The organism is Streptomyces sp. NBC_01306 (assembly GCF_026340465.1).
Classification (GTDB): Bacteria; Actinomycetota; Actinomycetes; order Streptomycetales; family Streptomycetaceae; genus Streptomyces.
Genome location: NZ_JAPEPC010000001.1, coordinates 6,929,873 through 6,985,716 on the forward strand (window position 1 = coordinate 6,929,873; position 55,844 = coordinate 6,985,716).

The window sequence follows — 55,844 nt, forward strand, 5'->3', positions numbered from 1 at the left end:
AGGGCCCGCACCGGCACTCCGTGCTGCCCCGGTGCGGACCCTTCCCGTACGTGGCCGTGTTCGTTCCGCAGGTCAGCCGACCGGGGCTCCCTGGGACGGCTGCTGCGGGGTGATGCCCAGCGCGGTCGTGTACTTCGAGAGGACCAGCTTGCCGACCGCGGGGTAGGCGCCGAGCGGCTCGGCAGCGGCGCACTCCGCCTCCTTGGCGGCCCCGGCCAGCAGCTCCTCGCTGACCTCGGGGCCGATCAGGTACGGCGCGAGCGCCAGCTGGGCCGATCCCGAACCCCGCAGCTGCTCCGCGATCGCGGAGACCGAACCGTCCACATCGAGTGCGGCGGCCATCACCGGTACGGCCAGTCGTGCGGCCAGCAGCATTCCGGTGATCCCGGCGGCCTGCACCGCCTCGTCGCCGCCGACCGTCGCCAGGATGATGCCGTCGGCGGCGGTGGCGACCGTGAACAGCCTGGCCCGGTCGGCGCGGGAGAGACCGGCCTCGGAGAGACGCACATGCAGGCCCTCCGCGAGCAGCGGGTGCGGTCCCAGCACCTCGGTCAGCTCGGCGGCGGTGGTGCTGTCCATCACGGCCTGCCGTATCCGCCGCTCGGTGGCAGCGTCGGGGCCCGCGAGCAGGGGCACCACGACTGCGGTGGCGCCCGTCGGCTCGGCCACCTCACGTCCGGCGGCCCTCGCCTGCGCACAGCGCGCCACCCGCTCGGCCGCGGTGTGGGAAAGGACCGCCTCAAGGGCGGGAAACTCGTCGTCGGTGCCATCCAGGTAACCGATACGGGCATCCAGGCCGGGCAGCTCGGAGCGGGCGATGGAAATAACCTCTTCCGCCAGGCTGCGGACAGCGGCGGAAGGTGTGCCGGGAACAGCGAGAACCAGCGCGGGCGCGCCCTCAGGAGCCACCGCGGGTTCCGGGCGGCGGTGCCGTCCGGTCTGGCGAGGTCGCGGCATTCGTACAGGCAGGCCGGATGCGGGCCCATTGGGGGAGCTCATGGCGCCGCATGCTACTGGCTTTGCAGGCCCGGCTGTTCGGGGAGGGTGCGTTCGCGCGGCGTCTGTCCTCATTTATCCGTTGCGTCTCGGCCCTGTCGCGTATCCTGTTCCGCCACGACACGCAAGAGCTGTGGATGCGGTGGCAGCCGGAGGCTCCCCGTGGCGAGCGCGGAGGCGATCAGTACCGCTCCCACCAGCGGATCCCCGGCCGCCGGTACAGGTCTGGCGTAGGGCAGCAGGGCGGCGAACTCCTCGTGGGCAGGAGTGAGCAGAGGGTCCCCCATCTTGAACAGACCACCCGTGAGGGCTACTTCACAGCCCGAGCGTGACCCCGACGGCTCCGGCGGGCAGACGGCGGCGGCGGCTTCGGCGATCTGCCGGGCCGCGTCCCGCAGAATCGCGGCCGCCACGGGGTCGCTCCCGGCGCACCGGGCCACCTCCGGGGCGAACGAGGCGAGCACCGCTGGCCGGTCCGAACGCGGGTACAGGACGCCCGGCAGACCGGCCGCCGGTCCGAAGACCGCCTCCAGCCGCTCCAGGAGCGCGGTCGAACCACCTCGCCGTCCGTCGTGCGCGCGCATCCCGGCCTCCAGACCGGCCCGGCCGATCCAGGCCCCGCCGCCGCAGTCGCCCAGCAGATGCCCCCAGCCGTCCGCCCTGCGCCACCGGGTGAGGTCGGTGCCCAGCGCGATCATCCCGGTACCCGCGGCGACGACAGCTCCGGGCCGCTGGCCCAGGGCTCCCGCGTAGGCTGTCACCGCGTCCGCGGCGAGCGCCAGCCGCCGTACACCGAGGGATCGCTCCAGCGCCGCGGGCAGCTCCGCGCGCAGATCGTCCCCGAGCGTCGCCATCCCGGCGGCGCCGATCGCCACCGCCGACACCCTGGCACCGCCCGCGCGCCCGAGCAGTTCCCCCGCCATGGGCAGCAACTGCTCCAGCAGATGCGCCGCTTCGATACCCCGGGGCCCGGTGCGTACCGGAATCCGGGACACCACGGAGTCGAAGGCCGAGGGCTGCCCGGAGCCGGTGGATCCGGAAGCTGTGGTCTCCGAGGTGGTGGATTCGGCGAGCGCCGGATCGGGCGCTGCGGCGAGTGCGACCCGGAGCCCGGAGCCGCCGGAGTCCACCCCCAGCACCCAGGTCACGGCAGTCGCCAGTCCACGGGCTGGGCACCCTGGCGCACCAGCAGGTCGTTGGTACGGCTGAAGGGGCGCGAACCGAAGAAGCCGCGATCCGCCGACATGGGGGAGGGGTGGGACGACTCGACCGCGGGAAGGTTCCCCAGCAGGGGCCGGAGGTTTCGGGCGTCGCGGCCCCACAACACCGAGACCAGCGGCTTTCCCCGCGCGGCCAGGGCGCGGATGGCCTGCTCGGTCACTTCCTCCCAGCCCTTGCCGCGGTGTGCCGCCGGTTTGCGCGGCGCCGTGGTCAGCGCCCTGTTGAGCAGCAGGACCCCCTGCTCGGCCCAGGGCGTCAGATCACCGTTGGAGGGGCGGGGCAGGCCCAGGTCCGCGTGCATCTCGCGGAAGATGTTGTCGAGACTGCCGGGCACCGGACGCACATCGGGCGCCACCGAGAAGCTCAGCCCGACGGCGTGCCCCGGCGTCGGATACGGATCCTGGCCGACGATCAGCACGCGTACCTCGTCGAACGGCTGCTGGAACGCGCGCAGCACGTTCGCCCCGGACGGCAGATAGGTGCGTCCCGCGGCGATCTCGGCGCGCAGGAACTCGCCCATCGCCGTGATCCGTTCGGCTGCGGGAGCGAGCGCCTGCGCCCACCCCGCTTCGACAATTTCATTCAACGGTCGTGCTGCCACGGGGCGTCACTCTACTGGCAGACCGCACCGCCGCCGCCCCGGGTGCGGTCAGGCGATCACCGCCGCCCGTACACAGAGCACATCGGGCAGATGCGAGGCGAGCTGGTGCCAGTTGTCGCCGTCGTCCGCGCTCGCGTACACCTCGCCGTTGCGGTTGCCGAAGTACACCCCTGCCGGGTCTGCGTCGTCCGTACGGAGCGCGTCGCGCAGCACGGTGCCGTAGTGCGCGCCGCCGGGCAGCCCGGCCGAGAGCGCCTCCCAGCTCGCTCCGGCGTCACTGGTGCGGTAGACACGGCACTTGCGGTCCGCCGGGACGCGGTCCGAGTCGGCCGTGATGGGGAAGACATAGGCAGTGCCGGGGCGGTGCGGGTGGGCGGCGACCGCGAAGCCGAAGGTGGAGGGCAGCCCCGCGCCGATGTCGGCCCAGGTGGAGCCCGCGTCGTCGCTGCGGTACACCCCCCAGTGATTCTGCAGATACAGCCGGTCCGGGTCCCCGGCATCCTGGGCGATCTTGTGGACGCACTGCCCGAACTCCGGCTCGGGATCAGGCAGGAAGACCGCCGACACGCCCCTGTTGGACGGCTCCCAGGCCGAGCCGCCGTCCCGGGTGCGGAACACCCCGGCCGTGGAGACCGCGACCATCACGGCGTCGGCGCTGCGGCCGTCGGTGACCACCGTGTGCACCGCCTCGCCGCCTCCGCCCGGCACCCACTTCGCCCGGGTCGGGTGCTCCCAGAGCGGCCGCACCAGCTCGAATGTCTCCCCCCGGTCCTCGGAGCGGAAGAGCGCGGCGGGCTCGGTGCCCGCGTACACCACGTCCGGAGCGGCCGGCCCGGCCGGATGGAGCTGCCACACCCGCTCCAGCGACGCGCCCGTGTCCTTGGGGAACTTCACCGCGGGCTTCTTCGCCTCGGTCCAGCTCGTCCCGAGATCGTCGGAGTGGAACACCGACGGACCCCAGTGCGCGCTGTCCCCGCCGACCAGCACTCTCGGCCGGGAGTGACGCGTGTCGATGGCGATCGAGTACACCGCCTGTGCGTTGAAGTGCGGGCCGTCGAACTGCCAGACCCCGCCGGATCTGCGACCGATGAAGAGACCCTTGCGCGTGCCCACCGTCAGTAGTACCTCGGTCATGACGACACCTCTCGTACGTTCCGGTACGCCGTTTATGCCGACTGCACCGACTACGTTGTGCAGTGGATACCGTCAGTCTGCCGCGCCCCACTGACAGTGACCCTCCGAGCGCTCATAAGCCCAGGCCACGCCGCGTTTCCCGGGGCGGCGGGCCCCGCCCCGCCGCCCCGGCACCGCGACCGCCGGACCCGCCCCGCCGGTCTCACCGTGCCGGCCGGAAGCGGGGCTCAGTACACCCGCTTTGCATGATCATGCGTTATGCCGCATACTCTTTCCATGTCTAAGGTTCTTACCTCCCTGCCCACCGGCGAGCGCGTCGGCATCGCCTTCTCCGGTGGCCTCGACACCTCCGTCGCGGTCGCGTGGATGCGCGACAAGGGTGCCGTCCCGTGCACCTACACCGCCGACATCGGCCAGTACGACGAGCCCGACATCGCGTCGGTACCGGGCCGGGCGCTGGCCTACGGCGCCGAGATCGCGCGCCTGGTCGACTGCCGTGCGGCGCTGGTCGAGGAGGGCCTGGCCGCGCTCACCTGCGGTGCGTTCCACATCCGGTCCGGCGGGCGCTCGTACTTCAACACGACGCCGCTCGGCCGCGCCGTCACCGGCACCCTGCTGGTCCGGGCGATGCTTGAGGACGACGTACAGATCTGGGGCGACGGCTCCACCTTCAAGGGCAACGACATCGAGCGGTTCTACCGTTACGGTCTGCTCGCCAACCCGCACCTGCGCATCTACAAGCCGTGGCTCGACGCGGACTTCGTCACCGAGCTCGGCGGCCGCAAGGAGATGTCGGAGTGGCTGGTCGCGCATGACCTCCCGTACCGCGACAGCACCGAGAAGGCCTACTCCACCGACGCCAACATCTGGGGCGCCACCCACGAGGCCAAGACCCTGGAGCACCTCGACACCGGCGTCGAGACCGTGGACCCGATCATGGGCGTCAGGTTCTGGGACTCCGAGGTCCGGATCGCCGCCGAGGACGTGACGATCGGCTTCGACCAGGGCCGCCCGGTGACGATCAACGGCACGAAGTTCGCCACCCCGGTCGACCTGGTGATGGAGGCCAACGCCATCGGCGGCCGCCACGGCATGGGCATGTCCGACCAGATCGAGAACCGGGTGATCGAGGCCAAGAGCCGCGGTATCTACGAGGCCCCGGGCATGGCGCTGCTGCACGCCGTGTACGAGCGGCTGGTCAACGCGATCCACAACGAGGACACCGTCGCGCAGTACCACAACGAGGGCCGGCGCCTCGGCCGCCTCATGTACGAGGGCCGCTGGCTCGACCCGCAGGCGCTGATGATCCGCGAGTCGCTGCAGCGCTGGGTGGGCGCTGCGGTCACCGGAGAGGTGACGCTGCGGCTGCGGCGCGGTGAGGACTACTCGGTCATGAACACCTCGGGCCCGGCGTTCAGTTACCACCCGGACAAGCTGTCCATGGAGCGGACCGAGGACTCGGCGTTCGGCCCGGTGGACCGGATCGGCCAGCTCACCATGCGCAACCTCGACATCGCCGACTCGCGCGCCAAGCTGGAGCAGTACGCGGATCTCGGCATCGTCGGCAACACGCACGAGACGCTCATCGGTGCCGCCCAGGCCGCATCGACGGGGCTGATCGGCGCGATGCCGCAGGGCGGCGCCGAGGTCATCGCCTCCCGCGGCAAGGTCAAGGGCGACGACGACCAGATGCTCGACCGCGCCGCGATGGAGTTCGGCACCGACTGACCGCCGGTCCGGCAGTCAGGACACCACCCGGGAAGCGACAACAGTTTCCGGGTGGTGTCCTGCCGTCTGCCGGTCGTCCCTGGTCCAAGCGGCCCGGCTATCAGCGAGCCGCGGGCAGGGTGACCTCGAAGCGGCAGCCGCCGGTCACGTTGCGCACCGCGGCCTGACCGGCGTGCGCCTCCACGATGCCGCGCACGATGGCCAGGCCGAGACCGGCGCCCGCCGGGGGCGTGCGGGCCTCGGTGCCCCGCCAGCCGGTGTCGAAGACCCGCGCCAGATCGTCCTCCGGGATGCCGCCACAGCCGTCGGTCACCGAGAGGACGACGGAGCCGGCCCGCTGCTCGGCCGCGATCGCCACCGTGCCGTCGGCCGGAGTCCGGTGGATGGCGTTGACCAGCAGATTGGCCAGGACCCTGGTCATCTCCTTGCCGTCCACATCGACGGGCAGCGGCTCCACCCCGCCCCCCTCCAGCCGGACGCCGTGCTCGCGGGCCAGCGGGTCCGCCCCGGCCAGCGCGTCGCCCACCAGGTCGTACACGGACATCCGGATCGGCGTCAGCGTGAGCGCCCCCGCATGGATGCGGGACAGTTCGAAGAGGTCGCCGACCATGGTGTTCATCCGGTCCACCTCGGTGCGGATCTGCCGGAAGTAGCGCTCCGGGTCGGCGGCCATCCCGTCCTCCAGCGCCTCCGACATCGCCCGCAGCCCGGCGAGCGGAGTCCGCAGATCGTGCGAGATCCAGGCGACCAGCTCACGCCGCGAGGTCTCAAGTGCCTGCTCACGGCGGCGTGACGCCGCCAGCTTCTCGCTCGTCGCGGCGAGCTCCCTTCCCAGGTCGGCCAGTTCGGCGGTGGGCGCCCCACCCGGTACGGCGAAGTCGCCCCCGTCGCCGAAGGACCGCGTGGCCAGCGTCAGTGCCCTGCTGCCCGCGACGACCCAGCGGCCGAGCAGCAGCGCGGTCGCCAGCGAGACCACGGCGGCCATCGCCACCACCAGCGTCACCACCTTGAGGTCGTGCGGCGACAGGAACATCGCTCTGGCCACCGCCAGCGTCCCCGCGAGCATCGCGGTCACCGCGACGGCCGAGATGACCGTGAGCGACAGGGCGACCGAGCGGTGGCGCAGCCGCCACAGGGCGCCGGCCCCGATCAGCCCGGCCGCACCGGCGCCGAGGAACGCGTACAGGGCGATCAGCAGCAGATCCTTCATCGCGCGCCCGCCTCTCCCGACCCGGACCGGGCCTCGCCCGCACCGGCATCAGCGCCTGTGCCGGCATCCGAGGCCGCACCGGCATCCGAGCCCCCGCCCGCACCGGATTCCAGGCCCCCACCCGGCTCCGCGCTCCCGGGGCCCGTACCGTCCTCGAACCGGTACCCGACCCCCCACACGGTCCGGATCAGCCTCGGTGCGGCGGGATCGTCCTCGATCTTGCCGCGGAGCCGGCGCACATGGACCGTGACCGTCGACAGATCGCCGAACTCCCAGCCCCACACCTCGTGCATCAGCTGCTCCCGGCCGCAGGCCTGCCCCGGATGTCCGATCAGATAGGCCAGCAGATCGAACTCCCGCAGCGTCAGGGCGAGTTCGCGTCCGTCCTTGGTGGCGCGCCGGGCCGCGGGATCCACCGTGACCCCCGCGGCGTGCAGCAGCGGCCCCGGCCGGTCGCCGCCCGAACGGCTGCGCCGCAGCACCGAGTCGACGCGGAGCACCAGTTCACGCGGGCTGAACGGCTTGGTGACGTAGTCGTCCGCGCCTATTTCGAGCCCGAGGATCCGGTCGTCCTCGTCGCCGCGCGCGGTCAGCATGATCACCGGGACCGGGCCGCGGTCCCGCAGCACCCGGCACACCTCCAGACCGTCCATGCCCGGCAGCATCAGATCGAGCACCACCAGATCGGGCCGGGAACGCGCCGCGCACTCCAGGGCGGCCGGGCCGTCGGCCGCGCGGTCCACGGAGTACCCGGCCCGGTCGAGGTAGCCGGCGACGACTTCGGAGACGGTCGGGTCGTCGTCGACGACCAGCACGCGGGGCGGGGCGATGGCGGGGTGCGGGTTCTGCATGACCCCAGCGTGTCACCGAGGCGCGGCGAACGGACGGTCGACCGGGTGGTTGCGCGCGGACGTCCGCGTTTCGTAAGGAGCGGAAGAGCCATCGCGCTCCGTTTGCTTCGTACGGTGAGGGACGTGACCGACCTGACGCCTCTGAGGCCCCCGAACCCCGTGCCCCCCATGGCGGTGGACGTCGTCCTCCCCTGCCTCGACGAAGCCGGGGCGCTGCCCCGGGTGCTGGAGCGCATCCCGTCCGGCTGGCGGGCACTCGTGGTCGACAACGGCTCGACCGACGGTTCGGCCGCCATCGCCGCCGGCCTCGGGGCCACCGTCGTCCACGAACCCCGCCGCGGCTTCGGCGCCGCCTGCCACGCGGGCCTGCGCGCCGCGACCGCTGAGCTGGTGTGCTTCTGCGACTGCGACGGCTCGCTGGATCCCGGGCTGCTGACCGGCCTCGTCCGCCGGGTCACTGACGGCGAGTCCGACCTCGTGCTGGGCCGCCGCCGTCCCACCGGGCGCGGCGCCTGGCCGCTGCACGCCCGCGCGGGCAACTACGCGCTCTCCCGGATGCTGCACACCCGCACCGGGCTGCGCCTGCGCGACCTCGGCCCGATGCGCGCCGCCCGCCGTACGGCGCTGCTCGGCCTCGGACTGACCGACCGGCGCAGCGGCTACCCGCTGGAGATGGTCGTACGAGCGGCCGACGCGGGGTGGCGGATCACCGAGCAGGACGTGCCCTACCGGCCGCGCACCGGGAAGTCCAAGGTCACGGGCACCTGGCGGGGCACCTGGCAGGCGGTGGGCGACATGCGTTCCGTACTGAACCGCCCCGCGCCCGCCGTGACGGCGGTGCGATGACCACGCTGCTCGTCATCGCCAAGGAGCCGCTGCCGGGCCGGGTCAAGACCCGGCTCACGCCGCCCTACACCCCGCAGCAGGCGGCGCAGATCGCCGAGGCCGCGCTCAGCGACACGCTCACAGCGGTCCTGGACTGCCCCGCCCGCCGCCGGATCCTGGTGCTCGAAGGCGCGCCGGGTAAGTGGCTGCCGCCCGGTATCGAGGTCGTACCGCAGAGCGGCGGCGGACTCGACGAACGGCTCGCCGCGGCGTTCGCCCTCTGTACGGGCCCCGCACTGCTCGTCGGCATGGACACCCCGCAACTCACCCCCGCACTGCTGGCCCCCGTGCTCGGACCCGGCGGCTGGAGCGGCTGCGACGCCTGGTTCGGTCCGGCCGCCGACGGCGGGTTCTGGGCACTCGGATTCGCGGAACCCCGCCCCGAACTGATCCGCGGCGTTCCCATGTCGACCCCGGGGACCGGCGCGGCCCAGCGGGCCAGGCTGACCGATGCCGGGCTCGCCGTCCGTGATCTGCCCGAGCTGCGCGACGTCGACACCGCCGACGACGTACGGACGGTGGCCGCGGCCATTCCGCACAGCGGTTTCGCGGCAGCCTTCGCGGGCATCGCTGCCGCGGCACCCGCTCCCGTCCCTGCCGCCGCCCCGTCCGCGCACCGCACCGGAGCCCGGACGTGAGCGCGCCCGTGCGGGCCCGCTGCTGGCAGTCCGATCCGTACACCGACGCCCTGCGCACCGGACGCGGCCCGCTGTTCCTCCGCCGCGCCGACGGCTGGCTCCTTCCGCTCGACGTGGAACGCTGGTGCGCGGGCGCCGACCGTGCCGACATGTCCGTGCTCGCCCGGTGCGAGGGGACCGTCCTGGACATCGGCTGCGGCCCCGGCCGGCTGGTCGCCGCACTGGCCGGTCTCGGCCACCGGGCCCTCGGCGTCGACGTCAGCCCCGCGGCCGTCGCCCGCACCGCACGCGCCGGAGCGCCCGCGCTGTGCCGCTCCGTGTTCGACCGGCTGCCGGGGGAGGGGCGCTGGGGTACGGCGCTCCTCATCGACGGCAACATCGGCATCGGCGGCGACCCGCGCACCCTGCTCGGCAGGGCCGCACAACTCATCGCCCCTCAGGGGCTGTTGCTGGCCGAGGCCGCCCCGGTCGATGTCGACGAGTGCGTACGCGTCCGCGTCGACGACGGCAGAGGCGGCGCCGGTGCCGACTTCCCCTGGGCCCGGGTCGGCGTACGCGCGCTCCTGGGCCACGCACGCGCGGCCGGCTGGAGCGCGGCCGGGCAGTGGCAGGAGGAGGGCCGCCCCTTCGTCGCGCTCCGCCGCTCCGGTGCCGTCGTGCACCAGGCGCACCCGGCTGCGGAGGCGTCCGGCCACGGATTCTGAGCACCGGCCGCACCGCACGGGATCGCCCGGCCCCGGAGCGCAGGTACAGGGAAAGTAAAGTCCTGCCCATGGTGGTCATACCGGCGGACCCGGGCACCCCCGACAGCCGGAGCGCCCGGCGCTACCTGTGGTGGCTGGTGGTCGTGCAGCGCCGCAGAATCGTCGCGGGCGCCCTGCTGGGCAGTGCGTGGATGATCGGTCTCACGCTGCCGCCCTATCTGCTGTCCCGGGCGATCGACGGAGGACTCAGGGCCGGAAGCCCGGGGACGCTGCTCCGCTGGACCGCCGCGCTGCTGGCCGTCGGAGTGCTGAACGCCTGGCTCGGCATCATGCGCCACCGCACCATGACCAAGGTCAGGATGGACGCGGCCTTCCGCACGGTGCAGGCCGTCGTACGGCACTCCACCCGGCTGGGCGCCGCACTGCCCCTCCGGGTGACGGCCGGTGAGGTCGCCACGATCGGCGGCAGCGATGTGGCACGCATCAGCGAGACCCTCACGGTCACCGGGCCCGGGGTCGGAGCCGTGGTGGCGTACTTCGTGGTGGCCGGTCTGCTGTTCTCCGTGTCACCGCTCCTCATGGCCGTCCTGCTGCTCGGCGTACCGCTGCTCGCCGTCGTGATCGGGCCGCTCCTCGGGCGTCTGCAGGGGGCCGAGTCCGCCTACCGGCAGAGCCAGGGCGAACTCACCGCCCTGCTCACCGATCTCGTGGGCGGACTGCGGGTCCTCGGCGGCCTCGGCGGCAAGGGGCTGTACGCCGACCGCTACCGCGCCGGTTCGCAGCGCCTCCGCGCGGAGGGGTACCGGGTGGGCGCCGTGACCAGCTGGATCCAGGCGCTCGCGGTGGGGCTGCCCGCGCTCTTCCTCGCAGCCGTCACCTGGCTCGCGGCCCGGATGGCGGCCGAGGGGACGATCACAGTGGGCCAACTGGTGGCGGTGTACGGCTATGTGGCGGTTCTCGTGGCGCCGGTGACCTTCCTCATCGAGGGCGGTTACGGCATCAGCCGGGGTCTGGTCGCGGCCCGCCGGGTGGTGCGGTTCCTCACGCTGGAACCGCACGCGGGACCGGCCGAGCACCATTGCCCCGCGGCGGCCCCGGAGCAGCCGTCCGTACTGCGTGATCCCACGTCCGGTACCGAGGCGGCGCCCGGGCTGCTGACGGCACTGGTCAGCGCCCGGCCCGCGGAGACGGCCGCGGTGGTCGACCGGCTCGGCCGGTTCACCGCTTCGGACGTCACCTGGGGCCCCGTGCGGCTCGACGCGGTTTCCGCGGCGCAGGTGAGGGCGCGGATCCTGGTCGCGGACAATGAGGCGTACCTGTTCGCGGGAACGCTGCGCGAGGCCCTCGTGGGCCGGCAGGACCGGGACGACGACGCCATCGCCGGTGCGCTCCACACCGCGGTGGCCGAGGACGTCGTCGCGGGTCTCCCCGACGGGCTCGGCTCGGCGGTCGACGCCATGGGCCGCAATCTCTCCGGCGGCCAGCGGCAGCGGATCCGGCTCGCCGGGGCCCTGCTGGCCGACCCCGAAGTACTGCTGGCGGTCGATCCCACGTCGGCGGTCGACGCGCACACCGAGGCGGCCGTCGCGGCCCGGGTGAAGGAGGCCCGCACCGGCCGCACGACCCTGGTCACCACCACCTCACCGCTGTTCCTGGAGCGGGCCGACACCGTGTACTACCTGGTGGACGGCGTGGCCGCCGCTGCCGGCAGCCACGTCGAGCTGATGCGCGACCAGCCCGGCTACCGGGCGCTGGTCGCGCGCAGCACCGGTGAGGAGACGGCGGCCGGGGACGGCACCGCGGCCGGTGACCTGCCGGGCAGCCGGGCCGCACCGGACAGCGGTGCGGCGGGTCGCGCCGCTGCCGGCGGAGCCGGGGCGGGCGGCCCCGGGGTGGAGAGCACCGCGGCGGACGGTACGGCAGCGGACCGGGCCGGGGTGGAGAGCACCGCGGCCGGAGCCGATGGCGGGGCAGCCGGTACGCCCACGTCGAAGGAGGCCGTACGGTGAGCAACCCGCTGCCCGTGGCCGGGAAGCGCGAGGTCCGGCTGGCGGCCGGACGGCTCGTCCGGGCCGATGTCCGCGCCTTCACCGCCGTCATCGCTCTCAACGCCCTGGCCGCCGGGGCGGGACTGGCCGGACCGTGGCTCCTGGGCCGCATCATCGACCGCGTCAGTGCCGGCGGAGGCGTCGGCACCGTCGACCGGCTCGCTCCGGCCATCCTGCTCTTCGCGGTGGCCGAACTGCTGCTCACCCGATTCGCCCGGTACCTCGCTCACCGCTTCGGCGAGCGCACATCGGCCCGGGTCCGCGAGCAGTTCACCGACCGGGCGCTCGCCCTGCCCGCCGCAGTCGTGGAGGGCGCGGGCACCGGCGATCTCAGCGTCCGGGGGACCTCCGATGTCGCCACCGTCGGCTCGACCCTGCGGGACGCGGCCCCGGACGTCCTCATCGCCGTCGTCCAGGTGCTGTTCATCCTCGGCGCGGTCTTCGCGGTGAACCCGCTGCTCGGCTGCTGCGCGGTGGCCGGCCTCTCAGGCATCCGGTGGGCGGCGCGCTGGTATCTGCGCCGGGCCCGCCCCGCCTATCTGGCCGAGGGCGCCGCGTACTCGCAGCTCACCGAAGTCCTCACATCGACGGCGTCCGGCGCCCGTACCGTCGAGGCGCTCGGCCTTGAACTGCGGCGCATCGCCACGTGCGACGAGGCGGTCGACGCCTGGCGCCGCACCCGGCTGCGGACGCTGCGGCTGCGCAGCGTGCTCTTCCCCGCCGTCGATGTCTCGTACGTACTGCCGGTGGCCGGTGTGCTGCTGCTCGGGGGCGTGCTGAACGACCGGGGCGTGGTGTCACTGGGGGCGGTGGTCGCGGCCGCCCTCTATCTCCGCCGGCTGTCCGCGCCACTCGACACCGTCCTCCAGTGGATGGAGCAACTGCAGAGCAGCGGGGCCGCCTTCGCCCGGGTGGAGGGGCTGGCGCAGGCCCCGGCGCCCGTCCCGCCCGCGGCGCCCGGCGTGCCCGCGGGCGACCGGATCGAGGTGACGGGTGTCCACTACGCCTACCCGGGCGGCGGTGATGTGCTGCACGGGGTCGATCTGACCGTACGGCCCGGTGAGCGGCTGGCCGTCGTCGGGCCCTCCGGGGCCGGGAAGTCCACCCTGGGCAGGCTGCTTGCGGGAATCGACGCCCCGCGGACGGGCGCCGTCACGGTGGGCGGAGTGCCGCTCGCGGACCAGTCGCCCGGACAGCTGCGCCGCCAGGTCGTCCTGGTCACCCAGGAACACCATGTCTTCCTCGGCACGGTGCGGGACAATCTGCTGATCGCCGCACCCGGCGCGACCGACACCGAACTGACCGGCGCCCTGAACGCGGTGGGCGCCGACTGGGTGGCCGCTCTGCCCGACGGACTCGCCACCGAACTGGGCGCGGGCGGCCGGCTGTTCGACGGCGCCCAGGCGCAGCAACTGGCCCTGGCCCGCGTCGTGCTGACGGATCCGCACACCCTGATCCTCGACGAGGCGACCGCCCTGCTCGATCCGGCGACAGCACGCCATACCGAGCGCGCTCTGGCCGCGGTCCTCGAAGGCCGCACCGTGATCGCCATCGCGCACCGTCTGCACACCGCGCACGACGCCGATCGGGTCGCCGTCATGGCGGACGGCAGGCTCGCCGAACTCGGCACCCACGACGAACTCGTCGCGGCAGGCGGAGCGTATGCCGCGCTCTGGAACACCTGGCACGGTGCCCGGCCGGCCCCGTGGCCTTAGCGACTGCCCGGCGCGGGCGGCAACTCCGCCGTACCCGGAGGCTGTTGCCGCCACCCGCGTGCCCCTGCGCCGAAGTCTGCCGGCGTCCTGAGGTCAGCGCTGCTGCTGGCGGCTGCGCTGGCGTTCGATGCTGTGTCGCAGATGGTCCGTCATCGCCTCCGCCGCGCGCTCGGGGCTGCGGCGCAGCACGGCGCGCAGGATGCGGTCGTGCTCGGCGAGGGTCGGCTCCGCGGCGCCCTGGATGCTGCTGAGGCGGAAGATGTGCAGGTGCGAGTGGAGCCGGCTCACCGCGTCAGCCAGCAGCGGGCGGCTGGCGGCGCGGGCGATCGAGTCGTGGAATCGCTGGTCGCCCGCTGCGAACTCCCGGTAGACGGCGTACCGTTCACCCGACCCGGGGCGGTCGCGCATCTCCTGCACCAGGCTCTCGATGCTGTCGAGCTGCTGGTCGTCCGCATGGACCGCGGCCAGCGCCGCCGCGGTCGGCTCCAGCAGCAGACGCATCTCGAACAGCTCCTCCAGGCCCTGCGGGGTGAGGAGTTCGGTGGCCCGGTACCCCGCGAGTGACCGCTTGGTGACCAGGCCGTCCGACTCCAGCCGTGCCAGCGCCTCGCGTACCGGCGTCGGAGAGACCTGGAGCGTACGGGCGAGCGCCTCGATGCCGACCCGGGCACCCGGCCTGATCTCGTGGTCCATGACCATCGCCTTGACAGCCTCGTAGACGCTGTCGCCCAGTACCTGGCGCTGCGGCGCCGGCGCCCCTTCGTCCGACAGCATCCGGCCTCCTCCAGCCCGTCGCACAGCGACTACCCCGGGCACCCGATTCTATAGGGATCGCGCGTACCTACTCCATGAGGAAGACCTGCTCCATGGGGGTCCACCAGTCGTCGGGTCCCGCCTCCGGCACCTTCTCCTGGCAGGGATCCGTCAGCTCCCACCAGGCGCGGGTCGCCTCGTCCCGGCCCATCGCCGCGAGATCCGCGGCCAGGTCGTCGCCGTGGTACTCGAAGTAGCTGAAGAGCCGGTCCCCGAGCAGATGGATCGAGTAGTTGGCGATATGGCTCGCCCGGAGCCGGGCGAGCACCGGCTCCGGGACCGCCAGGTGCAGCTCGCGGTAGTACGCCAGCTTCTCCGGACGTACTTTGATGACCTGCGCGATCCGCCGCATCAGCCTGTCACCGCCGCTCGTACCGTCTGGCGCTGCGCGCCGAGCCCGTCGATTTCGAGGTCGACCACATCGCCCGCCGACAGATACGGGAAGCGGCCGGAGAGCGCGACGCCCTCCGGGGTGCCGGTGTTGATGATGTCGCCGGGTTCGAGCACCAGGTAGTGGCTGAGGTGGCGTACCAGTTCATGCGCCCCGAAGATCATGTCCGCGGTGCTGGAGTCCTGGCGCGGCTCGCCGTTGACCCGGCTGCGGAGGTTCAGGGCCTGCGGGCCTCCGGGGAGGTCCCCGGCCGGGACGAGCCACGGCCCGAGCGGGTTGAAGGTCTCGCTCGACTTGCCCTTCGACCACTGGCCGCCCGACTCGTCGAGCTGGTAGGTCCGTTCCGATACGTCATGGGAGACCGCGTATCCCGCGATGCACTCCGCGGCCGCGTCCGCCGAGTCCAGGTAGCGGGCGGTGCGTCCGATGACGACGGCCAGTTCGACCTCCCAGTCCACGGTCTTCGCCCCGGGCGGGATCAGGACGTCGTCGTACGGACCGACCACGGTGTTGGGGTGCTTGAAGAAAATGATCGGTGCGGTGGGTGGCTCGCTGCCCGACTCCGCCGCGTGGGCCGCGTAGTTCTGGCCGATGCAGAGGACCGCGGCGGGCCGGGCGACCGGTGCGCCCACCCGGAGCCGGTCCGCTCCCGGGAGTTCGGTGAGCGTCCCGGCCCTGAGGGCTTCCCGTACCCGGTCGATCCCGCCGCCGGCGAGGAACCGCCCGTCGATGTCGTCGGTCAGCGGGCCGAGATCGTAGAGCACACCGGCTTCGCGAACGGCGGGGCGCTCGCTGCCCGGATCGCCCAGTCGCATGAGCTGCATGACAGCAGCCTCCTCATGTGTCGGACTCAGAGGTTCAGAGGTTCAGAGGTTCAACAGAGGTCGGATGTTAGCGAGATGAAAGCTATAGGAAAACCCGGGCGGGGAGAACCCCAGCGCTACAACGGCCCTTGCTGCCACAGAAAAGCGCGGTTCAAGGGTTGACGCCCGCCGGGGCTTCATGGCTAACCTCCGATGACCCTCACATTCCTATAGGATAAATCCGGCTGTTTCTGGAGGCGCCATGGCCGACTCCCCGCACTCCGTCCCCACCGCGCGCCAACCGTCCGGAGACACACCCGCTCCCGACCCCACGTCCGGTGGCGCGGCCGCCCCGCCGCTTCCCCGGTTCGTCAAGGCCGTCGCCGTGCTCGGCGGAATGGCGGGTCTGCTGTACGGCTATGACTCCGGCGCCATCGCCACCGCACTGCCCTTCGCCACCGACCGGTTCGGCCTCTCCTCCACCGAACAGGGCCTGGTCACCAGCCTGATCCTGCTCGGTGCGCTGCCGTCGATCGTCGTCGGATCGCTGGCCGCCAAGCGGTACGACCGCAGGCATCTGCTGATCGTCGCCGGGGTCGTCTTCGCCGTGGGATCGGTCGGCTGCGCGCTGTCGACCAGCGTCGCGATGCTGCTCGTCTCCCGCTTCGTCCTCGGCCTCGCCGTGGGCCTGGCCAATATGTTCGGCCTGATCTATCTGACCGAACTGGCGCCGAAGCGGGTACGCGGCCTGATCAGCGCGCTCTACCAACTCAGCGTCAACGTCGGCATTCTGATCGCCTACGGCGCCGGTGACGCCCTGCGCGGCGCGGGCGCCTGGCAGTGGATGCTCGGCCTCGGGGCGCTGCCCGCCCTGCTCTTCCTCATCGGCATGGTGCTCAGCCCGGCCAGCCCGCGCTGGCTGAGCCTGCGCGGCCGGGAGGCGGAAGCCCATGCCGTACTGATGCGGCTGCGGTCGTCGCGCGGCGAGGCGGACGCGGAAGCGGCCGAGATCCAGCAGAGCCTCGGGATGCAGGGGGCCGGTCTGCGCGAGCTGCTGCACCGCTACCGCCCCGCGCTGCGGATCGGACTGGTTCTGACCTTCTTCCAGGTGTTCACCGGGATCAACGCCGTCGTCTACTACGCGCCCACCGTCTTCGCGGGCGCCACCGGGCACTCCGCCGACACCGGCATCATCGCCAACTACAGCGTCGGCGGCGCCCTGGTGATCTCCACCGCGATCTCGCTGCCCCTGATCGACCGGCTCGGCCGCGTCAGGATGCTGGCCTGGAGCCTGGGCGGCCAGGTGCCGCCGTTGATCCTGCTGGCCCTGTTCCCGCACTCGTCCGCTCTGGACGTCGTCTGCGTCTTCGCCTTCACCTTCGCCTTCGGGTTCGGTCTCGGCCCGGTCTTCTGGCTCTACATCCCGGAGATCCTGCCGCTGCGCGCCCGCGCCCTGGGCATGGGGGTCGTCACGTTCACCCAGTACCTCTTCAACTTCCTCTTCTCCTTGACCTTTCCTGACATCCTCGGTGCGATCGGCTTCTGGGTCTTCGGCATCTACGCAGTGATCTCCGCACTGGGGCTCGCATTCGTCCTGACCGGGGTACCCGAGACGGCGAACCGCTCGTTGGAGGAGATCGAGGCGGAGTGGCGGCGCAAGGACGCGGCGCCGGCCTCCGCCCCGGCCGCCGCCTGACCACATCCGCCGCGGCCCCGAGCCGCGGACGACCCCGAGAAGGACACATGCGGGTAGGACTCTTCGTGACGTGTGTGAATGACGCGTTGTATCCACGGACCGGCATCGCCGTGGTGAAACTGCTTGAGCGGCTGGGGGTGGAGGTCGGCTTCCCCGCCGGACAGACCTGCTGCGGGCAGCCGCAGTTCAACACCGGCTACCGGCGCGAGACCGAACCTCTGGTCCGGCGCTTCGACCGGGAATTCGCTCCCTACGACTACGTCGTCACGCCGTCGGGTTCCTGCGCGGCCATGGTCCGCGACAACTATCCGCGGATCGGCCGCAAGGCGGCGGCGGAGCACCGCGGTCACGAGCTCGCCGACGCGGCCGCCCGCTCCGTGCCCAAGACGTACGAGCTGACGGAGTTCCTGGTGGATGTGCTCGGGGTCGTCGACGTGGGGGCGTACTTCCCGCATACGGTGACGTACCACCCCTCCTGCCACGGTCTGCGGATGCTGGGGCTCGGCGACCGGCCGCGCCGGCTCCTCGACGCGGTACGCGGCCTTGAGCTGCGGGAGCTGGCAGGGGCCGAGGAGTGCTGCGGTTTCGGCGGGACCTTCGCTGTGAAGAACGCGGATGTGTCGGCCGCCATGGGCGAGGACAAGGTACGCAACGCGGTGTCGACCGGCGCCGATGTGCTGTGCGGGGCCGACAATTCCTGTCTCATGCACATCGGCGGCATTCTGCGCCGCCAGGACGCGCCGCTGCGGGCGCTCCACCTGGCCGAGATCCTGGCGAGCACCGAAGAGGAGCCCCACGTATGAGCGGTACCTATCTCGGGATGCCGTCCTTCCCCGAGGCGGCCAGGGAAGCCGTGCACAACGAGACCCTGCGCGGGAACCTCCGGCACGCCACCCACACCATCCGCGACAAACGGGCCAAGGCGGTGGCCGAACTCGCCGACTGGGCGCAGCTGCGGGAGGCGGGCCGGCAGATCAAGGACCGGACGCTACGTCATCTGGACGAGTATCTGGTGCAGTTGGAGAAGTCGGTCACCGCCGCCGGCGGAACCGTCCACTGGGCGGCCGACGCCGACGAGGCCAACCGGATCGTCGCCGGACTGGTCAAGGCGACCGGTGAGCGCGAGGTCGTCAAGGTCAAGTCGATGGCGACGCAGGAGATCGGCCTCAACGAGGCCCTGGAGGCCGAGGGGATCACCGCGTACGAGACGGACCTCGCGGAACTGATCGTGCAGCTGGGCGAGGACCGCCCCAGCCACATCCTGGTCCCGGCGATCCACCGCAACCGGGGTGAGATCAGGGAGATCTTCGCCCGGACGATGAGTGAATGGGGGCGGCCGGCCCCCGAAGGTCTGACCGACAGCCCGGCCGAGCTGGCCGAGGCCGCCAGGCTGCACCTGAGGGAGAAGTTCCTCCGGGCCAAGGTAGGGATCTCGGGGGCCAACTTCATGGTCGCCGAGACCGGCACCCTCGTCGTGGTCGAGTCCGAGGGCAACGGCCGGATGTGCCTGACGCTGCCCGAGACGCTGATCTCGGTGGTGGGCATCGAGAAGACCGTGCCGACCTGGCAGGACCTGGAGGTCTTCCTCCAGACTCTGCCGCGCTCGTCGACGGCCGAGCGGATGAACCCGTACACCAGCACCTGGACCGGCACCACCGAAGCGGACGGGCCGCGCGACTTCCATCTGGTGCTCCTCGACAACGGCCGCACCGCCACCCTGGCCGACGAGGTCGGCCGCCAGGCGCTGCGCTGCATCCGCTGCTCCGCCTGTCTCAACGTCTGCCCGGTGTACGAAAGGGCCGGCGGCCACGCGTACGGCTCGGTCTACCCGGGCCCCATCGGCGCCATCCTCAGCCCGCAACTCCGGGGCACGGAGAGCGAGATCGATGCCTCGCTGCCGTACGCCTCCTCGCTCTGCGGCGCCTGCTACGACGTGTGCCCGGTCGCCATCGACATCCCCGAGGTCCTGGTCCACCTGCGCGAGCGGGTCGCCGGCCAGGGCGGCAAGGGCCACCGTCTTGAGAAGGCGGCGATCAAAGCGGCCGGCTGGGTGCTGAACCATCCGGCCGCACTCGCCGCCGGTGAGAAGGCGGCGTCGAAGACCCGCGGACTGCACCCCAGGCGGCTGCCGGGCGCGGCGGCCTGGACCGACAGCCGCGATCTGCCCGAGGTGCCGCCCGAACCGTTCCGTGACTGGTGGAAGAAGAACCGCACATGAGCTCCCGCGACCAGATCCTCGCCCGCGTACGCGCCGCGGTCGCCGACACGCCGGAGGCGCCCGAGGTCAGCCGCGACTACCTCACCACGCACACCGCCGAAGACCCGGCGGCCGTGCTGGACCTCCTCCACGAGAACCTCGCGGACTACCGCGCCCTCGTGCACCGGACCCGGCCCGAGGGGCTGCCCGCGCTGCTCGCCCGGCTGCTGGCCGAGCGTGGCGCGACGACCGTGCTGGCGCCTCCCGGGCTGCCCGCCGGGTGGCTGGCCGAGTCCACCGCCACCCGGACCGATGACACACCGGCATCGACCGCGCAGGAACTCGACGCCGTGGACAGCGTGGTCACCGGATGCGCGGTGGCCATCGCGGAGACCGGCACCATCGTCCTGGACGGCAGCGCAGGCCAGGGGCGCCGCCGGATCACCCTCGTCCCCGACCACCACATCTGCGTCGTACGGGCCCCGGAGCAGGTGGTCGCCTCGGTACCGCAGGCACTCCCACGTCTCGACCCGGCGCGCCCGCTCACCTGGATCTCGGGCCCTTCGGCGACCAGTGACATCGAACTCGACCGCGTCGAAGGCGTCCATGGCCCCCGCACCCTCGAAGTCGTCCTCGTCGAGGAGGGCACGAGCACCGAGTGAAGGACCGGGCAGCCGGGGACCAAAAGACGAGCGACGGAACCAGCGGGAGACCCCATCCATGAGCAGAATCACGAGCGTCGACTGCCGGCTCGTCTTCATCGAGCCCGAGACGCTGCGCACCGACGCCACCCAGACCTTCGTACGCCAGGAGACGATCCTCGTCACCGTCGGGACGGACGACGGGCTGAGCGGCACCGGGTACTCCTACACGATCGGCACCGGCGGCAGTTCCGTACTGGCGCTGCTGCGTGACCACCTCGCCGGCACGCTGCTGGGCGCCGATGCCCGCAACGTCGAGGCGGTCTGGGCCCGGATGCTCGCGGCGACCCGGGCCACCGCGTTCGGGCTTCTCACCTCACTGGCGCTGGCCGCCGTCGACACGGCCCTGTGGGATCTGCGGTGCCTGCGCGCCAGTGAACCGCTGTGGCGGCTCGCGGGCGGCGCGCACGACCGGCTGCCCGTGTACGACACCGAGGGCGGCTGGCTGCATCTGAGCACCGACGAACTGGTCAAGAACGTCTCGGCGGCGCAGGCTTCGGGGCTGCGCGGCGCCAAGCTGAAGGTCGGCAAGCCCACCGCGGTCGAGGACGCGGAACGCCTCGCGGCGGTCCGCGAGGCAACCGGGCCCGGCTTCGAGATCATGGTCGACGCCAACCAGTCGCTCACCGGGGCGGAGGCGATCCGCCGGGCCCGCACGTACGAGCCGCTGGACATCGCGTGGTTCGAGGAGCCGCTGCCGGCCGATGACGTCGCGGGGCACCGCAGGCTGGCCCGCTCGACCACGGTGCCGGTCGCGGTGGGTGAATCGGTGTATAGCGTCGGTCACTTCGCCGAGTACCTGTCGGCGGGCGCCGCCGGAATCGTGCAGGCCGATGTGGCCCGCGTCGGCGGCATCACCCCGTGGCTGAAGGTCGCACACGCCGCCGAGGCCTGCAATGTGCGAGTGGCCCCGCACTTCCTGATGGAACTGCACGCGAGCCTGGCCTGCGCGGTCCCCGCCGGGATGTATGTGGAGCACATACCGCAGCTCGGTGCGATCACCCGCAGTGAGCTGGTCATCGAGGACGGCTGCGTCGTCCCGCCGGAGACGCCCGGTCTCGGCATCGAGTGGGACGAGGACGCCATCGCGGATCTGCGGGTCGCGTAGCGGCGCAGAAGCCGCAGCGCAATCCCGTAATTCGCAGACCCGTGAACCATGAGGCGGCCGGGAGGGTTCCGCGCCCTCCCGGCCGGTGCTCAGACGGAGCGGTGGTACTGCTGCGGTACGTGCACGTCGGCGCCGAGCACCCGGGCCGCGTGCCGGGCCCAGGACGGGTTGCGGAGCAGCTCACGGCCGAGCAGTACCGCGTCCGCCTCGCCGTTGGCCAGGATTTTGTCGGCCTGTTCGACCTCGGTGATCAGCCCGACGGCGGCGACGGGCAGCGATGTCCCGGCCTTGACCCGTGCGGCGAAGGGCACCTGGTAGCCGGGGCCGACCGGGATGCGGACCCCGGCCGCGTTGCCGCCGGTCGACACGTCGAGCAGATCGACGCCGTGCTCCTTGAGCAGTGGTGCGAGGCGCACCGTGTCGTCGGCCGTCCAGCCGCCCTCGTCCAGCCAGTCGGTGGCCGAGATACGGAAGAAGAGCGGCAGCTCGTCGGGCCACACCGCCCGTACGGCGTCCACGACTTCCAGCGCGAAGCGGGTGCGGTTCTCGAACGATCCGCCGTACTCGTCGGTGCGGTGGTTGCTGTGCGGTGAGAGGAACTCGCTCACCAGATAGCCGTGTGCGCCGTGGATCTCGGCGACCTGGAACCCCGCGTCGAGCGCACGCCGGGCTGCATCGGCGAACTGGCCGACGATGTCCCGTATCTGAGCTGCCGTCAACTCGTCCGGTACAAGCTCACCCTGGTCCAGGGGGACCGGGCTGGGCGCGACCGGCTGCCAGCCGCCCTGGTCGGGGCCGATCGGGCCGCCGCCCTTCCAGGGGCGGTCCGTCGAGGCCTTGCGCCCGGCATGGCCGAGCTGGATCCCGGGAACGGTGCCCTGCCCCTTGAGGAAGCCGGTGATCCGGCGGAGCGCCTCGACCTGGGTGTCGTTCCAGATGCCCAGGTCGGCGGGGGTGATCCGGCCCTCGGGGCTGACCGCTGTCGCCTCGACGATGATCAGGCCGGCGCCTCCGGCGGCCCGTGCGGCGTAGTGCGCGAAGTGCCAGTCGTCGGCGACGCCCGTGCCGGGCCCCGAGGTGGCAGCCGAGTACTGGCACATGGGCGGCATCCACACGCGGTTGGGGAAGGTCAGCGACCGCAGGGTGTACGGCTCGAAAAGGGCGCTCACGACAGGCTCCATTCACAACGGCGTCGGGACGCTCGTACGATACCCGTCGTAGTACGGTGAATGTCAAACTACGATGGAACTCGTACAATGGGGCTGTCCCCGGACCCGTCCGGACCCGCCCGGGTCCGAATGGAGGCCCGAATGAAGGAGAGCCGTCGTGGCGACCGCAACGACCAGCCGTGCACTGGCCCATCCGGCGCGTGACGAGATCCGCCTGGACGGCGTGCTCCATGCGCTGGCCGACCCGATGCGGATGTGTGTGGTGCGGGAACTGGCTTCGGACGGCGGTGAGTTGTCCTGTTCCCGGTTCGTGCTCCCGGTGACCAAGTCGACCACCACGCACCACTTCAGGGTGCTGCGCGAGAGCGGTGTGATCCGGCAGATCTACCGGGGGACCGCGAAGATGAACGTGCTGCGCAGGGACGATCTGGACGCGGTCTTCCCCGGTCTGCTGGACAGTGTCCTGGCCGCGGCCGAGGCGGAGGCGTCACGGGAGGCGTGAACCTCCGCCGCCGTCAGCGCGGCGAGGTGGCGGCGGGGTCGGTCCCGCCGGCTCTGTCGGTCCCTTCGGTCTTGTCGGTCCCGTCGGCCGGGGGTGCCCCCAGGCTCCAGTCGAGCCCGTACCGCTGGAACAGCTCGGCCCGCAGTCGCGCGTGCGGCATGGGCGCCCCCGGCAGCAGCTGGGCGAAGACCGTGCCCATCAGCTGGGCACGCAGCAGCGGGTAGTCGGTGTCCGGGTCGGGTGACCCGTACCGCTCCACGGCCGAGCGCAGGACCCGGGCGAGCTGCTGCTGTTCGGGGCACTGTACGAATCCCTGCTCCTGGAGGATTCCGGCCATATGCGTCCGCATCAGTACGGGGTGGTCGGCGGCCAGCCCCAGGATCGCGTCGATGGCCCGCGCCAGCAGTTCCTGCCCGTCGTCGGTGCGCGGCTCACGCTCCATGGCCGCGGTGAGCGTGCGGTGCATCAGGCGGTGCACCGCGGACTGCAGCAGATACCGCTTGCCCGGGAAGTAGTACGAGACGAGACCGCGGGCGGATCCGGCGCGGTCGGCGATGTCCGCCAGCGTCGTCGCCTCGTATCCGCGCTCACCGACAAGATCCACTGTGGCCTGCAGCAGCCGCTCGCGGGAACGCCGCCGCAACTCCTCATTGACCGATTGGCTGCGCGGGGACATGCTTTACTCCTGCGTTGACTGGCTCTCAGCCAACTATAATCAGCGCATCCTGCAAAGGGCCCCGTCAGGGGCTGTTCTGCGGGCATCGTCCGGACCGGGCGGCGCGGGGGACCGTCCGGTTCGGATTTCCTGCTGCCGCGACCTGGTGATTTCCGGCTTTTTCGGGTGGTTCCGGCAGTTCCCCGCCGGGCTGCTCTGGGCGCGCCCCTCGTGTCAGCCGACGATATCCAGCACCGGGCGGAGTGCGTCCGGGCGCTCGGCGGCCGGGAGGTGGTCCACGAAGTGGACCGCGCAGCCCAGATTCCGGGCACCGCCGTCGGCGCGGCGCTCGTCGCCGACCATCAGGGTCTCGCCGGGATCCTGGCCCAGCGCCTCGCAAGCGGCACGGAAGAGCCGGACGTCGGGTTTCTGGACGCCGTGCTCGTACGACAGGGTGTAGTGGTCCACGTACGGATCGACCCCGTGGGCGCGGAACACCGGCCGCAGGTCCCAGCCGATGTTGCTCACCACGCCGACCCCGATCCCGCGGGCGTGCAGGGTGCCGAGCACCTCGGCCGTGTCCGGGTAGGGGCTCCAGGCGTCCGGTGTCCTGTGGCGTGCGTAGAGGGCGTCGTACAGTGCCGGATCCGGCAGCTCGACCTGGCGGGCGAGGCCCGTGAACGCGGCGCGGTGCTGCTCGGCGCTCTCGTCGCGGGATGCCCACAGCCCGGCGAGCGAGGGCGGCACCCGCTGGGGGGTGGGGCCACCGGGTTGTGCGCCCGCAGCGGTCAACTCCGCTGTGCGGAGGGCGAATTCCTCCTGGTCCAGCGTGATACCCGCCTCCTCCAGGGTGGCCCGCAGCCACGTCGCGACAGACTCGGCCCGGAAGAGGGTCCCGGAGAAGTCGAAGAGTACGGCCTTGATCGTCCCCTTGATCGTCATGGGGGCATTCTTCCCCGTCCGGCTGTCGCGACAGTCACCGGTATCGCTGCCGTCATGGCCAGTGCCACGGCAGGCAACGTTTGCCCCGTCGCGACGCCCGGCACACACTCTCGCCGCACCGGCCGAAAGCCCAAGTACGTCCAGTACAAGGGCTTCCGGCCGGCACGCCGAGAGCACGCACCGAACGCCGCTCCTTGACGGGCAAACCTTGCCTGCCGCGGCACTAGCCGAGCGCGCGCAGCCCGGGGATGAACGCCACCAGCAGTGGCACGACCGGCACCAGCGAGGCGGCGGCGGTCAGCCGCAGCCTGCGGCCGGCGGTGAGGCGCGGGGCCGCGTTCAGCAGCCGGTCGACTCGGTGCGGAAGTTCCGCGTCGGGGGTCGGACAGGGGCCAAACACCCCGCGGTGCTCGTTGAGTTGGACCAGCGCCAGCGCTATGGTCAGCCGCCCGAACCGGCGCGAGGCCACATCGTCGGCGGCCAGCTCCACCAGCCGGTGCATCTCGTTGCGGAAGGCGGCGAAGACCGGAATCTGCGGGAAGCCCACGGCCAGCGCGGCCGAGCAGTGCAGCAGCCAGTCGTGACGGGCCCGCGCGTGGCCCTGTTCATGGGCGAGCACGGCATCGAGCTGATGGCCTTTCAGCCCCCGTAGTGCCCCTGTGGTGATGACCAGTTGGGGAGCCGAGCCGGGCAGCCACCAGGCGTCGGGGCGCTCGCCCTCCAGCACGACGAGGCGCTCGCCGCCCGGTTCCTCGCCGGGCAGCACGGGGGAGCGCACCAGCAGTTCCCTGCGGCTCCGCCGGCGTGCGGCCCGCGCGCGGCGGATCTCCCGGGTGAGCATCGCGGCCGTCCAGACACCACCGGCGGCCAGCACCGTCGCTGTCGCCGCCGACCACTGCGCGTATGTGCCGAGGGCGTACGCCTCCACCACGGCGTGCGGGGCCGGGGCGAAGACGTGGCCCCGCACGAGCTGCCAGGCCGCCGAGGCGCTGAAGGTCATCGCCAGCGCGAAGCAGAGCAGTACAGCGGCAACCACGCACTGCCACACCCACAGCGCCACCACGGGCTCCCGCTCGGGCCACTGGGCGCGTGCCAGAAGCCGCGGTGCCGCAACAGCAGCCACGGCTCCGAGTAGCAACAGCGCTAGGGAGACCACCATGGTCGTCAGTTTATGGAGTCGGTGTGTCGCCGGGGTATGGCCTGGCTCCGCAAGTGACGCAGGACACGGCCTGGTTCCGCCCAGGAGTGGGGAAACTGTCCTGTTCGGTGTCGCTCGCGGATGCGGAGTCTCAACTGCCGGTCAGGGTGCGGCCGAGGAGCGAGAGCAGGCAGTCCCAGTGGCGCTGCACCGCGACGGGGTCGAAGGCCTCCGTGTCGGACATGGTGAAGCCGTGGACGGTGCCGGGTTGGATCTCGGTGGTGTGGCGGACACCTGCGGCGTCCAGGGCCTGGTTGAGCGCGCTGAAGGTCTCGGGGGTCATGTCGCCTTCGGCGAGGCCGAGGTGTACCTGCGCCCTGACCTCGGGGAAGAGGTGGTGCGGGCTTTCGGGCGCGTCCGTGACCAGGGGGCTGGGGTGGAATCCGGCGACGGCGGCCACCCGGCCCGGGTGGGCCGCCGCGGTGCGCATCGCCAGGGCGCCACCCATGCAGTAGCCGATCGCGGCGACCGGTCCGGCACTGACCTCGGGCCGGCCGGTGAGGAAGCCGAGGTAGGCGTCGGCGTCCCGCAGGGCGCGTTCGGGGGTGTGCGCCTCGATCAAGGGCATCAGCTGGGCGAAGACCGCGGGCCTGACCTCTTTCCCGAGGTACGCGGGAAGGTCGGTCACCGGCGCCGGACCGTGCCGGTAGTAGAGGTTGGGGACGAGTACGTAGTACCCGTGCCCGGCCAGTTCGCGGGCCATCTCCCGCAGCACGGGCCGCAGGCCGAAGGCGTCCGGATACATCAGCACCCCGGGGTGCTGCTCGCCTCCGTCGGGGAAGGCGGCGAAGGCGTCGGCCCGGCCGTCCGCTGTGGGAATCCGCAGTGTCCTGGTGTGACTGCTGTTCGCTGGTTCCTCGACTCTGGTGTTCGCGTGGTGGGGCATGGCGGGTAAAGTACAACGTGTAGGGCAGCGAATGCAATGGTCATTGCAGTTTCCGCTTACGGGTACCTTGACCAGGGCGGCAGGGGCAGAGAGGGCGGTCACCCATGAGGCAGGGCCAGGCGGAGAAGCGGGCGGCCATCCTGCGGGGCGCGCGCAAGGTCTTCGGGCGTGACGGCTATACCCGTACGAGCATCGAATCGATCGCCAAGGAGGCCGTGGTCTCCACCCGTACGATCTACAACCACTTCCCCGGTGGGAAGGTCCAGCTCTTCAGGGCCGTGGTGGTCGAGGGCTCGGAGCCGGTCGTCGAGGCGCGTCTCGACGCGATCGACCGGCGGCTGTACAAGGTCACCGCGGCCGAACTGGAGCAGGACCTCGTCGAGTTCGTACGGGCCTGGGTCGCCTCGTCGCACCGGTTCGCCGATCATTTCGCGGTCGTCCGGCAGATGCGGGTCGAAAGTGCCCATCTCCCTCAGGAGTTCCTCACGGCCTGGCGGCAGAGCGGACCGCAGCGGGCTTCCGACGCGCTGGCCGAGCGGTTCGAGCGGCTGGCCGCCGACGGACTGCTCGTGACGGACGATCCGGCGCGGGCGGCCCGCCACTTGCTGCTGCTCACGGTGGCGGAGATCAACGAGCAGAGTTTCCACGGGGCGTTGCCGCTTTCGGACGGGGCGGAGGACGCGATCATCGAGTCGGGGGTACGAGCCTTCCTCCAGGGATACGCGCCCCGTTGATCCCTTCTTGAGGGCAGGGTGTGTGCCGGGCGGAGCCGTCCCCCCTCCGGCTTCACGGCCCGCGCCGGCCTCTCGATTCGAAGAGCCGCAGCCTGGCCGCCCACAGCTCCCACAGCTCTCCCGCTCTTGTTCCGTCGCCCTGCCGGGGTCAGATCGTCAGCAGCATCGCGAACATGGCCATTCCCATGGCCAGCCGGCAGGCGAGCGCCAGTTCCGGACGGGCTCCCCAGCCGATGGCACCAGCGGGCCCGCCACCCCCCGTTGCCACCGACACCGCGGGGACCAGGGTGGCGCCCGTGCGCAGGACGTACACGGCGTAGTAGGCCAGCAGCGCCCCGGTGAGGAGCGGTATCCCTCCGGCCGAGTGCGACGCGTGCTCCATGGAGCCGCCACTCATGGCGCCGTCATCCATGGCTCCGCCGTGCGCCCCGCCCGACGCCATCCCCGCTGTCATCGTGAGCGCCATGTAGACCATGGCGAGCGAGCCGACCAGGTGGTGCAGATGGTGAGCGCTCGACCGGAGCTGCCACAGGGCCCGGAGGCCGCCTGCCGCGAAGACCGCGGCGAGTACCGTCCACCCCCACCCCGGGAGAGTGCCCATCGCGGCGGGCAGAGCCATCGCCGCCATGCCGAACCCCATCACCGCCTCGCCCCCCGCAGCCGTCCGCGCCTGCTGCGATGTGCTGCGCATCCGCAGCAGGCAGTAGGCCCCGGTCGCCGCGCTCAGCGCCATCAGCAGCCAGCCGGACATCGAGGATCCGTGCACGGCGTACCTCCCCGTTCGACGCGCCGGCCCGTCCGGCCGTCCCCCTCCACGCATCGATGCCCGGGCCGGGCGGAGCGCACGCAAGCGCAGGGGGGCACGGGGGAGCGCGTCGCGGGCGCGTTACTGTCTGGTCAGCACCGTCCGGGCAGCTCCGGACCGCCCGGAACCGCCTTCGACGGGAGACATCACCCCATGGACACCGCCCCCGACCGGATCACTTTCAGGGACGCGGCAGAGGCCGACGTACCGGCGCTCGTCACCTTGATCGAGTCGGCCTACCGCGGGGACAGCAGCCGCACCGGCTGGACCACCGAGGCGGACATCCTGGACGGGCAGCGCACCGACCCGGAGGGGGTGCGCGGAGTCATGGCGGCGCCCGCCAGCCGGCTGATGGTGGTGGAGCGTGACGGCGAGCCGGTCGCCTGCTGCCAGCTGGAGCGGCGCGGCCACGCGGCCTACTTCGGGATGTTCGCGGTGAGCCCGGCCCTGCAGGGCGCGGGACTCGGCAAGCGGATCATCGCCGAGGCCGAACGCCTGGTGCACGCGGAGTGGGGTGCCGATGAGATGCATATGACGGTCATATCCGTACGGGACGACCTCATCGCCTGGTACGAGCGGCGCGGCTACCGCCGCACGGGGAGGATGTTCCCCTTCCCGTACGGCGACGAGCGGTTCGGTATCCCGCTCCGCGACGACCTTCAGTTCGAGCTGCTGATCAAGCCGCTCCCGGCCGGGACCCCCGGCCCGCGAGCGGAGTAGCGGTCCTCAGGCCGTGAATCGCCCGGTGCGCCGGATCTCCGGGTAGTCGGTGGTCGCACCGTCCAGATCCAGCGCCCGGACCAGCCTCAGGTGGTCCTGGGTGTTCACCACCCAGCCGAGCACCTTCAGGCCTTCCGCGTGCGCCTTCTCGACCATCTCCAGGGTCAGCCTGCGGATGTTCAGCGCCACCGTCGCGGCGCCGACCGCCTTGGCGCGGTCCACGATGTCCGGGCCCCAGCGGCTCGCGATGAGCACCGTCCGCACGCCCGGAACGAGTGAGGCGATCTCGCGGACCGCCTCGTCGTGGAACGAGGAGACCTCGACCCGCCCGGCCAGATCGCGCCGGAGCATCACCGCGGCGAGCGCCCGCGCCGCGGCGGCGTCCTTGATCTCTGCCTGGATCGGTGAGCGGACCGCGTCCAGCACCTCTTCGAAGACCGGGATCCGCTCGCCCTGGCCGGCGTCGAGCTCACGCAGCTCGGCGAGCGTCCGGTCGGCGATGGCTCCGTTGCCGTCGGTCGTGCGGTCCACGTCCGTGTCGTGCATGACGACGAGTGAACCGTCCTTGCTCAGATGCAGGTCGAGCTCGATGGCGTCCATACCCGCCTGTTCCGCACGGCGGAAGGACCGCAGGGTGTTCTCCGGCTCGACGCCCATGACCCCGCGATGTCCGATGATGAGGAGACTCAAGGTTCTCTCGCTTCCGTCGACGGCGGCTCTCGCGTGGCATTGCTACCCAGCTGGCAGAGCCGCAGCCTAACTCTCCGCCTCCGCCACTGTCCCCGGCTCCCGCGATGCGGCGGAGCGCCCGTTTTTCCGGCCGGCGGGCGGACCGGAAAACGGATCTTCCGAAGTGCGGTTTTTCCGGGCACCGCGGGGTGGAAGCGGTTCCATCCCGGGCATACGACAGGAAGATTCGCTGCGATCATGGGGGTTCCGCGGGATGATTTGTTGAGTGCGACCTTGAACCAGCGATCCGAACATGGATACGGTGTCCCAGCGGTTGGACGGCAAATTCTGCTGTGGAGGAAGTGACATGACGAAAATTCTTGTGCCGGACGCAGTCGGCGGCGGTATATCCGGCGACCGGCGGGTGGTTGAGCACCCGGCCTGGCCCGTGCTCAAGAACGCCGTCGAGGAGATCCGGCCGTGGCAGTCGAAGGACGGTTCCATCGACTTCGAGGCCGACGGTGCCCCTTCCCGTACCGCCGTCGATGAGGCGGTCGCGCGTGTGACGGGCGCGGTCGAGGAGCTCTCCCCGCTGCTGCCCCACGACGCCGCGTACCACCGGGCGCTCGTCGCCGACCTCCGCAAGTGGGCCGGCAGCGGATTCGCCGTCCCGGACTTCCTGGACTCGCTGCTCGCCTTCCAGCCGGCCGACCTGCGCGCCGACGGACTCCAGCATCTGGTCGTCTTCGCGATGTACACGCAGAACGGCAACCCGGACCGCAACCTCGAAGCGGTCGTGCTCCGCATGGTCTGGCCGGAGTGGCTCTCCGAGCTGGAGTCCACGCGCTACGACAACCCGCTGTTCTGCGGCATCACCTTCGAGGACTTCACGTCCGGTTACGACACCAACTCCGCGGTGCTCTTCCCGGAGACCATCGCCGTGCGCGAGGCCCCCGAACGCTTCACCTGGGGCGGCATCTTCTGCGACCGCGAGGCGGCACGCTTCCGGACCGTGACGGAGGCCGCCGTGCAGGTCCTGCGGCTCGAACTGCCCGAAGACATCCATGAGATGGTCTCCGACCAGGAGCGCTGCCAGCAGGCGTTCGTGCTGTGGGACATGATCCACGACCGCACCCACAGCCACGGCGACCTGCCGTTCGACCCCTTCATGATCAAGCAGCGCCAGCCGTTCTGGATGTACGGCCTCGAAGAGCTGCGCTGCGACCTGACCGCCTTCCGGGAGGCCGTGCGCCTGGAGGCCGACGGCTACGGACAGGGCCGCGACGTCCAGTACGCCGTGCTCTTCGACCGGATGTTCCGCTTCCCGGTGACCGGTGAGCGCGTGCGCAACTACGACGGACTCGGCGGCCAGCTGCTCTTCGCCTATCTGCACAAGCACGACGTGGTGCGCTGGACCGACAGCACCCTGAAGATCGACTGGGAGCGGGCCCCGCAGGTCACCAAACAGCTCTGCGCGGAGATCGAGGACCTGTACCGGGCCGGCATCGACCGCCCCAAGCTGGTCCACTGGTTCGCCGCCTACGACCTGGTCTCCCGCTATCTCGCCCCGCACCCGGGATCACGCTGGGCCAAGGGCCCGGACGCCCTGGATCTGAGCCAGCCGCCGCGTAAACTTGTGGATGACGTGCTTGCGGACGAGTTTCCGCTCAGCATGTTCTATGAGGCCCTCGCCAAGAAGCTGAAGCGCGTGGTCGCCTCGACCAAGGGCATCACCGCGGCGGGCACCCACGAGCGGGAAGCGGCGTGAGCGCCCGCAGGCAGGAGGCGGAGACGATGAGCAAGGGATCGCTGGACGGAGCCGTGGTCGCGGTGGCCGGGGCCGCGGGCCCGGCGGGCCGCGCGGCGCTGCTGAGGCTGGCCGAGGCCGGGGCGACCGTGGTCGGCGCGGACTCCGATGTCGCCCGGCTGGCCGAGGCGGTGGACGCGGCGCGCTATGCGCACGGCGGCGCCACCGTCACCGGTGAGACGGTCGATCTGCTGGACCTGGCGGCCACGCGGGCCTGGGCCGACCGTACGGAGGCCGAGTTCGGCCGTATCGACGGCCTGGTGCACCTGGTGGGCGGCTGGCGCGGCAGCGCCACCTTCACCGAGACCGACATCGCCGACTGGAACCTGCTGGAGAAGCTGCTCATCCGTACGGTGCAGCACACCTCGCTGGCGTTCCACGACGCGCTGCTGCGCAGCGACCGCGGCCGCTATGTGCTGATCAGCGCGGCCGGTGCGTCCAAGCCCACCGCGGGCAATGCCGCCTACGCGGCGTCGAAGGCCGCGGCCGAGGCCTGGACGCTGGCGCTCGGCGACGCCTTCCGCAAGGCGGGCGGTGAGGACGGTCCGCGTACGGCCGCGTCCGTCCTGGTGATCAAGGCTCTGGTGCACGACGCGATGCGTGCCGAGCGTCCGAATGCGAAGTTCTCGGGCTTCACCGACGTCGCGCAGCTGGCCGAGGCCATCGCCGGTGTCTGGGACCAGCCCGCCGGAGATGTGAACGGAAAGCGCCTGTGGCTGACACCCGCCCCGTGAGGACCGACGCCGTACGCCACCACGACCCGCAGGTCCGTGGCTTCGCCAGTGACAACTACGCGGGCGCGCACCCGGAGATCCTGGCCGCGCTCGCCGTGGCCAATGGCGGGCACCAGATCGCGTACGGCGAGGACGCGTACACCGACCACCTCCAGCGGCTGGTCCACAGCCACTTCGGCCAGAGCGCCGAGGTGTACCCGGTCTTCAACGGCACCGGGGCCAACGTCGTCGCGCTACAGGCGCTCACCGACCGGTGGGGCGCCGTCGTCGCGGCCGAGACGGCCCACATCAACGTGGACGAGGGCGGCGCCCCCGAGCGGGTCGCCGGGCTGAAGCTCCTCACCGTCCCCACGCCCGACGGCAAGCTCACACCCGAGCTGATCGACCGCCAGGCGTTCGGCTGGGACGACGAGCACCGGGCGATGCCGCAGACCGTCTCGATCACCCAGAACACCGAACTCGGCACGGTCTACACACCCGAAGAGATCCGGGCCATCTGCGAGCACGCCCACGGCTACGGGATGAAGGTGCATCTCGACGGGGCCCGGATAGCCAACGCCGCGGCATCGCTCGACGTGCCGATGCGCGCCTTCACCAACGCGGTGGGCGTGGACATCCTCTCCTTCGGCGGCACGAAGAACGGCGCGCTCTTCGGCGAGGCCGTCGTGGTGCTCAACCCGGACGCCGTCCGGCACATGAAGCACGTGCGGAAGATGTCGATGCAGCTGGCGTCCAAGATGCGCTTCGTGTCGGTGCAGCTGGAGGCGCTGCTCACCGGCGACCTGTGGCTGCGCAACGCCCGCCACGCCAACACGATGGCCCAGCGGCTCGCCGCGGGGGTGCGCGAGACGGACGGGGTCGAGATCCTGCACGCCGTCCAGGCCAACGCGGTGTTCGCACGGCTCCCGCACGACGTCAGCGAGCGGCTGCAGAAGCGCTACCGCTTCTACTTCTGGGACGAGCCGGCCGGAGATGTCCGCTGGATGTGCTCCTTCGACACCACCGAGGAAGACGTGGACGGCTTCCTGCTGGCGCTGAAGGAAGAACTGGCCCGCTGACCCGGAGGTCTGTGGGCACAGGCGAATACATGAAGGTGCGACCGACCGGAAAGTGATTGCTTCCGGCCGGTCGCACCCATGTGCTCACGGTCCACCGCACCGGCCCCGCCGGCCCGCGGGCCGGGCCGGGACCGGGACCCGGTGTCAGCCGGCGCCGGCTTCGCGTACCTGCGCGGGGGTCGGTGCCGTGCCGCCGAGGTGGGCCGGGATCCACCAGGTGTCCGCCGCGTTCTTCGGGCGTACCGGATAGGCGCGCTGCGCCGCTTCCAGCAGCTCCTGCATACGCTCGCGGACCCTGCGGGTGATCGCGCCCGCGTACTCGTCGGTGGGTGCCTCCATGGGCTCACCGACCCGGACCGTCACCGGGATGTGGCTGCGCTTGAGGTTGCGCGGCCTGCCCTTGGTCCACAACCGCTGGGTGCCCCACAGCGCCATCGGGATCAGCGGTACGCCCGCGTCCTGGGCCAGCCGTGCGGCGCCGGACTTGAAGCTCTTGAGGGTGAAGGACTCCGAGATGGTGGCCTCGGGGAAGACGCCGATGATCTCGCCGGAACGCAGGGCCGTGAGGGCGTGCCGGTAGGCGGCCTCGCCCTGTTTGCGGTCCACCGGGATGTGCTTCATGCCGCGCATCAGCGGCCCGGAGATCTTGTGGCGGAAGACCGACTCCTTGGCCATGAAGCGCACCAGGCGCTTCTGCGGGAGCGCGGCCAGACCGTTGAAGATGAAGTCCAGATAGCCGATGTGGTTGCTGACGATCACGGCCCCGCCCGTGCGCGGGATGTTCTCCGAACCCTGTGTATCGATCTTGAGGTCGAGCGCCTTGAAGAGCCCCCGAGCAGCGCCGATGACCGGTCGATAGACGAGTTCTGCCATCTGGAGAAGACCCTTCTGTGCCCGGGGACGTGCCCCCCGGCGGAAGTTACGCTGCCGTAGGTTTGCGGCATGGGGCAGATCGTGCCCCATGGCGACCAGAGTAGCCACCCCTGGTGACGTGGGGCCGCGAGATCCTCGTCACGTCGCGCGTAATCGGCTCGCACCGCCCCCGAGCAGCGCATACTCCGCTCGGCAGGGCGGTGCGGCCCCGCGCGCGGCCGGCGGGAATCATCCTGGCCGTGGGAGCGCTGCATCCGAACGGAGGCCGGAGCTGCGGCGGCCGGCGGTTTGCGCGGCCGCGCGGGCGGCTGTGGACCGTACGGCTTCCGGCCGGTACGGCGGCGGAGGAACGGAGAGCGACGTGCGCGGGCAGGACGGCGAAAGGCGGCTCGGGGCCGCGGAGTTGGGCGAGGAGCTGGGGGAGCGGGCGACGCTCGTCCAGTTCTCCACTGCCTTCTGCCGGCCCTGCCGGGCCACCTGGCGGACGCTGCGGGAGGTGGCCGACATGGTCGACGGTGTCACTCATGTCGAGCTCGACGCGGAGGCCCGGCTCGGACTCGTACGGGAGCTGGACATCCTCAGGACCCCCACGGTGCTGGTGCTCGACGCGCAGGGCCGGATCGTCCGCCGGGCGTCCGGCCAGCCGCGCAAGGCGGATGTCATCGCCGCCCTGGGACAGGCGGTCTGACTCACCGTGAGCGATCTCCCACATTCCGGAACACTCTTGACGGGGTGTCCCCTGAATCGTCAATCTGACGCTATGTCGCAGCTCTCTTCTCCTGACGGCCGGTGCCTCCCCAGTCAGGTCCCTGTGGACCTCGCACGGAACGCCGGCGCGGGCTGTCCGGGTGTCTGAACATCCCCGGCCCCGTTCGCTCACACCGGAGAAGGACACCCGCATGACGACGACGCCCACACCGACCCCCACGCCGACATCGATACCGGCATCGACGACGTCCGCGGCGCGGACCGCCCCGGCGGCTGCCACGGATTCCGCCGCCGACCCGCTCGCCGCCCCCGCACTGCTCCGCTCGGTCTTCCGCCGTCACGCGTCCGGTGTCGCGGTGGTCACCGCGGCCGGTGAGCGGCCGGTGGGTTTCACCGCCACCTCCCTGAACTCCGTCGCCGCCGAGCCGCCGCTCATCTCCTTCGGCGTCGGCACGGGCTCGTCGAGCTGGCCGGTGGTGGCCCGAGCCGAGCACATCGGGGTCCACATACTCGGCGAGCACCAGCAGGAACTGGCCGCCACCTTCGCGCGCAGCGGCGCCGACCGGTTCGCCGCGCCCACCGACTGGCGCAGTGGCCCCGAGGGTGTGCCGCTGCTGGACGGCGTACTGGCCTGGCTGGTCTGCCGGGTGGTGGCGCGGGTTCCCGCCGGGGACCACCGCATCGTGATCGCCGAGGTCGTCACCGGCGATCCGGCCGGGGCCGGGCGCCCGCTCCTCTACCACCAGGGCCGCTTCAACGCTCTGCGGGACTGAGACTCTCCCGGAATCCCCGGCTACGGAGCGTTGCTCACGTCACAGTTCAAAGCGCTTGCTCACTGGGTACATTCTGGATGTACTGGCGAGTAATATTTCGGTGGGGGCGTCGGAACCCCCAGGCGGAAATCGCCCCATCAGGCGCCTATGCTGCGAGCAACAAGGCAGCCCGGAAAAGACGATGCAGTAGGAGAGCCGGCGTGAGCTTGAGGATCGTTGTCTGTGTGAAGTACGTGCCCGATGCCACTGGTGACCGGCATTTCGCCGATGACCTGACGCTGGACCGTGAGGATGTCGACGGGCTGCTGTCGGAGCTCGACGAGTACGCGGTGGAGCAGGCGCTCCAGATCGCGGGCGAGGCCGACGACGCGGAGATCACTGTTCTGACGGTGGGTCCTGAGGATGCGAAGGACGCGTTGCGCAAGGCGTTGTCGATGGGTGCGGACAAGGCTGTTCATGTCGAGGACGACGATCTGCACGGTACGGATGTGATGGGTACGTCGCTGGTGCTGGCGAAGGCGATCGAGAAGACAGGGTATGACCTGGTGGTCTGTGGGATGGCGTCGACGGACGGCACGATGGGTGTGCTTCCGGCGCTGCTCGCTGAGCGGCTCGGGGTTCCGCAGGTGACGCTGCTGTCGGAGGTGTCGGTCGATGGCACCACGGTCAGGGGCCGCCGTGACGGTGACACGGCCAGTGAGCAGCTGGAGGCGTCGCTGCCGGCTGTGGTGTCGGTGACGGACCAGTCGGGTGAGGCCCGCTATCCGTCGTTCAAGGGGATCATGGCGGCGAAGAAGAAGCCGGTTCAGTCGCTGGATCTGGAGGATCTGGACCTGGAGGCCGGTGTGGTGGGTCTGGAGGGTGCGTGGACCCGGGTCGATTCGGCGGCGCAGCGTCCGGCGCGTACCGCGGGCACGATCGTCAAGGACGAGGGCGAGGGCGGCAAGCAGCTGGCTGAGTACCTCGCGGGCCAGAAGTTCATCTGAGGCCCTCCCGTCCCCCTCATCCGCCCTCTGACTCATCCGCCCCTGATTCTTCGTATGCGCAGGAGAGCAATTCCATGGCTGAAGTTCTCGTCTATGTCGATCACCTCGACGGTGTTGTCCGCAAGCCCACTCTGGAGCTTCTGACGCTGGCGCGCCGGATCGGTGATCCGGTCGCTGTCGCGCTGGGCGCCGGCGCCCCCGACACGGCTACCGTGCTTGCTGAGCACGGTGCGGTGAAGGTCCTGACCGCTGAGGCTCCCGAGTTCGCCGACTATCTGGTCGTGCCGAAGGTGGACGCCCTGCAGGCCGCGTGTGAGGCGGTGTCGCCGGTCGCGGTGCTGGTTCCGTCCTCGGCCGAGGGCAAGGAGATCGCTGCGCGTCTCGCGGTGCGTATCGGCTCCGGGATCATCACTGATGCCACTGACCTGGAGGCCGGTGACGGTGGCCCGGTCGCCACGCAGTCGGCGTTCGCCGCGTCGTTCACGACCAAGTCCCGTGTCTCCAAGGGCACTCCGGTGATCACGGTCAAGCCGAACTCGGCGCCGGTCGAGGCGGCCCCGGCCGCGGGCACCGTGGAGGCGCTGAGCGTGTCCTTCGGTCAGAGGGCCACCGGTACGAAGGTCGTCTCGCGTACTGCGCGGGAGTCGACCGGGCGTCCGGAGCTGACCGAGGCCGCGATCGTGGTCTCGGGCGGGCGTGGGGTCAACGGTGCGGAGAACTTCCACATCATCGAGGCGCTCGCCGACTCGCTCGGTGCGGCTGTCGGTGCTTCACGGGCGGCGGTGGACGCGGGCTGGTACCCGCACTCCAACCAGGTCGGCCAGACCGGTAAGTCGGTATCCCCGCAGCTCTACATCGCCAACGGGATCTCCGGCGCGATCCAGCACCGGGCCGGTATGCAGACCTCGAAGACCATCGTCGCCGTCAACAAGGACGCCGAAGCCCCGATCTTCGACCTCGTCGACTACGGCATCGTCGGCGACCTCTTCCAGGTCGTCCCGCAACTCACCGAAGAGATCACCACCCGCAAGGGCTGACCAGCCTCTTCTCGGCGGCCGGGGGCCGCGCGGCGACTTTCGCCGCGCGGCCCCCGGCTGTTTCGGCCAACCATTGACGCAGGTCATGACCGCCCGTTAACTTCGCTATGCGGATTGTTGATTCCGTGAAGCGGAAAATAGGAGGGTGCAGGATGGGTCAGCAGGAGAAGGTGGCAACGAGCCTCGCCGGTGCGGTCAGCGAGGACATCAGCGCTTCCCTGGTCGCGGTCGACGAGGAGCTGGCGAGCCGCTACCCGGGGGACCCGGGCACCCGCCAGCCCGTCCACACCGTGTACGTCCCCGGCGACGCATTCGACGCGGGCACCATCCGCTCCTGGGGCGACCAGGCGCTGGCCGCCCTCGACACACATGCTCCCGACGCCGCCTCCTTCGCCGGGGTTCTCGGCATCAACGAGGACCTCGCCACGGCCGTCCACGACAGGGTGCGGGCGAAGCTGGAGCGCGAGCCCGTCGAGGACCTGCGCATCGACTTCGAGGACGGCTACGGCCCCCGCCCCGACGCCGAGGAGGACGAGACCGCGGCCCGCGCCGCCCGGCTGGTCTCCGAGGCGTTCGCCAACGGCACGAACGCTCCGTACATGGGCATCCGGATGAAGTGCATGGAGGCGGCGGTCCGCGACCGCGGCATCCGCACCACCGACATCTTCCTCACCGGTCTGATGCAGGCGGGCGGGCTGCCCGACGGGCTCGTCCTCACCCTTCCCAAGGTGACCTACCCCGAGCAGGTCACCGCCTTCGTACGGCTCCTCGAAGCCTTCGAGAAGACGCACAGCCTGCCGGCCGGGCGGATCGGCTTCGAGATCCAGATCGAGACCAGCCAGTCCATCCTCGCCACGGACGGCACCGCGGCCGTCGCCAGGATGATCGGCGCCGCCGAGGGCCGGGCCACCGGACTGCACTACGGCACCTTCGACTACAGCGCGTGCCTCGGCGTCAGCGCCGCCCACCAGGCCAGCGACCACCCGGCGGCCGACCACGCCAAGGCCGTCATGCAGGTCGCGGCGGCGGGTACCGGCGTACGGGTGTCGGACGGCTCGACCAACGTCCTGCCGATCGGCACGACCGAGCACGTGCACGAGGCCTGGCGGCTCCACTACGGCCTGACGCGCCGCGCGCTGGCCCGCGCCTACTACCAGGGCTGGGACATGCACCCGGCGCATCTGCCGACCCGCTACGCCGCCGTCTTCGCCTTCTACCGGGAGGGCCTGGAACCGGCCGCAGCCCGCCTTGCCGCGTACGTGGCGAAGGCCGGCGGCGACGTCATGGACGAGCCGGCGACCGCCAAGGCCCTCAGCGGATATCTGCTGCGGGGCCTCGACTGCGGCGCACTCGACGACGCCGAGGTCACTCAGCTCACCGGCCTGACCCGCGCCGACATGGAGGGCTTCTCGGGACCGCGCCGTGCGGACCTGACCATCACCGCCCCCTGACCGCATCCCGGCCCGCACACCGGCCGGACACCGGTCCCGCCGCCGTGCCGCCCGGACAGCGCTGCCCCCGCCAGGACAACCGGCGGGGGCAGCGCTGTGTCATGCCGCTGTGTCACGTCACCGTGATCGCTGCGCCGGCGGGATCTCGCCCGAGCCGCGCGCGATGAGCCGGGTCGGCAGCACCTTCTGCGTGGGTGCGTCGTCCGCGCCGTCCAGCCTGCGGAAGAGGGTCTCCGCCGCCGTACGCCCCAGCGCCGCCGAATCCTGTGCGATCACCGTGATCCCCAGCAGGTCGGCCAGCTCGATGTCGTCGAACCCGACGAGAGCCACCTGCTGCTCCCGCTCGGCCAGGACGCGCACGGCGGTCACCGTCACCCGGTTGTTTCCCGCGAAGATCGCGGTGACCGGAGTGGGCCCGTCCAGCAGCGTCTCCACCGCGGCACGCACCCGTTCGGCCTCCGTGACGCCGAGCGAGACCCAGGCGTCGTCCACATCGAGACCGCCGTCCGCCATGGCCGCGTGGTAGCCGCGCAGGCGCTCGGTGGCCGTGTGGATGCGCGGCTGGTCACCGACGAAGCCGATCCTGCGGTGGCCCCCCGCGATCAGATGGGCGACGCCGTCGCGGGCGCCGCCGAAGTTGTCCGAGAACACCATGTCCGCGTCGATCTTCCCGGCGGGACGGTCCACGAAGACGGTGGCGACCCCGGCGGCGATCTCCGGCTCCAGATAGCGGTGGTCGTCCCCGGCCGGGATCACGATCAGCCCGTCCACCCGGCGGGCGCAGAGCGCGAGGACCAGCTCCTGCTCCCGCTCGGGATCCTCGGCGCTGGAACCGTTGATGAGCAGTGCGCCGTGGGCGCGGGCCACCTCCTCCACCGCACGGTTCAGCGGGCCGTAGAAGGGGTCGGCGAGGTCCTCAAGGACCAGCCCGATGCTCGCGGTGCGGCCCTTGCGCAGCACGCGCGCGCTGTCGTTGCGGCGGAAGCCGAGGGCCTCGATGGCCTCCTGCACCCGGCGCTCGGTGTCGGGCGTGACGCCCGCCTCGCCATTCACGACCCGCGACACTGTCTTGAGGCCGACTCCGGCGCGCGCGGCGACATCCTTCATCGTCGGCCGGTTGCCGTAGCGGGGCTCGGAGTGGCTGGCGGTCTGGGCCACGGTGCGCTGTCCTGTCGTCGGCTGGTGTGCTGTGGGAGATGCGTGTCGAGCATAGGGCCTGGACAACGTTGTCAGGTGAATGGAGACTGACCACTTACACTCCTCATCACCCCTTGTCACCTGGAGATCCGACAGCAATGCACAACCACCTCGTAGCCGCGCTGGACATCGGCGGCACAAAGATCGCCGGCGCGCTGGTGGACGGCGGGGGGCGGATTCTCGTACGCGCGCACGCACCGACGCCCGCCAAGGAGGACGGCGACACGGTGATGGGCGCCGTCGAGCAGGTGCTCGACGGGCTCGCGGCGGACCCCCGGTGGGAGCGCGTGACGGCTGTCGGGATCGGCAGTGCCGGGCCCGTCGACGCGTCGGCCGGCACCGTCAGCCCGGTCAACGTGCCTGGCTGGCGTGACTACCCGCTCGTGGACCGGGTGCGCGGCGCGGTGGGCGGTCTTCCCGTCACGCTCGTCGGGGACGGTGTCGCGATGACCGCGGCCGAACACTGGCAGGGCGCGGCCCGCGGGTACGACAACGCGCTGTGCATGGTCGTCTCCACGGGCGTGGGCGGCGGCCTGGTGCTGGGCGGCACGCTGCGCCCCGGCCCCAGCGGCAACGCCGGACACATCGGCCACATCAGTGTCGATCTGGACGGGGACGCCTGTCCGTGCGGTTCGCGCGGCTGCGTCGAGCGCATCGCCAGCGGCCCGAACATCGCCCGCCGGGCGCTGGCGGGCGGCTGGCGCCCCGGCCCGGACGGCGACGCCTCCGCCGCCGCGGTCGCCGCTTCGGCGCGGGCCGGCGACCGCACCGCAGTCGCGTCCTTCGAGCGCGCGGCGCAGGCGCTCGCCGCCGGGATCGCCGCCACCGCCACCCTGGTCGAGATCGACATCGCGGTGATCGGCGGGGGAGTGGCGGGCGCGGGCGATGTGCTCTTCGTGCCGCTGCGCCGCGCGCTGCGGGACTACGCCACGCTCTCCTTCGTACAGCAGCTGAAGGTGGCGCCCGCGCTCATGGGCAATGACGCGGGTCTGGTCGGGGCGGCGGCCGCCGCCTCGCTCGGCGAACCGGACGGGGCGGCAGCGGGCGTCAGCAGCTGAGCCGCACTCCGGCCCAGTCGGCGTGGTCCGAGTCGTTCCCGTCCCCGCCGTCGGTGACCACCAGACGTACCGTCCGCGCGCCGCTCACATCGGCCGAGAGCGGCTGCGCCGGCTTGTCGTTGGTGAGGACGCCGGTCGACGCGGCCTTTTTGCCGTCGGCCCAGATCTCGAAGGTGACCGTTCCCTTGCCGGCCGTCTCGTCGTCGACCCCCACCTGGGCGCTCACCGTGGAGCAGGCGCCGCCCGTGTAGTACTCGACGGCGCTCGGCGCGTGCACCCCGAGCCCCTTGGCGTACACGGTCCCGCCGATCGTCATCGGCTTTCCGTCGCCCGCCCGGTCCTCGCCGTTGCTGGTGTCCTTCTCCACCGGGCCCCAGCCGTTGGTGGACGATATCTCCGGCAGATCACTGAGATACGGGCTCCCCGCCGGCGGTGCCACGACGACGTGGACCGGGACGGGCTGCCCCGACGTGACGTGTTCGCCGGCCGGCGAGCGGTACGCCGAAGCCAGCTGGAGATCGTAGGCGCCCGCAGGCGTCCCCGGGGGAGCGGTGAGCTGCCAGGAGGTGCGCAGCGACTTCCCGCCCGGCACAGCGGGCGCTGAAGCCCCGGAGACGGCCTTCACGGTCCAGCCGGCCGGCCCGGTGAGCGAGGCGCTCACCCGGAGCGCCGGGAGCCGGCCCAGGTCGGTGACCGTGGTGGTCACCCCCATGGCCTTGCCCGCTTCGGCCAGCAGCGGGCCGCTGATGCCGGTGTCGACGGCCGGCGGGTACATGGCCCACTTGCGGTCGGCGGCGACGCGCAGCAGCACCGTGCCGTGCGCGGGCACGGTGGCCGAGAGGGTTCCGGCGGTGCTGTAGGTCCGGTGCTGCCACAGGTCCCGCTCGGTGTACGCGGCGGCCTTCGGCAGACCGGCCGCGGCCGCGGTGGTGGAGATGCGCTGCGGGCTGTCCGACTCGTTGAAGAGCGCCACGGCGCGGCTGCCGTCCTTCATCTCCTTGGCGACCACCCAGCGCCCGTCGTCGGACGAGAGGACGGTGCCCTGCTTGCCGAGCGGGTCCTGGTCGACGGCGATGACCTCCTTGTTGGTCACGATGTTGTAGGTCTCGTCCGACGCCTTGCGCAGGTCCGTGCCGATCAGCAGCGGCGCCGCCATGACCGACCACATCGAGAAGTGCGTGCGGTACTCGGTGTCGGTCATCCCGCCGTTGCCGACCTCCAGCATGTCCGGGTCGTTCCAGTGACCGGGACCCGCGGCCGCGGCGAGCGGCAGGTTCTGCTTGATGATCGACAGCATCGAGGCCCAGTTGTCGCTGATGTCACCGGTCGTACGCCAGAGGTTCCCGATGTCTCCGGCCCACTCCCAGGGCTTGTTGGAGCCCCATTCGCAGATGCTGTAGACGATCGGGCGGCCGGTGGCGGCGAGGGCGTCCCGCATGGCCGTGTAGCGCTTCACGGCGTCCACGCCCTGGTTGTTGCAGTTGTCGTACTTGAGGTAGTCGACGCCCCAGTCGGCGAACTGCTGGGCGTCGCTGACCTCGTGGCCCAGCGCTCCGGGCAGCCCGGTGCTGTCGCACGTCCTGGTGCCGGCGCTCGTGTAGATACCGAGCTTGAGCCCCTTGGAGTGGACGTAGTCGGCAACTGCCTTGATGCCGTGGGGGAAGCGCACCGGATCCGGCACCAGCTTCCCATCGGCGTTCCGCTGGGGGAGCGCCCAGCAGTCGTCGAGGTTCACATACTGGTATCCGGCGGCCTTGAGGCCCTTGGCCACGAAGATGTCGGCGATGCCCTCGACCATCGCCTCGTTGAAGTCCGCGCGGCAGTGCGTGGAGTTCCAGTTGTTGAAACCCATCGGAGGTGTGAGCGCCAGGCCGTTGTCGGCCTTCGGCATCACGGTGTCCGGCGCGCTGCCGGCTGCGGCGGGTGAGGCGAGTCCGCCGGCACAGAGCAGTGCGGTGACCAGTGTTCCGAGGATTCTTCGGCGTATGGGACGGGAGTGACTGGGGGGAAGGTGACGCATCGTTACGTTCCTCCGTACGTGGCCCATGATCGGATGTCTTCATGTACGCGTCATGACGAGCGTTTACGGTAGGGCTTGTTCGAGTCTGTTGGAAGAGGCGTGGTAACGGTTGTTCGATATCTCGCTTAAACCCTTGACTGGCACGTCACTTGGGAGTGAGATCCAATCCTCGCGTTCGGTTGTGTTGGGTTTCACCCTGGAGGAGGGGGACATGGCGCAGTCTTCGTACAACGGTTCAGTCGTGCCCGGAAGTGTGGCTGGACATCGGATGTCCCGCCGGAATCTTCTGCGTGGCGCGGCAGTCGGTGCCGGCGCTGTGGCGCTGCCTTCGCTCCTGACCGCATGCAGCAGCGGACCCGGAGGTGACTCCAAGATCATCAAACTGGGGTCGAACTCCTCGGACGCGGTACCGAAGAAAGCTTTCGCTGACGCGTTCGCCGCATATGAGAAGCAGTCCAAGGAAGGCCGGAAGATCAAGGTCAACACCGTTGACCACAACAGCTTCCAGGAGAACATCAACCGCTATCTGCAGAGCGACCCGGACGAGGTCTTCATGTGGTTCGCGGGGAACCGTATGCAGTACTTCGCCAAGAAGGGCCTGCTGTACGACATCAGCGACCTCTGGCAGGACTACAAGGGCTTCACGCCCGCGCTCAAGGCCCAGTCGACGGGGGCGGACGGAAAGCAGTACTTCACGCCGTACTACTACTACCCGTGGGCGGTCTTCCACCGGAAGAGCGTCTTCGCCAAGTACGGCTACCAGGCCCCGAAGACGCTCGACGAGTACATCGCGCTCGCCAAGCAGATGAAGAAGGACAAGCTCGTCCCCATCGGCTCCTGCGACAAGGACGGGTGGCCCGCGATGGGCACCTTCGACTACATCAACATGCGGTCCAACGGCTACGACTTCCACAAGTCCCTGATGGCGGGCGAGGAGTCGTGGACCGACAAGCGGGTCAAGGACGTCTTCGACACCTGGCGGCGCATCCTCCCGTACTGCCAGCCGGGCGCCAACGGCCGTACCTGGCAGGAGACCGGACAGAGCCTCCAGAAGCGCGAGATCGGCATGGTCGTCCTCGGAATGCCGCATCCGGGCCAGCAGTTCCCGGCCACCGAACGGTCCGACATCGACTTCTTCCCCTTCCCCGAGATCAACCCGGAGCACGGTCAGGACGCCGTCGAGGCGCCCATCGACGGGTTCCTGCTGGCGAAGAAGTCCAAGGAACTCAAGAACAAGAAGTCCATGGAGAGCGCCAAGGACCTGCTCAAGTGGCTGGCCACACCCAGGGCCGAGGACGTCTATCTGGCCGGCGACCCCAACAACATCGCGGTCAACAGCGGGGCCGATCTGTCGAAGTACACCGGACTGCAGAAGAAGTCCGCCCAGCTGATCGCCGGGGCGAAGCAGATCTCGCAGTTCATGGACCGTGACACCCGGCCGGACTTCGCGTCGACGGTGATGATCCCGGCCATCCAGAAGTTCCTCTCCACCCCGAACGATGTCGACGGACTGTGCAACGACATCGAGCGGCAGAAGAAGACCATCTTCGCTTCCGAGTGAACAGCCCCCTGGAGTTCAGACCGTGGCGCTCAACACCGCTCGGCGCTCCGCACGACGAGGCCGCAGCCGCTTCACGCGGCGCGACCTCGTCGTTCTCGGGCTGCTGCTGGGCATACCCGTCCTGCTCGACATCGCCATCGTGTGGGGACCGACCCTCGCTTCCGTCGTGCTCTCCTTCACCAGCTGGGACGGCGTCGGATCCATCAAGTGGGTGGGCACGCAGAACTACGCGAACCTCTTCACCAACTACCCGCCCTTCTGGCCCGCGGTCCGGCACAACCTGCTGTGGCTGGGCTTTCTCGGTCTCGTCTCGGTGCCGTTCGGGCTGCTGCTCGCCGTACTGATCGACCGGGGCGTGCGCTTCAGCCGCTTCTACCAGTCGACGCTCTACATGCCGGTGGTGCTCTCGCTCGCCGTCGTCGGCTTCATCGCACAGCTGGTCTTCTCCCGCGACCAGGGTGTGCTCAACGCCATCATCGGCAACACCAAGAACCCCACCGACTGGCTCGGTGACCCGAAGCTCAACATCTGGATGATCCTGCTGGCCGCCGCCTGGCGGCACACCGGATACGTGATGATCCTCTATCTGGCCGGACTGAAGGCCGTGGACCCCTCGCTCAAGGAGGCGGCGGCCATCGACGGGGCGAGCGAGGCGCAGACCTTCTTCCGGGTCGTCTTCCCGACTCTGCGGCCGGTCAACGTGATCGTCGGTGTCATCACCGTCATCGAGTCGCTGCGCGCCTTCGACATCGTCTACGCGGTCAACCACGGCCGCAACGGCCTGGAGGTGCTCTCGGTGCTCGTCACCGACAACATCATCGGCGAGGCGAGCCGAATCGGCTTCGGCTCGGCGATCGCCGTGGTGCTGCTGGTGGTCTCCATGGGCTTCGTCGTGACGTATCTGGTGCAGGAGATCCGAGGAGAGAAATCCCGATGACCGTCGACACCGCGCCGCCGCCCACCGCGGTCCCGGCGTCCGCGCCCGCCGTCCGCCGCAGGGGGCTGCGGCCCGGCCGGATCGGCGTGCACGTCTTCCTGATGGGCGTCTCGATCGCCTTCCTCGCGCCCCTGCTCCTCGCGGTCTACGCCTCGCTCAGGCCGTACGACGAGACCTCCAAATACGGCTACTTCTCACTGCCGAGGCATCTGTCCTTCCAGTACTACAAAGAGGCCTTCAGCGACTCGGGGATGACGAAGTACTTCGTCAACACCCTGATCATCGCCGTGCCCGGGGTCATCATCACGCTCTTCCTCGCGGCGTTCGTGGCCTTCGCCGTGTCCCGGCTGAAGATGCGCGGCGGCATCGTCCTGCTGATGCTCTTCACCGCGGGCAACCTGCTGCCGCAGCAGGTCATCGTCACCCCGCTGTACGTCGTGTTCAACCGCATCCCGCTGCCGTACTGGATGTCCGACTCGATGACCATGTTCGACTCGTACTGGGCGGTCATCCTGGTGCAGGTCGGGTTCCAGCTCGGCTTCTGCGTCTTCGTCCTCGCGAACTTCATGCGGACGCTGCCGCAGGAGATCCTGGAGGCGGCGATCGTCGACGGCGCGGGGGTGTGGACCCAGTTCTGGCGGATCACGCTGCCGCTCTGCCGCCCCGCCATCGCGGCGCTGTGCACCCTTGAGTTCACCTGGATGTACAACGACTTCCTGTGGGCGCTGGTCTTCATGTCCGACGGGGACAAACTGCCGATCACCTCGGCACTGAACAATCTGCGGGGGGAGTTCTTCACGGACTACAACCTGCTGGCCGCGGGTTCGGTGATCGTGGCACTGCCCACGCTTGTGGTGTTCCTGCTGCTGCAGCGGCACTTCATCGCCGGGCTGACACTCGGATCCAGCAAGTGAGCTGCTGGTAGCCGGAGTTACGGGGAGGGGCCGCCGCCGACTGTGGCGGCGGCCCCTCCCCGCCCCCGCATCCTCCCGGCTCCCCGCTTTCCCCTCACCCCCCGACCGACTCCACCGCCCTGAGCACCGCCCCGCCCCGTCCTCGGCGGCCATCAGCGCGGCCCCCCTCCCGGCCGCCCCACCGGCCCAGCGAGCGTGCTCCATCCACCACGGGGGCGAACTCGCCGGTGGGCTCGGCCGGCTGGAGGTACACACCGAGCGCCGGGATACCCAGGGTCTCCGACAGCTCACGTCCCAGCGGCGCCGTGGTGGCGGAGAGCAGCAGCAGTCCGGTGTCCGGCGACACCGGTCCGGCGAGCCCGGCGCCCAGCTCCCGTACGGAGCCCGCGGCCGTCCTGTCCCTGCCCCTGTCCCCGGTGCGAGTACGCCATGTGACGACCGCCTTCCGTACGGCGACCGGTCCCCGGTGTGGGAACGGCTCGGTGTCCAGCGTGGTCCCTGACGTCGGGTCAGGGTCAAAGCGGCCCCTGCGGACCGGAATGTTCCGGCAAAGTGTTGGCGGGTGCAACCATTGCGCGCTCTCGTGTGTCAGGGGAGAGGAAGCAGTTTTCAAGAGATCGGAGATCGTGTGCATTCCCGAGCCCTGGGTGCAGGTGTGGCCATCGCCGTAGCAGTGGTGTCCGCCGCTGTCGCCGCGCCCGCAGCCCAAGCCGCGCCCGCGTCGTCCATACGGTCGGCGCACTCCGCCGCACCGGCCGCCGGAGCCCCCGAGAAGGCCGACTTCAACGGCGACGGTTACGCCGACACCGCCTTCACCGCGCCGTCGGCCACCGTCGGCGGCAAGGCGGGCGCCGGATACGTCGGTGTGATGTACGGCTCCAAGTCCGGTGTGAACAAGGCCTCCAAGCAGGTCATCGACCAGAACACCGCGGGTGTCCCGGACTCGGCCGAGTCCGGCGACGCCTTCGGCAGCGCCATCGCCTCCGCCGACCTCGACGGCGACGGCTACACGGATCTCATCGTCGGCGCCGCGAACGAGGACGCGGGCGTCGGAAAGCTCGGCACCCTCACCGTGCTCTGGGGGAGCGCCACCGGCCTGTCCGGCGGTGCGGTGCTGGCCCAGGGCGACACCGACACCGGAGGCATCGGCGACAAGCTGGCCGTCGGCGACTTCAATGGTGACGGCGGCCAGGACGTGGTGACCGTCGCGGGCAACCAGCATCTGCGGGTGCTCTCCGGCCCGTTCAAGCGGGACGGATCGGCGAAGAGCACGTCGGTCATCCGCGACACCGAGGACACCCGGTACCTCGACATCGCGGCGGGCGACATCACGGGCGACGGCGTCACCGACCTGGTCGGCACCATCAACGACGGTGACGAGTACGACGCCCGCCGGGTGCGCTTCCTGCCCGGGACGGCGAACGGTCTCGGCGCACCCAAGATCGTCGAGGACGCGAAGGGCAACTGGGTCGAGGGCGGCGAGCACGTCACCACGGGCGATGTGAACCATGACGGCTATGCCGACATCGTTGTCGGCCGTCCGGTGGAGGGCTACGACAGTGATCTCAACCTGCCCCTCGCCAAGGGCGGCATGATCATGTACATCCCCGGTGGCGCGTCCGGCCCGCAGGGCACCAAGGCCAAGGCCTTCAGCCAGGACAGCGCGGGCGTCCCCGGGGCGTCCGAGGTGGGCGACAAGTTCGGCGAGGCGGTCTCCGTCGGTGACACCAACGGCGACGGCTACGGCGACATCGCCGTCGGTCTCCCCGGCGAGGCCCTCGGCACCAAGGCGAAGGCCGGACAGGTGATCGTCCTGCCCGGCAGCGCGACCGGACCCACCGGCACCGGCTCCAAGGCGTTCAACCAGGACACCCCGGGCGTCGAGGGTGCCGTCGAGCCCAATGACGCCTTCGGCGGGGCGACTTCGCTGATGGACGCCAACGGCGACGGCCGGGCCGAGCTCGTCGTCGGCTCGCCCGGTGAGAACGCCAACGCCGGATCCGTCTGGGTCCTGCCGGGCAGCACCGCCGGCACGACCGGCACCGGTTCGATGACCTTCGGATCCGGCACGCTCGGTACGGACCCGGCGAACGCCAAGCTGGGGTCGTCCTTCAACCGCTGACCCGCAGGCAGTACCAGTCGCTGACACAGGATGCCCAGGGCCCTGCCCTGGGCATCTCTGCTGTCCGGTGCACAGGGCGCCGCACCCGGGGCCCCCGTGCACGGCCCGTACGGCGAATCGCCCGTCCGATGCACCATGCCGCCCAACCGGGTTTCCGTGGCAAGGTGTTGCGGGCAAACCACTGGGGCCCAGGCAGCGAAGAGGGGGAACCGTGATCGTCTGGATCAACGGTGCGTTCAGTGCGGGCAAGACCAGCACCGCGCGGGAACTGATCGATCTGATCCCGAACAGCACCTTCTACGACCCCGAGGTGCTCGGCGGGGCGCTGCGTCTCCTGCTGCCGCAGAAGAGACTGGCCGAGGTGAACGACTTCCAGGACCTGCCGGTCTGGCGGCGCATGGTGGCCGATACCGCGGCAGCACTCCTCGCCGATGTCGGCGGGGTGCTGGTGGTGCCGATGACGCTGCTGAGACAGGAGTACCGCGACGAGATCTTCGGCGGGCTCGCCTCCCGCCGCATTCCGGTCTGTCATGTGCTGCTGACAACAGAGGAAACGATCCTGCGGGAACGGATCGCCGGGCGCGTCGAGCTGCCCGACGACCCGGAGGGCAGCGAACGCGTCCGGCAGTGGTCCTACGAGCACATCGAGCCGTACCGGACGGCGCTCGGCTGGCTCACCGCCGACGCCCACACCGTCGACAACACCACGCTGACCCCCGCCGGGACCGCGGAGCGGATCGCCGAGGCGCTGCGCTCCGGGGCCGCCGGGCCCTGCGAGATCGTCCAGACCCCGGAGCCCACCTCCGAGACGCTCGCCGCGGGCGTTCTCCTCTTCGACGAGCAGGACAGGGTGCTGCTCGTCGACCCGACGTACAAGCCGGGCTGGGAGTTCCCCGGCGGGGTGGTCGAGAACGGCGAGGCCCCGGCGCAGGCGGGGATCCGGGAGGTGGCGGAGGAGATAGGGATACACCTCGGGCAGGTGCCCAGACTCCTGGTGGTCGACTGGGAGCCGCCGAAGCCCCCCGGCTACGGCGGTCTGCGGCTCCTCTTCGACGGCGGCCGCCTCGACTCCGCCGCAGCCGGGCGGCTGCTGCTGCCCGGCTCCGAACTGCGCGGCTGGCGCTTCGTCAGCGAACAGCAGGCGGCGCACCTGCTGCCTCCCATCCGGTACCAGCGGCTGCGCTGGGCGCTGCGCGCCCGGGAACGCTCAGCCGTCCTCAACCTGGAGGCCGGGGTGCCGGTCGGCTGACGGGCGCCCCGGCCGCATCCGCAGTGCCTCTTGCGGCCCGGTACGGACGGGCTCCCGTATTCCTCTTCCTCGCTATTCCTGCCGTGTGACCGCACGCAGGTATGCCTCGGTGAAGAGTTCGCAGACTTCGTTCACGGGTGGGAGGTCAAGGCTCTCCATGGGTTCGAGGACCGGTCGTGTGAGGATGTGGGTGATCATCGGGCCCAGCAGGAGTTGGACCAGGACCGGGAGCGGCAGTGGTCGTATCCGGCCCGTCTCCACGTGCGGCAGCAGGAGCCGGGCGAGGCTGTCGAACAGGCGCGGGAGATACGCCCGCGTCGCTCGCGCGGCGGGCCCGTCGGGTCGGCTGAAGAGGTCCGCGAAGATCGCCGGGAGCACGCGCGGTTCACGGTCGAACGCCGTGATCACGGCCCGGTGGAGCGCCCGCACCGTGTCCTCCAGGCGCTCCGGCGGGTCGGCGGTCAGGGCTTCCAGGCCGGGTAGCGGGCCGTAGCGTTCGTAGACGGCTCCGAGCAGGCCGTCGCGGCCGTCGAAGACCGTGTGCAAGCTGGGAAGCGAGCACACGGCCCGCTCCGCGACGGCGTCCAGGGTCATCGCGCCGAGGCCCCGCTCGGCGACGAGCTGCGCCGCCGCCTCGATCGCGCGCTCGCGGACCGGCCGCCGGCCGCCGGGGTCGACGCCCGCCCGCCGGACCGCCTCGTCCAGCGCGGCCCGTGAGCCGCCCAGCCGGCGCAGCAGCGTGCTGCGGGAGACGCCGGCCGCCGCAGCGATCACTGTCAGCGGGACGTCCGCGACGTCCCGGCCGCGTGCCTCCGCCGCCGCCAGGGCGGCGGCCACCAGATCCCGCATCTGCTCATGGTCCTGCATGTGAAACATGGTACTGCTTGACATCTGACACCGTTCCAAAGACTCTCTCTATAGGAGTTCCACTCGGAATGTGGGGAGAGTGCCATGAGTGTCGTCATCTCCGGGGGCGGACCGGCAGGCATGATGCTGGGCCTGCTGCTGGCGCGGGGCGGAATCGAGGTGACCGTGCTGGAGAAGCACGGCGACTTCCTGCGCGACTTCCGCGGTGACACCGTCCACGCGTCCACCGTGCGACTGATGGACGAGCTGGGCCTGGGCCGGGAGTTCGCCTCGCTGCCGCAGAGCAAGCTCAGCAACATGGTGGTGCCCACGTCGGACGGCGGCCGTATGCGGCTGACCGCCTTCGAGGCCCTGCCGGCGCCGTACAACTACATCGCGATGGTCCCGCAGTGGGACCTGCTCGACCTGCTTGCCCAGGAGGCCCGGCGCGAGCCGTCGTTCACCCTGCGGATGAATACCGTGGCGACCGGGCTGATCCGGGAGGGCGGCAAGGTCGTCGGCGTCCGCTACCGCACTCAGGGCGGCGAAGAGGGCGAGATCCGCGCCGCCCTCACCGTCGCGGCCGACGGCCGCCACTCCGCACTGCGCCAGGACGCCGGTCTGGTGCCGCAGGAGTTCCCGGTCCCGTTCGACACCTGGTGGTTCCGGCTGCCCAGGCATGCCGCGGAGCAGGCCCAGGAGCCCCGGCAGGTCGCCGCGTTCCGCGCCGGCGAGTTCGCCCTGAGCCTCACCAGGAACGACTACTTCCAGATCGCGTACTTCACCACGAAGGGATCCGATGCCCGGCTGCGCACCGAAGGCGCCGAACGCTTCCGGGCGCGGATCGCCGACCTGATGCCGCAGTACGCGGACCGCGTCGACCAGCTGCCGGGCATGGACGACGTCCACCTGCTCGACGTCCGGCTCAACCGGCTTCCGCGCTGGTACGCCGACGGCCTTCTGCTGATCGGCGACGCCGCCCACGCGATGTCCCCGGCCGGCGGAATGGGGATCAACCTCGCCATCCAGGACGCGGTCGCGGCGGCCACGCTGCTCGCCGAACCACTGCGCCGGAACCGGCTGACCACCGCCGACCTGGCAAAGGTCCAGCGGCGGCGGTGGCGGCCCACGGTGATCATGCAACGCGTACAGCTGATGCTGCACGACGGGTTCTTCGCCCCGGTCCTCACCGGCCGCCGAGTCGGCCCGCCCACCTCGATTGTCCTGGCCACCCGGTACCTGCCCGGGTTCCGCCAATTCCCCACCCGCCTGGTCGCGTTCGGCCCGCGCCCGGAGCACGCCCCGGCCTTCGCCCGGCGCCCCGTGGCGGAGCCGGCCGGCTAGTGCTGTGACCGCATAGGTTCGCCGGGTTGGTCGTCGTGGCGGTTGGATGTGCGGTGACGTCCGATCCGACTGCTGGAGGCGCGGTGGCCGAGCCGGTCCGTGTGCGCAGACTGACCGACCAGGAGGGGCGGCGGGTGCAGCAGATCGTGCGCCGGGGCAGCACCAACTCGGTGCGCTATCGGCGCGCGATGATGCTGCTGGCCTCGGCCGGCGGGAATCGGGTGCCGGTGATCGCCCGGCTGGTGGCGGCCGACGAGGACACCGTGCGCGATTGATCCACCGGTTCAACGAGATCGGCCTGGCCTGCCTGGACCCTCGGTGGGCGGGAAGCCGTCCCCGCCTGCTCAGCGATGACGACGAGGACTTCGTCGTCCAGACGGCCACCACCCACCCCACCAAGCTCGGCCAGCCTTTCACTCGCTGGTCGCTACGTGCAGACACGAGCCCTGCACGCCTATCTACGCTGGCCCAACGCCAACGCCCGCCACCGCGACGTCCTGGCCGCCGAACGCAAGGAACGCGCCCGCATCCGAAGCGAGAAGGGCATCCGTTGGGGCGGACGCCCCCTCAACACCGCAGCCTGACCAACCGCGAACTTACACAGCCACAGCGCATCATCGGTCCGCTCGTGGCCAAGCGCGGACGACCGAAGCGTTGTGAAGATGATCTCGGCTGGGCAGACCCGGAGCCCCGAACGGGGCCGGTTCAGGAGAAGGGCGGCGCCAGAGGAGAATGGCTCAGGAGGCGGACGGCTCGATCTCCCCCGCGAAGACGATGACCTGGTCGATGAGGCTCCGCCGCAGATGGACGACGTCCGTTCCCGCCAGGCGGGGGCCTCCATCCGGCGTCGTGAAGACCCACTGGTACCGGGCCCACTCGTCCGGCATGTCCACCGCCGAACAGCGCACCATCGTGCCGGTCCCCGCGGGGTGGCGCCGGATGTCCAGCACGAACCGCTCGACCGCCTCGATCCCCTCACTGCGGCCCAACGGTCCCCAGAAGACCACGTCCGAGGTGAGGGCCTGGGAGAGCAGTGCAGTCACATAGCTGTCGTCCGAGGCGTTGAACGCGGAGATGAACGTGTCGATCGCGGACCGCGCGGTTTCTTCCTGCATGCACCAGTAATACCAGTCGCCTCGCGGACCGCGCTCGTCCCGTGAGCCGTCTCCCGACCACGGTGAACCATCCCGGTCACAGCACTAGTAGGGCTTGGTCATGTTGATGGTGGTGGAGCGTGTCCGTTGGGTGTGGTCCGGCGTTGAGAGGGTGTGACTCCGGACGAGATTGCCTGTGTGCGTGGTGAGTTGGAGACGTTTGCGGCGGAGGTGTTCGAGCCGTTCGCGAGAAAGGATCAACGTCGCTGGGGGCAGGTCTACCTGCGCGGGCTGTTGACCGACGGCAAGCGGAAGTCCGTCGAGCCGATGGCGGCCCGCCTCGGGGAGGAGGGGAACCGGCAGGCGCTGGCTCACTTCGTCACCACCAGTCCGTGGGACCCCTCACACATCAGGGCCCGGCTGGCGTGGAAAATGGAGGCGGCGATCCAGCCGAGCGCGCTGATCTTCGACGACACCGGCTTCCTCAAGGACGGAAATGCTTCGGCGTGTGTGTCGCGGCAGTACACCGGCACCGCCGGCAAGGTCACCAACTGCCAGGTGGGCGTTTCGCTGCACCTGGCCTCCGATCACGCCTCCTCGGCGGTGGACTGGCGGCTGTTCCTGCCCGAGACGTGGGATGCGGCCTCGCCGAAGGCGAACCCGGACAGGGTCGCCCGCCGCGCCTCCTGTGGCATTCCCGACGATGTCGGGCACGTGGAGAAGTGGCAGCTGGCCCTGGACATGCTGGACGAGACGCGCTCGTGGGGCATTGAGATCCCGTTGGCCATCGCGGACGCTGGATACGGCGACGCCACCGCTTTCCGGCTCGGTGTTCAGGCCCGCGGCCTGAATTACGTCGTCGGGATCTCCACGACGCTCACGGCCCACCCCGGCCAGGCCGTTCCCGTGGCCGTTCCGTACTCCGGAACCGGACGCCCACCGGTTGTGAAGTATCTGGACAAACCACAGTCGGTGAAACAACTGGCCATGGAAGCAGGCCGGAAGGCGGCCAAACCCGTGCAATGGCGGGAGGGCTCGCGGCCTGGCACCAGCCGCAGCGGCTTCAAGCGCATGTACTCGCGGTTTGTCGCCCTGCGGATTCGCCCCGCCGGACGCGAGATCCGTCAGGCGGTCCAGGGCCCGCAGTTGCCGGAGTGCTGGCTGCTGGCCGAGTGGCCGGCAAACGAACCCGAACCGGTCCAGTTCTGGCTCTCCGACCTGCCCACCGACACTCCACTGACCACGTTGGTCCGCCTCGCCAAGCTCCGTTGGCGCATCGAGCACGACTACCGGGAGATGAAACAGGCCCTGGGCCTGACCCATTTCGAGGGCCGCACCTTCAACGGCTGGCACCACCACGTCACACTCGTCTCCGTCGCCCACGCCTTCTGCACCCTGCAACGACTGGCCAGAGCCCCAAAAGACACGGCGCCGGTCTGAGCCTCTACCAAGTCGTCCGCGAGCTGCAGATACTCCTCGCGGTCTGGGCCGGCGCCTGCCCCACCTGCCACCGCGACATACCCACGCTCGTACTGACCTGACCAAGCCCTACTAGGGCCTGTCGTCAAAGTGCCGCCTGCCGCGCGGCGTCTGGCACGCACGCTCGCGGCGTTGCCGAAATGCCCTAGTAGCTCCGCTACGAGAACATTCCGGCGCCTTGCGATCGCACGCACCAGACGCCGCGCGGCCGCCCTTCGGGCAACGACGGCACTTTGACGACAGGCCCTAGCCACGTGCGAACGTGCTTACCGTGCCGTGCTTACTGCGCCGCCTTCGACTGCGCGTAGTTGAGGAGGAAGTGCGCCTCGGTGACGGAGAGCCGCTCCAGTTCCTCCGGTGAGACGCTCTCGTTGACGGCGTGGATCTGTGCCTCGGGCTCGCTCAGCCCGATCAGCAGGATCTCCGCCTCCGGGTAGAGCGTGGCCAGCGTGTTGCAGAGCGGGATCGAGCCGCCCATGCCCGACGACTGCATCTCCTCGCCCGGGTACCCGACGCGCATCGCCTCGGCCATCGAGGTGTACGCGGGGCTGCTGGTGTCGGCGCGGAACGGCTGGCCCTGGCCGACCTGTTCCACGGAGAGCCGTGCGCCCCAGGGGGTGTGCGCCTTCAGGTGCGCGGTCAGCAGCTCGGTGGCCTCGGCGGCGTCGGTGCCCGGCGGTACCCGCAGGCTGACCTGGGCCCGCGCGCTCGCCTGCACCGACGGTGTCGAGCCCACGACAGGCGGGCAGTCGATGCCGATGACGGTGACGGCGGGGCGCGCCCAGACACGGTCCGCCACCGTGCCGCTGCCGATCAGCTCCACACCGTCGAGGACCTTCGCGTCCTGGCGGAACTCGCCCTCCGGGTACTGGAGTC

At 70.8% G+C, this 55,844-nt stretch carries 53 protein-coding genes and 2 pseudogenes (1 of these 55 cut by a window edge); 32 read left to right on the top strand and 23 right to left on the bottom strand.

Going from position 1 to position 55,844, the window contains the following annotated elements:
- Positions 1-72: 72 nt before the first annotated feature.
- The 4 genes from OG385_RS30685 to OG385_RS30700 form a co-directional block, all read right to left on the bottom strand.
- Positions 73-999: a sirohydrochlorin chelatase gene (locus OG385_RS30685; RefSeq protein WP_266859662.1), complete on the bottom strand. Its 927-nt coding sequence runs from the start codon at positions 997-999 to the stop codon at positions 73-75.
- Between the two features lie 68 nt (positions 1,000-1,067).
- Positions 1,068-2,144: an N-acetylglucosamine kinase gene (locus OG385_RS30690; RefSeq protein WP_266859664.1), complete on the bottom strand. Its 1,077-nt coding sequence runs from the start codon at positions 2,142-2,144 to the stop codon at positions 1,068-1,070.
- Positions 2,141-2,818, bottom strand: a complete 678-nt coding sequence (locus OG385_RS30695) for a uracil-DNA glycosylase (RefSeq protein ID WP_266859666.1) — start codon at positions 2,816-2,818, stop codon at positions 2,141-2,143. The genes OG385_RS30690 and OG385_RS30695 overlap by 4 nt, the downstream gene beginning before the upstream one ends.
- Positions 2,819-2,866: 48 nt before the next feature.
- Positions 2,867-3,952, bottom strand: a complete 1,086-nt coding sequence (locus OG385_RS30700) for a sialidase family protein (RefSeq protein ID WP_266859668.1) — start codon at positions 3,950-3,952, stop codon at positions 2,867-2,869.
- 276 nt (positions 3,953-4,228) lie between these two features.
- Between OG385_RS30700 and argG the strand changes: the two genes are divergently transcribed.
- Entirely contained in the window at positions 4,229-5,680 is a 1,452-nt protein-coding gene (argG, locus tag OG385_RS30705; RefSeq protein ID WP_266859670.1) for an argininosuccinate synthase, read from the top strand.
- A gap of 100 nt (positions 5,681-5,780) precedes the next feature.
- On the opposite strand, the gene OG385_RS30710 is transcribed toward argG, so the two are convergent.
- Both OG385_RS30710 and OG385_RS30715 read right to left on the bottom strand, forming a co-directional pair.
- Entirely contained in the window at positions 5,781-6,890 is a 1,110-nt protein-coding gene (locus tag OG385_RS30710) for a sensor histidine kinase KdpD (protein ID WP_266859671.1), read from the bottom strand.
- Positions 6,887-7,741, bottom strand: a complete 855-nt coding sequence (locus OG385_RS30715) for a response regulator transcription factor (RefSeq protein ID WP_266859672.1) — start codon at positions 7,739-7,741, stop codon at positions 6,887-6,889. Before OG385_RS30715 ends, OG385_RS30710 begins: the two co-directional genes overlap by 4 nt.
- Before the next feature lie 168 nt (positions 7,742-7,909).
- On the opposite strand from OG385_RS30715, the gene OG385_RS30720 reads away from it, so the two are divergent.
- The 5 genes from OG385_RS30720 to OG385_RS30740 all read left to right on the top strand — a co-directional run bounded on the left by OG385_RS30720 (position 7,910) and on the right by OG385_RS30740 (position 13,731).
- On the top strand, positions 7,910-8,587 hold the full coding sequence (locus OG385_RS30720) for a glycosyltransferase family 2 protein (RefSeq protein WP_266861269.1): 678 nt from the start codon (positions 7,910-7,912) through the stop codon (positions 8,585-8,587).
- A complete protein-coding gene (locus OG385_RS30725) occupies positions 8,584-9,264 on the top strand; it encodes a DUF2064 domain-containing protein (protein WP_266859673.1) in 681 nt (226 codons plus the stop codon). The genes OG385_RS30720 and OG385_RS30725 overlap by 4 nt, the downstream gene beginning before the upstream one ends.
- Positions 9,261-9,968, top strand: a complete 708-nt coding sequence (locus OG385_RS30730; RefSeq protein ID WP_266859675.1) for a bifunctional 2-polyprenyl-6-hydroxyphenol methylase/3-demethylubiquinol 3-O-methyltransferase UbiG — start codon at positions 9,261-9,263, stop codon at positions 9,966-9,968. The genes OG385_RS30725 and OG385_RS30730 overlap by 4 nt, the downstream gene beginning before the upstream one ends.
- 68 nt (positions 9,969-10,036) lie before the next feature.
- Positions 10,037-11,977 (top strand): ABC transporter ATP-binding protein, encoded by a 1,941-nt coding sequence (locus tag OG385_RS30735; protein WP_266859677.1) that lies wholly within the window; start codon positions 10,037-10,039, stop codon positions 11,975-11,977.
- Positions 11,974-13,731, top strand: a complete 1,758-nt coding sequence (locus tag OG385_RS30740; RefSeq protein WP_266859679.1) for an ABC transporter ATP-binding protein — start codon at positions 11,974-11,976, stop codon at positions 13,729-13,731. Before OG385_RS30735 ends, OG385_RS30740 begins: the two co-directional genes overlap by 4 nt.
- 93 nt (positions 13,732-13,824) lie before the next feature.
- On the opposite strand, the gene OG385_RS30745 is transcribed toward OG385_RS30740, so the two are convergent.
- The 3 genes from OG385_RS30745 to OG385_RS30755 form a co-directional block, all read right to left on the bottom strand.
- Positions 13,825-14,505, bottom strand: a complete 681-nt coding sequence (locus tag OG385_RS30745; RefSeq protein WP_266859681.1) for a GntR family transcriptional regulator — start codon at positions 14,503-14,505, stop codon at positions 13,825-13,827.
- Between the two features lie 67 nt (positions 14,506-14,572).
- Positions 14,573-14,896: an L-rhamnose mutarotase gene (locus tag OG385_RS30750; RefSeq protein ID WP_266859683.1), complete on the bottom strand. Its 324-nt coding sequence runs from the start codon at positions 14,894-14,896 to the stop codon at positions 14,573-14,575.
- Entirely contained in the window at positions 14,896-15,759 is an 864-nt protein-coding gene (locus OG385_RS30755; protein ID WP_266859685.1) for a fumarylacetoacetate hydrolase family protein, read from the bottom strand. The genes OG385_RS30750 and OG385_RS30755 overlap by 1 nt, the downstream gene beginning before the upstream one ends.
- A 241-nt stretch (positions 15,760-16,000) precedes the next feature.
- On the opposite strand from OG385_RS30755, the gene OG385_RS30760 reads away from it, so the two are divergent.
- The 5 genes from OG385_RS30760 to OG385_RS30780 are packed head-to-tail and all read left to right on the top strand — an operon-like array spanning position 16,001 to position 21,440.
- Entirely contained in the window at positions 16,001-17,434 is a 1,434-nt protein-coding gene (locus tag OG385_RS30760) for a sugar porter family MFS transporter (RefSeq protein WP_266859687.1), read from the top strand.
- A gap of 47 nt (positions 17,435-17,481) precedes the next feature.
- A complete protein-coding gene (locus tag OG385_RS30765) occupies positions 17,482-18,237 on the top strand; it encodes a (Fe-S)-binding protein (protein ID WP_266859689.1) in 756 nt (251 codons plus the stop codon).
- Positions 18,234-19,652 carry a LutB/LldF family L-lactate oxidation iron-sulfur protein gene (locus tag OG385_RS30770; RefSeq protein ID WP_266859691.1) on the top strand — a complete coding sequence of 473 codons (1,419 nt, stop codon included), beginning with the start codon at positions 18,234-18,236 and terminating at the stop codon, positions 19,650-19,652. Before OG385_RS30765 ends, OG385_RS30770 begins: the two co-directional genes overlap by 4 nt.
- Entirely contained in the window at positions 19,649-20,293 is a 645-nt protein-coding gene (locus OG385_RS30775) for an LUD domain-containing protein (RefSeq protein WP_266859693.1), read from the top strand. Before OG385_RS30770 ends, OG385_RS30775 begins: the two co-directional genes overlap by 4 nt.
- A 58-nt stretch (positions 20,294-20,351) precedes the next feature.
- A complete protein-coding gene (locus OG385_RS30780; protein ID WP_266859695.1) occupies positions 20,352-21,440 on the top strand; it encodes a mandelate racemase/muconate lactonizing enzyme family protein in 1,089 nt (362 codons plus the stop codon).
- Between the two features lie 89 nt (positions 21,441-21,529).
- Here the strand turns inward: OG385_RS30780 and OG385_RS30785 are convergent, their stop codons facing one another.
- Entirely contained in the window at positions 21,530-22,609 is a 1,080-nt protein-coding gene (locus OG385_RS30785; protein WP_266859697.1) for an NADH:flavin oxidoreductase/NADH oxidase, read from the bottom strand.
- A 157-nt stretch (positions 22,610-22,766) separates the two neighbouring features.
- Between OG385_RS30785 and OG385_RS30790 the strand changes: the two genes are divergently transcribed.
- On the top strand, positions 22,767-23,111 hold the full coding sequence (locus tag OG385_RS30790) for a helix-turn-helix transcriptional regulator (RefSeq protein WP_266859699.1): 345 nt from the start codon (positions 22,767-22,769) through the stop codon (positions 23,109-23,111).
- Between the two features lie 13 nt (positions 23,112-23,124).
- On the opposite strand, the gene OG385_RS30795 is transcribed toward OG385_RS30790, so the two are convergent.
- The 4 genes from OG385_RS30795 to OG385_RS30810 all read right to left on the bottom strand — a co-directional run bounded on the left by OG385_RS30795 (position 23,125) and on the right by OG385_RS30810 (position 26,792).
- Positions 23,125-23,787, bottom strand: coding sequence for a TetR/AcrR family transcriptional regulator (locus tag OG385_RS30795; protein ID WP_266859701.1), 663 nt, complete (start codon positions 23,785-23,787; stop codon positions 23,125-23,127).
- A 213-nt stretch (positions 23,788-24,000) separates the two neighbouring features.
- Positions 24,001-24,708 (bottom strand): HAD family hydrolase, encoded by a 708-nt coding sequence (locus OG385_RS30800; RefSeq protein WP_266859703.1) that lies wholly within the window; start codon positions 24,706-24,708, stop codon positions 24,001-24,003.
- Between the two features lie 223 nt (positions 24,709-24,931).
- Positions 24,932-25,867: a M56 family metallopeptidase gene (locus OG385_RS30805; protein WP_266859705.1), complete on the bottom strand. Its 936-nt coding sequence runs from the start codon at positions 25,865-25,867 to the stop codon at positions 24,932-24,934.
- Positions 25,868-25,997: 130 nt separating this feature from the next.
- Positions 25,998-26,792: a dienelactone hydrolase family protein gene (locus OG385_RS30810; RefSeq protein WP_266859707.1), complete on the bottom strand. Its 795-nt coding sequence runs from the start codon at positions 26,790-26,792 to the stop codon at positions 25,998-26,000.
- 104 nt (positions 26,793-26,896) lie between these two features.
- On the opposite strand from OG385_RS30810, the gene OG385_RS30815 reads away from it, so the two are divergent.
- Positions 26,897-27,526, top strand: a complete 630-nt coding sequence (locus OG385_RS30815) for a TetR/AcrR family transcriptional regulator (RefSeq protein WP_266859709.1) — start codon at positions 26,897-26,899, stop codon at positions 27,524-27,526.
- A gap of 148 nt (positions 27,527-27,674) precedes the next feature.
- Here the strand turns inward: OG385_RS30815 and OG385_RS30820 are convergent, their stop codons facing one another.
- Complete coding sequence (locus tag OG385_RS30820) at positions 27,675-28,292, bottom strand: DUF5134 domain-containing protein (protein WP_266859711.1); 618 nt, start codon at positions 28,290-28,292, stop codon at positions 27,675-27,677.
- Between the two features lie 192 nt (positions 28,293-28,484).
- Between OG385_RS30820 and OG385_RS30825 the strand changes: the two genes are divergently transcribed.
- On the top strand, positions 28,485-29,051 hold the full coding sequence (locus tag OG385_RS30825) for a GNAT family N-acetyltransferase (RefSeq protein WP_266859713.1): 567 nt from the start codon (positions 28,485-28,487) through the stop codon (positions 29,049-29,051).
- Between the two features lie 6 nt (positions 29,052-29,057).
- Here the strand turns inward: OG385_RS30825 and OG385_RS30830 are convergent, their stop codons facing one another.
- Complete coding sequence (locus OG385_RS30830) at positions 29,058-29,708, bottom strand: glycerophosphodiester phosphodiesterase family protein (protein WP_266861270.1); 651 nt, start codon at positions 29,706-29,708, stop codon at positions 29,058-29,060.
- 379 nt (positions 29,709-30,087) lie between these two features.
- On the opposite strand from OG385_RS30830, the gene OG385_RS30835 reads away from it, so the two are divergent.
- From OG385_RS30835 to OG385_RS30845, 3 genes are read left to right on the top strand one after another with little or no spacing between them, the layout of a single operon-like run.
- Complete coding sequence (locus tag OG385_RS30835) at positions 30,088-31,488, top strand: DUF6421 family protein (RefSeq protein ID WP_266859715.1); 1,401 nt, start codon at positions 30,088-30,090, stop codon at positions 31,486-31,488.
- 26 nt (positions 31,489-31,514) lie between these two features.
- Entirely contained in the window at positions 31,515-32,261 is a 747-nt protein-coding gene (locus tag OG385_RS30840) for an SDR family NAD(P)-dependent oxidoreductase (RefSeq protein WP_266861272.1), read from the top strand.
- Positions 32,240-33,319: a low specificity L-threonine aldolase gene (locus OG385_RS30845; protein WP_266859717.1), complete on the top strand. Its 1,080-nt coding sequence runs from the start codon at positions 32,240-32,242 to the stop codon at positions 33,317-33,319. Before OG385_RS30840 ends, OG385_RS30845 begins: the two co-directional genes overlap by 22 nt.
- A gap of 144 nt (positions 33,320-33,463) precedes the next feature.
- Here OG385_RS30845 and OG385_RS30850 read toward each other — a convergent pair whose 3' ends face one another.
- Positions 33,464-34,192, bottom strand: a complete 729-nt coding sequence (locus tag OG385_RS30850; RefSeq protein WP_266859719.1) for a 1-acyl-sn-glycerol-3-phosphate acyltransferase — start codon at positions 34,190-34,192, stop codon at positions 33,464-33,466.
- 361 nt (positions 34,193-34,553) lie between these two features.
- Between OG385_RS30850 and OG385_RS30855 the strand changes: the two genes are divergently transcribed.
- The 5 genes from OG385_RS30855 to OG385_RS30875 all read left to right on the top strand — a co-directional run bounded on the left by OG385_RS30855 (position 34,554) and on the right by OG385_RS30875 (position 39,147).
- A complete protein-coding gene (locus tag OG385_RS30855) occupies positions 34,554-34,880 on the top strand; it encodes a thioredoxin family protein (protein ID WP_323183910.1) in 327 nt (108 codons plus the stop codon).
- A gap of 211 nt (positions 34,881-35,091) precedes the next feature.
- Positions 35,092-35,673 carry a flavin reductase family protein gene (locus OG385_RS30860; protein WP_266859723.1) on the top strand — a complete coding sequence of 194 codons (582 nt, stop codon included), beginning with the start codon at positions 35,092-35,094 and terminating at the stop codon, positions 35,671-35,673.
- Positions 35,674-35,873: 200 nt separating this feature from the next.
- Positions 35,874-36,659, top strand: a complete 786-nt coding sequence (locus OG385_RS30865; protein WP_266859725.1) for an electron transfer flavoprotein subunit beta/FixA family protein — start codon at positions 35,874-35,876, stop codon at positions 36,657-36,659.
- A 74-nt stretch (positions 36,660-36,733) separates the two neighbouring features.
- Complete coding sequence (locus tag OG385_RS30870) at positions 36,734-37,696, top strand: electron transfer flavoprotein subunit alpha/FixB family protein (protein WP_266859727.1); 963 nt, start codon at positions 36,734-36,736, stop codon at positions 37,694-37,696.
- Between the two features lie 152 nt (positions 37,697-37,848).
- Positions 37,849-39,147 carry an aldolase/citrate lyase family protein gene (locus tag OG385_RS30875; RefSeq protein ID WP_266859729.1) on the top strand — a complete coding sequence of 433 codons (1,299 nt, stop codon included), beginning with the start codon at positions 37,849-37,851 and terminating at the stop codon, positions 39,145-39,147.
- 117 nt (positions 39,148-39,264) lie between these two features.
- Here OG385_RS30875 and OG385_RS30880 read toward each other — a convergent pair whose 3' ends face one another.
- Positions 39,265-40,305 carry a LacI family DNA-binding transcriptional regulator gene (locus tag OG385_RS30880; protein ID WP_266859731.1) on the bottom strand — a complete coding sequence of 347 codons (1,041 nt, stop codon included), beginning with the start codon at positions 40,303-40,305 and terminating at the stop codon, positions 39,265-39,267.
- A 137-nt stretch (positions 40,306-40,442) separates the two neighbouring features.
- Between OG385_RS30880 and OG385_RS30885 the strand changes: the two genes are divergently transcribed.
- Positions 40,443-41,402 carry an ROK family protein gene (locus OG385_RS30885; RefSeq protein ID WP_266859733.1) on the top strand — a complete coding sequence of 320 codons (960 nt, stop codon included), beginning with the start codon at positions 40,443-40,445 and terminating at the stop codon, positions 41,400-41,402.
- On the opposite strand, the gene OG385_RS30890 is transcribed toward OG385_RS30885, so the two are convergent.
- Positions 41,392-43,422: an NPCBM/NEW2 domain-containing protein gene (locus tag OG385_RS30890; protein ID WP_266859735.1), complete on the bottom strand. Its 2,031-nt coding sequence runs from the start codon at positions 43,420-43,422 to the stop codon at positions 41,392-41,394. The genes OG385_RS30885 and OG385_RS30890 overlap by 11 nt on opposite strands.
- 268 nt (positions 43,423-43,690) lie before the next feature.
- Here OG385_RS30890 and OG385_RS30895 point away from each other — a divergent pair, with 268 nt between their 5' ends.
- The 3 genes from OG385_RS30895 to OG385_RS30905 are packed head-to-tail and all read left to right on the top strand — an operon-like array spanning position 43,691 to position 46,834.
- The gene (locus tag OG385_RS30895) at positions 43,691-44,983 is read left to right on the top strand and encodes an ABC transporter substrate-binding protein (RefSeq protein WP_266859737.1); all 1,293 of its coding nucleotides are present in this window, start codon (positions 43,691-43,693) and stop codon (positions 44,981-44,983) included.
- A 22-nt stretch (positions 44,984-45,005) separates the two neighbouring features.
- A complete protein-coding gene (locus OG385_RS30900; RefSeq protein ID WP_266859739.1) occupies positions 45,006-45,920 on the top strand; it encodes a carbohydrate ABC transporter permease in 915 nt (304 codons plus the stop codon).
- Positions 45,917-46,834, top strand: coding sequence for a carbohydrate ABC transporter permease (locus OG385_RS30905; protein WP_266859741.1), 918 nt, complete (start codon positions 45,917-45,919; stop codon positions 46,832-46,834). Before OG385_RS30900 ends, OG385_RS30905 begins: the two co-directional genes overlap by 4 nt.
- Before the next feature lie 169 nt (positions 46,835-47,003).
- On the opposite strand, the pseudogene OG385_RS30910 reads toward OG385_RS30905, so the two are convergent.
- Positions 47,004-47,225 (bottom strand): annotated as a pseudogene (locus tag OG385_RS30910) (glycosyltransferase); the annotation flags it as partial.
- A 264-nt stretch (positions 47,226-47,489) separates the two neighbouring features.
- Here OG385_RS30910 and OG385_RS30915 point away from each other — a divergent pair.
- Both OG385_RS30915 and OG385_RS30920 read left to right on the top strand, forming a co-directional pair.
- Positions 47,490-48,956 carry an FG-GAP-like repeat-containing protein gene (locus OG385_RS30915; protein WP_266859743.1) on the top strand — a complete coding sequence of 489 codons (1,467 nt, stop codon included), beginning with the start codon at positions 47,490-47,492 and terminating at the stop codon, positions 48,954-48,956.
- Between the two features lie 211 nt (positions 48,957-49,167).
- Entirely contained in the window at positions 49,168-50,205 is a 1,038-nt protein-coding gene (locus OG385_RS30920; RefSeq protein ID WP_266859745.1) for an NUDIX domain-containing protein, read from the top strand.
- Between the two features lie 72 nt (positions 50,206-50,277).
- Here OG385_RS30920 and OG385_RS30925 read toward each other — a convergent pair whose 3' ends face one another.
- Positions 50,278-51,072, bottom strand: a complete 795-nt coding sequence (locus OG385_RS30925) for a TetR/AcrR family transcriptional regulator (RefSeq protein WP_266859746.1) — start codon at positions 51,070-51,072, stop codon at positions 50,278-50,280.
- An 84-nt stretch (positions 51,073-51,156) separates the two neighbouring features.
- Here OG385_RS30925 and OG385_RS30930 point away from each other — a divergent pair, with 84 nt between their 5' ends.
- The 3 genes and pseudogenes from OG385_RS30930 (at position 51,157) to OG385_RS37410 (ending at position 52,979) form a co-directional block, all read left to right on the top strand.
- On the top strand, positions 51,157-52,395 hold the full coding sequence (locus tag OG385_RS30930; RefSeq protein WP_266859748.1) for an FAD-dependent oxidoreductase: 1,239 nt from the start codon (positions 51,157-51,159) through the stop codon (positions 52,393-52,395).
- An 83-nt stretch (positions 52,396-52,478) separates the two neighbouring features.
- A pseudogene (locus OG385_RS30935) lies at positions 52,479-52,828 on the top strand (transposase); the annotation flags it as partial.
- The gene (locus tag OG385_RS37410; RefSeq protein ID WP_323183912.1) at positions 52,827-52,979 is read left to right on the top strand and encodes a hypothetical protein; all 153 of its coding nucleotides are present in this window, start codon (positions 52,827-52,829) and stop codon (positions 52,977-52,979) included. The pseudogene OG385_RS30935 and the gene OG385_RS37410, both read left to right, overlap by 2 nt.
- Positions 52,980-53,132: 153 nt before the next feature.
- Here OG385_RS37410 and OG385_RS30940 read toward each other — a convergent pair whose 3' ends face one another.
- Positions 53,133-53,510 (bottom strand): nuclear transport factor 2 family protein, encoded by a 378-nt coding sequence (locus OG385_RS30940; RefSeq protein ID WP_024757633.1) that lies wholly within the window; start codon positions 53,508-53,510, stop codon positions 53,133-53,135.
- A 153-nt stretch (positions 53,511-53,663) separates the two neighbouring features.
- Here OG385_RS30940 and OG385_RS30945 point away from each other — a divergent pair, with 153 nt between their 5' ends.
- A complete protein-coding gene (locus OG385_RS30945; RefSeq protein ID WP_266850846.1) occupies positions 53,664-54,929 on the top strand; it encodes an IS701 family transposase in 1,266 nt (421 codons plus the stop codon).
- A gap of 319 nt (positions 54,930-55,248) precedes the next feature.
- On the opposite strand, the gene OG385_RS30950 is transcribed toward OG385_RS30945, so the two are convergent.
- Positions 55,249-55,844, bottom strand: the 3' portion of a protein-coding gene (locus OG385_RS30950) for a dipeptidase (protein ID WP_266859750.1). 772 nt of this gene lie beyond the right edge of the window; the window shows 596 of its 1,368 coding nt (coding positions 773-1,368); the start codon falls outside the window, past its right edge; its stop codon occupies positions 55,249-55,251.

What these genes read in the sequence shown, in the direction of transcription:
- OG385_RS30805 (WP_266859705.1), bottom strand. Translation starts at nt 25,867, where the DNA reads ATGGTGGTCTCCCTAGCGCTGTTGCTACTCGGAGCCGTGGCTGCTGTT.
- OG385_RS30700 (WP_266859668.1), bottom strand. Translation starts at nt 3,952, where the DNA reads ATGACCGAGGTACTACTGACGGTGGGCACGCGCAAGGGTCTCTTCATC.
- OG385_RS30800 (WP_266859703.1), bottom strand. Translation starts at nt 24,708, where the DNA reads ATGACGATCAAGGGGACGATCAAGGCCGTACTCTTCGACTTCTCCGGG.
- OG385_RS30885 (WP_266859733.1), top strand. Translation starts at nt 40,443, where the DNA reads ATGCACAACCACCTCGTAGCCGCGCTGGACATCGGCGGCACAAAGATC.
- OG385_RS30825 (WP_266859713.1), top strand. Translation starts at nt 28,485, where the DNA reads ATGGACACCGCCCCCGACCGGATCACTTTCAGGGACGCGGCAGAGGCC.
- OG385_RS30760 (WP_266859687.1), top strand. Translation starts at nt 16,001, where the DNA reads ATGGCCGACTCCCCGCACTCCGTCCCCACCGCGCGCCAACCGTCCGGA.
- OG385_RS30735 (WP_266859677.1), top strand. Translation starts at nt 10,037, where the DNA reads ATGGTGGTCATACCGGCGGACCCGGGCACCCCCGACAGCCGGAGCGCC.
- OG385_RS30850 (WP_266859719.1), bottom strand. Translation starts at nt 34,192, where the DNA reads ATGGCAGAACTCGTCTATCGACCGGTCATCGGCGCTGCTCGGGGGCTC.
- OG385_RS30860 (WP_266859723.1), top strand. Translation starts at nt 35,092, where the DNA reads ATGACGACGACGCCCACACCGACCCCCACGCCGACATCGATACCGGCA.
- OG385_RS30840 (WP_266861272.1), top strand. Translation starts at nt 31,515, where the DNA reads ATGAGCAAGGGATCGCTGGACGGAGCCGTGGTCGCGGTGGCCGGGGCC.
- OG385_RS30775 (WP_266859693.1), top strand. Translation starts at nt 19,649, where the DNA reads ATGAGCTCCCGCGACCAGATCCTCGCCCGCGTACGCGCCGCGGTCGCC.
- OG385_RS30710 (WP_266859671.1), bottom strand. Translation starts at nt 6,890, where the DNA reads ATGAAGGATCTGCTGCTGATCGCCCTGTACGCGTTCCTCGGCGCCGGT.
- OG385_RS30750 (WP_266859683.1), bottom strand. Translation starts at nt 14,896, where the DNA reads ATGCGGCGGATCGCGCAGGTCATCAAAGTACGTCCGGAGAAGCTGGCG.
- OG385_RS30815 (WP_266859709.1), top strand. Translation starts at nt 26,897, where the DNA reads ATGAGGCAGGGCCAGGCGGAGAAGCGGGCGGCCATCCTGCGGGGCGCG.
- OG385_RS30830 (WP_266861270.1), bottom strand. Translation starts at nt 29,708, where the DNA reads ATGGGCGTCGAGCCGGAGAACACCCTGCGGTCCTTCCGCCGTGCGGAA.
- OG385_RS30725 (WP_266859673.1), top strand. Translation starts at nt 8,584, where the DNA reads ATGACCACGCTGCTCGTCATCGCCAAGGAGCCGCTGCCGGGCCGGGTC.
- OG385_RS30890 (WP_266859735.1), bottom strand. Translation starts at nt 43,422, where the DNA reads ATGCGTCACCTTCCCCCCAGTCACTCCCGTCCCATACGCCGAAGAATC.
- OG385_RS30930 (WP_266859748.1), top strand. Translation starts at nt 51,157, where the DNA reads ATGAGTGTCGTCATCTCCGGGGGCGGACCGGCAGGCATGATGCTGGGC.
- OG385_RS30810 (WP_266859707.1), bottom strand. Translation starts at nt 26,792, where the DNA reads ATGCCCCACCACGCGAACACCAGAGTCGAGGAACCAGCGAACAGCAGT.
- OG385_RS30715 (WP_266859672.1), bottom strand. Translation starts at nt 7,741, where the DNA reads ATGCAGAACCCGCACCCCGCCATCGCCCCGCCCCGCGTGCTGGTCGTC.
- OG385_RS30905 (WP_266859741.1), top strand. Translation starts at nt 45,917, where the DNA reads ATGACCGTCGACACCGCGCCGCCGCCCACCGCGGTCCCGGCGTCCGCG.
- OG385_RS30895 (WP_266859737.1), top strand. Translation starts at nt 43,691, where the DNA reads ATGTCCCGCCGGAATCTTCTGCGTGGCGCGGCAGTCGGTGCCGGCGCT.
- OG385_RS30870 (WP_266859727.1), top strand. Translation starts at nt 36,734, where the DNA reads ATGGCTGAAGTTCTCGTCTATGTCGATCACCTCGACGGTGTTGTCCGC.
- OG385_RS30745 (WP_266859681.1), bottom strand. Translation starts at nt 14,505, where the DNA reads ATGCTGTCGGACGAAGGGGCGCCGGCGCCGCAGCGCCAGGTACTGGGC.
- OG385_RS30925 (WP_266859746.1), bottom strand. Translation starts at nt 51,072, where the DNA reads ATGCAGGACCATGAGCAGATGCGGGATCTGGTGGCCGCCGCCCTGGCG.
- OG385_RS30755 (WP_266859685.1), bottom strand. Translation starts at nt 15,759, where the DNA reads ATGCAGCTCATGCGACTGGGCGATCCGGGCAGCGAGCGCCCCGCCGTT.
- OG385_RS30875 (WP_266859729.1), top strand. Translation starts at nt 37,849, where the DNA reads ATGGGTCAGCAGGAGAAGGTGGCAACGAGCCTCGCCGGTGCGGTCAGC.
- OG385_RS30770 (WP_266859691.1), top strand. Translation starts at nt 18,234, where the DNA reads ATGAGCGGTACCTATCTCGGGATGCCGTCCTTCCCCGAGGCGGCCAGG.
- OG385_RS30940 (WP_024757633.1), bottom strand. Translation starts at nt 53,510, where the DNA reads ATGCAGGAAGAAACCGCGCGGTCCGCGATCGACACGTTCATCTCCGCG.
- OG385_RS30780 (WP_266859695.1), top strand. Translation starts at nt 20,352, where the DNA reads ATGAGCAGAATCACGAGCGTCGACTGCCGGCTCGTCTTCATCGAGCCC.
- OG385_RS30720 (WP_266861269.1), top strand. Translation starts at nt 7,910, where the DNA reads ATGGCGGTGGACGTCGTCCTCCCCTGCCTCGACGAAGCCGGGGCGCTG.
- OG385_RS30765 (WP_266859689.1), top strand. Translation starts at nt 17,482, where the DNA reads ATGCGGGTAGGACTCTTCGTGACGTGTGTGAATGACGCGTTGTATCCA.
- OG385_RS30685 (WP_266859662.1), bottom strand. Translation starts at nt 999, where the DNA reads ATGAGCTCCCCCAATGGGCCCGCATCCGGCCTGCCTGTACGAATGCCG.
- argG (WP_266859670.1), top strand. Translation starts at nt 4,229, where the DNA reads ATGTCTAAGGTTCTTACCTCCCTGCCCACCGGCGAGCGCGTCGGCATC.
- OG385_RS30835 (WP_266859715.1), top strand. Translation starts at nt 30,088, where the DNA reads ATGACGAAAATTCTTGTGCCGGACGCAGTCGGCGGCGGTATATCCGGC.
- OG385_RS30795 (WP_266859701.1), bottom strand. Translation starts at nt 23,787, where the DNA reads ATGTCCCCGCGCAGCCAATCGGTCAATGAGGAGTTGCGGCGGCGTTCC.